The organism is Gardnerella greenwoodii 00703Dmash (genome assembly GCF_000263635.1).
Lineage (GTDB): Bacteria > Actinomycetota > Actinomycetes > Actinomycetales > Bifidobacteriaceae > Bifidobacterium > Bifidobacterium greenwoodii.
In genome coordinates this window covers 230,686-288,356 of record NZ_ADEV01000004.1, presented here as the reverse complement: position 1 = coordinate 288,356, position 57,671 = coordinate 230,686, and the positions used below count along the sequence as shown (strand labels likewise).

The following is a 57,671-nucleotide window of genomic DNA, read 5'->3' as shown; positions in this document are numbered from 1 at the left end:
TAACAGTGTTGAGACTTGTGGCTTATTCCACAGAATATTCATCAGACTAGCTTTACACACTTTTGGCCTATAACCCATTTTCTCTGCCAGCAAACGCGCAACAAAAAAGGCGGCAGGAATAAATCCTACCGCCTTATTCACTATGCGCACACGCCTAAAACTGCGCTACACGCAAAGCAATAAAAAGCTAGAACTACTTAAGTTCCACGGAAGCGCCGGCCTCTTCGAGGGCAGCCTTAGCCTTCTCAGCATCTTCCTTCTTAGCCTTCTCGAGAACTGGCTTTGGAGCGCCGTCAACGAGAGCCTTAGCTTCAGCCAAGCCGAGGTTGGTCAAAGCGCGAACAGCCTTAATGACTGCAATCTTCTTGTCGCCAGCAGCGGTGAGAATGACGTCGAACTCGTCCTTCTCTTCCTCAGCAGCGCCAGCAGCAGCTGGAGCAGCGGCAACAGCGGCGACAGGGGCAGCAGCCTCGACGTCGAACTTCTCTTCAAAGGCCTTGACGAACTCAGAGAGCTCAACGAGGGTCATTTCACCAAAAGCTTCAAGAAGCTCTTCACTAGTGAGCTTAGCCATAATTGGCTTCCTTTCTTACTTGGCCAGGCACACGGTGTGCCTTACGACCATAACATTTTTATTATTGGTTGGTCTCATGCAGCAAGCTGCAAGGGAATCAAGCGGCCTTTTCCTGCTTCTCGCGCAAAGCGTCGATAGTACGCACCGTCTTGGTTGGCAATGCGTTGAACAGGTAGGCGGCCTTGGACATGGTGCCCTTGAGCGCGCCGGCCATTTCGGAAAGCAACTGTGGGCGAGACTTCAAGTCTGCAAGCTGCTTTGCACCTTCGGCATCGTAAACAGTTCCATCTGCGAAACCGCCCTTGATGACGAGAGTCTTATTCTCTTTGGCAAAATCACGCAAGGTCTTAGCAGCCTCAATGAAATCACCCTTAACGAAGGTGATTGCAGTTGGGCCGGCGAGAAGCTCGTCAAGACCTTCAATGCCCGCTTCCTTAGCAGCAATACGAGCAAGCGTGTTCTTCGCCACAGAGTAGGAAGTATCGCGGCCTAGCTTTTCACGCAGAGAAGAAATCTGCGGAACGGTAAGCCCGCGGTACTCGGTAAGGTAGACAGCGTCTGCATTACGGAAAAGTTCCGTAAGATCGGCAACTACCGCTTCCTTTTCGGGCCTCTTCATGGCGTTCCTTCCTAAATCGGCCGTCAGTTCGAAAGAAAAGCATCAAACTCAAGAAACAGAGCAATAAAAAAGCTCTGCACACCGGCAGAGCAACATACGAAGCACACTAAGTGCTAAATAAAACTTACAACATGCTAGTTGTAAATCTTGCTCAACCTGTGCTGGCCTGACGCATCAATTTCAGGAATCTTGTGATTCCACCAACGGTCTGTGGTTTACGTTGGGTAAGTCTAATACGCCGTTAGGACAATGTCAAGAGAAATACTATAGAAATAAAAAAGAGGGCATGTAATTTACATACCCTCGAATTTTTTAATTTTTACTTTTATATTTTATGTTTCACAAGTTCACTACTTGCAAAATGCACCCTTACATTAAATGCACATTTTACAGCACTGCATTAGCAACGAAATCAAGCAAGAACAGCAAGGAAACAATCCAAAGCATTGGATGAACTTCCTTAGCACGCTTCTTGCAAGTCATAACTAAGCAGTACATGATGAAGCCTGCAGCGATGCCGTAAGAAATAGAGTAAGAGAACGCCATAAATACGGCAGCAAAGAATGCAGGAATTGCTTCGGAAATATCGTCCCAAGCAATTTCCTTCAAGGAGCTTGCCATCATGCAACCAACAACAACAAGCACGCCTGCAGTTGCTGCAGCAGGAACTGCAGAAGCAAAAGGCGCAAGAACAATAGAAAGCGCGAAGCAAATAGATACAACTACGGAAGTCAAACCAGTGCGACCACCGGCACCAATACCAGCAGCAGATTCTACATAAGTAGTGGTGTTAGAAGTACCGCAAATTGCGCCAACAGAAGTAGCAATAGAATCAGCAAACAATGCGCGATCCATCTTGGAGCTAAATCCTGAGCCGTTTTCAAGAGCCTTCTCATCTGCCTCGGAGAAAATGCCGGTACGACGGCCAGTACCAATAAAGGTGCCGAGAGTGTCAAAAGTATCCGACATTGAGAATGCGAAAATAGTTACCAACACAAGCGGCAAACGAGCAGGATCAGCAAACAAAGATGCAAAACCCTTATCGCTAAAAATAGCACCGAAAGTAGTTGGAAGCTGAGCAAAAGCGTCAGTAACAGACACTGCATTGTTCAAAGAAGTCAATCCCAAAGGAATACCAATTAAAGAAGTTGCAATAATTGTAATAAGCAAGCTTGCGCGAACTTTAAGAACTGTAAGAACAATAGCAAAAAGAAGTCCAATAAGGAATAACCAAAGCACAGGGTTATTCATAACAGCAAGACCTGGAATAGCAGCAGTTGGTTTACTCTTTGCAGCGGCGGCAGGATCCTTGGAAGTAAAAGTAATCAAACCAACGCTCATCATTCCAACATAGGCCACGAATAAACCAATGCCACCACCGATTGCATGTTGTAGCGAAGTCGGGATGGCACGAATAATCATTTTACGAATCTTGGTAACGGTAATAATAATGTTAATTAAACCGCACAAGAACACCATGCACATGGCCTCTTGCCAAGTAAAATGCAGGCCGAAGCAAACTGTGTAAGTAAAGAATGCGTTAAGACCCATGCCTGCAGCCTGTGCGTAAGGTACGTTAGCAAACAAGCCCATAACAAGGGTACCAATGATTGCTGCGATGATTGTAGCGAGGAAAACGCCACCTTTAGGCATGCCAGTTTGGCTTAAAATCATTGGATTTACGACGATAATATACGACATTGCGAAGAATGTAGTGAGACCTGCAGTGATCTCCGTTGATACATTCGTGCCGTTTTCTTTGAGATGGAAGAACTTTTCCATAAACTCTCTGTTCCTTGGTTTTACAGCGTAAAAGACCATAGAAAGCGCGGCGAAAGCACTTGAGCAATCGCGTACGCAATTACATTTGGGCATTCACGCAGAGGTTACTGCGACTCGCCCGGAAGAACGAAGGCACCACAAAATCTCACATAAAATTATGAAAATTGCGAAACCTCTGAACAACCGAACAGCTCTGACCTTACGCGCACGTGCTGACCAAGGAAATACACTGAAATCAAAAAAGTATATAACAAATCAGCCAAAACGGCCGGAAATATAACGCTCGGCTTCGGCATTGCGCGGATTGTTGAACATAGTAGTCGTGTCTGCAAAGTATTCCAAATGCCCTGGCTGCCCTACAGCCTTCAAATTAAAGAATGCCGTATAATCCGCAACACGCGCAGCCTGCTGCATATTATGTGTCACAATCACAATCGTGTAATCGTTTTTAAGCTCGTTAATCAAATCTTCTACAGCCAACGTAGAAATAGGATCCAGCGCCGAGCAAGGCTCATCCATAAGCAAAACTTGCGGATGCACAGCCACAGCTCTAGCGATGCAAAGTCGCTGCTGCTGACCGCCCGAAAGACCAATTCCAGGCTTATCTAAGCGGTCCTTAACTTCATTCCACAAGTTTGCACCTCGCAATGCCCACTCAACTAAGTCGTCAGCATCCTGCTTAGAAATCTTGCGATTATTTAGGCGAACTCCAGCAAGCACGTTTTCTCGAATAGACATTGTTGGGAAAGGATTTGGGCGCTGAAAAACCATGCCAACATCTCGGCGAACTGCCACAGGGTCAACGTCTTTTCCGTATAAATCGCGGCCTTCAAGAAGCACATGGCCTTCTACGCGCGCTCCCGGCGTAATCTCGTGCATGCGGTCTAAAGTGCGCAAAACTGTTGACTTTCCGCAGCCAGAAGGTCCAATAAAAGCCGTCACTTTATTTGGCTCAATATTAATATTTACGTCTTCTACGGCAAGAAAATCACCATAGTAAATATTTAAGTTCTTAACATCAATTCGTTGACCCATTTTATGCTCGCTTTCTAAAATCTATTTCGCCTTATTTCGCTTTATTTCGCCTTACTTCGCTTTTACAGAAAACACTCGAGCTACAACTCGCCCCAAAATATTTAGCAACAACACCAACACAATAAGCGTTAAAGCCGCAGCCCAAGCGCGCTCCATTGGAATTGTTGTAACGCAAGAAGCCGGAGCATTAGCTGGGCAATTTGCAGAAAGTTTGGAATATTCCTGGTAAACGTACACAGGCAAAGTAGTCATTTGCCCATCGAATAAGTTGAAATTCGTGGAAGCAATAAAGCCTGAAGCCATAAGAAGTGGCGCAGTTTCGCCAATAACGCGCGCAACTGCAAGAATACAGCCAGACACAATTCCCGGAAGAGCAGTGCGCAAAACGATTTTCGTAATTGTGCGCTGCTTGGTTACGCCCAAAGCTAAGGCAGCCTCGCGCAAATCGTTCGGCACAATTTTTAGCATTTCTTGAGAAGATTTAACAACCGTTGGAATCATAAGAAGAGAAAGAGCTACAGATCCTTCAAAACCATTGATTGTGCCAGGACCTGCAAGAAGAGCAAACATAGAAAAAGCAAACAGACCGGCGACAATAGACGGAATACCACTCATAACGTCAACAAGTAGATTAATTATGCGCGAAATTTTATTTCCGCTAGCATACTCAACCAAATAAACAGCACACATTAGGCCAATTGGAATCGAAATAGCCATAGCTCCAAGCGTAATTTCAAGAGTTCCAATAATTGCGTGCAAAATACCACCGTAACCGCCAGTTCCAGTAGCATTTCCGCCCACAACGTAAGTCATGTTATGCGTTAAAAAGTCAAGATTTAAGCGCTTAATGCCGTTAATAATTGTTGTTAAAAGCAAGGAAGCCAAAGGAATAACTGCCACTATAAAAGACAAGAAAATCAGCACACGCATAAGCATATCTTTGCGTTTACGCGCGGCTATAGAAGATCTAGTTGGACGGAATTTGTTGAAGTCAATAACCGGAGCTGCGGAATTTTCTGCGGAAGTATTTTCGGCAGATTTATTAATTTGATTCTCCATTTATGCGCCCGCCTTTCCGGTAATTTTGCGAGCAATAAAGTTGACTGCAAAAGAAATAACGAACAAAACTAAGCCGGTTGCAATAAGCGCACTTACGCCAAGTCCGTTCGCTTCCGGATACTGCGCTGCAATATTTGCGGCAATAGTTTGATTTTGGGAAGCTTTGAAAATATTGATTCCAAAAGTAAATCCAGGAGACAAAATCATCAAAACTGCCATTGTTTCGCCAAGAGCGCGACCAAGGCCAAGCATAGAAGCTGACACAATACCAGACTTTGCAAACGGCAAAACAGCTAACTTAATCATCTCCCACTTCGTGGCGCCCAAAGCCAGCGCACCTTCCTGCTGCAAGCGAGGAGCCTGTTGGAAAATGTCTCGAGCCATCGAAGTAATAATCGGCAAAATCATAACAGCTAAAACTAAGCTAACTGTTGCAGCACTTCTGGAAGGATTCGCAGCAGGGCCGGCAAAAAAATGGAATCCACCCAAAAACTTTAGAAACCCAATCCCAGAACGGATACATTGCTGGAACAAGCACCAATCCGCCCCACAAACCATAAATTACGGATGGAATTGCAGCAAGCAAATCAACAACTCCGCTTAAAAGCGGAACAATTTTTTTAGGAGCATAATACGAAATAAACAGAGCAATGCCGAGTGCCACGAAAAATGCAAACAGCAGCGCGAGCGCAGACATAAGCACAGTTCCAAAAATAAGCGGAGCTACGTAGCTTATAAAATCGTTCGCTTTGCCACCAGTAAAGTCGGAAAATACGCGACTTACCTGCTCATGATTCCCGCTTATTAGCGGCCACGCGCGAAACAGCAGGAATACTGCAACTGCAGTCAGCACAAGCAAAATCAGCATGCCACAGCTTGCAGCCACGCCTTTAAAAAGACGGTCTGCAAAATGAGTGCCTGCATAATTTTTGCTATTGCTCTCAGAAACTTGAGTAGCTTCGTTTGCAGTATACGCAACTGCTGCTGCATTTTTCGTAGAACTCAATCATTCTCCTTTTTAACTGATATTTTTCATAATATCAGTTACGAAAAGTTTTTACTTTCCGGTTTTACTTTCCGATTTTTATTTTTTATTTTCCAGTTTTTACTTTCCGGTTTTACTTTCCGGTTTTAATCGCTTGAATTGACTTGTTGATTTTGCCAACCAAATTTTGCGGAAGTGGCGCCGTTCCAGCAGCAGAAGAAGCAGCATTCTGACCTTCCGCGCTAGTTACGTAGCTAAGCCAAGACTTCACAAACTGTGCAGTTGAAGCATCCTTATAAACCGGGCAAGAAATATCGTAAGAAACCAACACAATCGGGTAAGCGCCTTTAGTTTGCGTATTATGATTAATTTTCATAACAACGCGGTTAGGATACTTTGCCGAAATATCAGAATCAATCTCGGAATCAGCCAAAGTTTGCGAAGCCGCTTCAGGAGAAATCTCATTATAAGTATCCCCCACCTTCACAGCCACAGTGCCAAGCTTTCCAACTTGCGAAAAATCAGCGTAACCAATAGCACCGTCAGCCATGCGAACTGTTGACACAACACCGGAAGTGCCTTTTGCGCCTTGACCGACGCTATTTGGCCAGTTTTCGCTAAGATCATGCGACCAATCGTCCGGAGCTGCATCCTTCACGTAGCTTAAGAAGTTCTGCGTTGTGCCAGACTTATCGGAGCGGTGAACCACGGTAATTGGAGTGTCTGGAAGCTTTAGCTTAGGATTTTGCGATTTAATTTCATCGTCGTTCCAGCGCGTGATTTTGCCGTCGAAAATTTTAGCAATCGTAGAAGCATCCATATTTATGTGTTTTCCAGCATCCGAAACGCCTTTTAGATTAAAGATTACAGCGATTGGAGATACGTATACTGGAACGTCGAAAGCTGTAGTGCCATTTGCACAAACCGACTTTGACTTTTCTATCTCGTCGTCGCTTAGCGATTTATCGGATCCAGCCCATGCTGTGGCTCCCGTCATAAAAGTAGTTACTCCTGCACCAGAGCCAGTTGGATTGTAGGCGATTTTTACACCGCTGTTTTTGCCTTGGAATCCTGCAATCCACGCTTCTACTGCAACCTGCTGTGAGGAAGCTCCAGAGCCTTGGAAATTGCCGGAAATTTTTGCATTCTGTGCGCCAGTTGCGTTGTTGTTGTCTGCAGGAACATTGTCTCCGCAAGCAGCGCAAGTTGCACACAAGCCGAAAGTTAGCGCTGCAGCAGCAATACTACGGAACTTAAGCGCGCTTTTATTCATATTTACTTTGGTTGTATTCACTTTATTCATATTTGACTTATTCATATCGTTACGCATATTCTTCTTTCCTTTCGCGAAGAATTGCCTTGCGCCCCACCACATTTTCGCGTTCCTATAGCCGTATTTGCGAATTGGGCGCATTTTCTTAACTTAATCCCTATCTTTTTTTATTAACGCAACCATCATAAATAGGTGGGTTAAACCGCACCGGCAAAAATAAAGTGTGTACCAAAAATGGCGGTATTTGGCGCTAGATTTAACGCGACTTAAGCAAAATGAAGGTCGGCGACCATATCAGCGTGTCGAAATGCTACAAATTGCGAAGAATATTTACCGTAATTTTTGCAGCAGTGTCCGCATATTCGGAAATATCAAAAGTGTGAAAATCCTCGTATTTTGTATCCGCATTATCGCTCATTGCGCGCACAACAAGTGCAGTAACGTCGTTACGAGCAGCCACATGCAAGACTGCTGCGCCTTCCATTTCCACAGCATCCGCTTGAGTAGCTGCAATTACTTCCGCTACTTTTTCTGGCGAATCAACAAAATATCCGCCAGAAGCAATAGTGCCAGCAATATGCGTGATTTTCATATCGGTAAGCACTTTACTAGCTACTTGAAGCAAATAATCATCCGAATGAAACTCGCTTGCAAACGGCTTCCATTGACCGATTAAACGCATATCAGTATCGAGATATTTTACAGTTTTTCCAAGAACAACATCGTTTGTATGCAAATTTTTATTAAGATTTCCTGCAATACCAGAAAAAATTACGGCTTGAGGATTGTATGCGTCAATAAGATATTGCACAGTTGCAGCAGCATTTACTAAGCCCATTCCGCCAACAGTAGCCGCGACTTCGATTTTGCTACCATCTGCAGAATTGAGAGTGCCGCAAGATACGTTAAGACTTGCAGAGCGATCGTGGCTCACGTTTTCAAGCGCACTAGCGATATGAGCAACTTCCTCATCTAAAGCGCCAACAACAGCAACTTTAGTAATTTTCTCAGTATTAGACATTAAGAATCATCCTTTTTTTACTTCGCCACTTACGCATTTATCGTTATTCTTAACCAAAAACACGCATACTAAAGTCATAATAACAAAAGTTAAAGTAGCAATCTTCAGCAATGCGTCACACGTAAAATCAAACCACGGATTCGTAATAGGAACATTGAAAAACGCAATGATTTGATTCTGCAGAGCAAGAAAAGCGACAAATCCAGCTATAAGAAGCACGCAAACTAAAGTGCCAACAATGCGACGCCATCCGCGAGTAAAAATAAGCAAAACGATTCCAGTTACAAACGGCATAAAAATGCTAAACCACAATGCAGAATCAGTAACAAGCGTGTACCCTGCGCTATGAGTGCCACGATACCACGCAAAAGCAAGTAAAATAACGCCAGTGGCAATCAAAGCAAACAGCACATATTTCACAATCGAAAACGCTTTACACGCAAAACCTTTATTCGCTTTATTCGCTTTATTCGCTTTATTCAAGTCTTCGTTATACATTTCAACACACTCCTTTGTACGCAAAATATAGTTCAAAACTTAACTGGCAAATACAGTAAAATATAAGCCAAGTAGAAGTAAATTGAGATTATCTTACTACAATCTCTAATCTTTAATCTCTAATCTCTACGGCGTGTTGCAACGGACTTCGCTAAAGTTCTTAACAAATCGGCAGTATCTTCCCAAGAAATACAACGATCCGTAATAGACTTGCCGTATTCAAGCTCACTAAGAGGAGCAGGATCCTGATTGCCACCTTGCAAGAAGCTCTCCATCATAACGCCCTTAATGCCCTGCTCGCCAGCAGCCAAACGATCCGCAATCTCGCGCACAACCTCAATCTGGCGACGCTCATCCTTGCCAGAATTACCATGCGAGCAATCAACAACCACGCCGTTAGAAGCCACGCAACCAGTGCCCAAACGCAAACGAATTGAAGCCACAGCAGAAGCAACCGACGCAGCATCATAATTCGGACCCTTACTAGACCCGCGCAAAACCACGTGGCAATCCGGGTTACCAAGAGTCTGCACAGCACAAGCGCGACCAAGATGATCAATACCAAAGAACGTATGATGCTGGCTCGCAGCCAAGCAACCATTCACAGCCGCAGAAACAGAACCATCCGTAGCATTCTTAAAACCAACCGGCATAGAAAGACCACTAGCAAGCTGACGATGAATCTGAGACTCCGTATTACGCGCACCAATCGCACCCCAGCTCACAGCATCCGCAATAAACTGAGGGCTAGTCGGCTCCAAAAACTCAGTAGCAGCAGCCAAACCAGCATCCAACACGCCAAGCAAAGTCTTACGCGCAAGAAGCAAACCCTTATGAATATCATGCGTTCCATCAATATCCGGGTCGTTAATCAAACCCTTCCAGCCAAGAGCAGTACGCGGCTTTTCAAAATACACGCGCATGACAATAAGAAGCTCACCCTCAAGCTCTGAACGCAACTTAGCTAAACGACTCGCGTAATCAAGAGCAGCCTTAGGATCATGCACAGAACACGGGCCAACAATAACCAACAAACGATCATCGTCGCCATTCAAACAGCTACGAATCTCATCGCGCGACTGCGCAACAATATCCTGCGCATACGGCGACAATGGCAACTCACCAAGCACCTGAGCAGGAGTTGGCAGCGGATCAAGCTCCAACACGCGGCGGTTAATAATGCGATCCACACCAACCTGGTCTTCCCAGCGCTGGAACTTCGCAGAGTTAAGAGGGTTGCGCCCCTCCTCAACTTCCTTCTTTACCGCGCGAGAAGTACGCTGCTCAGCTGTAGAAGACATTTGTTCACCATCCTATAAAAACGATGCTTGATGTGGTCGGTGGTTGCATCTTGAAATAAAGATGCAAACACCGCCAAACCCGCGCAGAGAATCTAACCTAACTTGATGTGGTCGGCTTGTGCCGTTTGCCGGCACAAGCCGCCGCGCTTGCGTTGGAAGTCCACTGGACTTCCAACTTTAAGCAAGCGCGGCGCTTTGGAGTAGCTTAAGCGCCCAATGCGCTTAAGCTAGGCCAAAGCGCCCATTGGATCCCATGCCGGCAAAACGATTGCTGGTTCTTCCAGGGCTTTGCGATATTCCGCCGGAAGCAGATTCTTCGGCACTGCAACTTCATACACGTACTCAGTGAACCAATCGTCACTCATCGTAAAGTAACCCTTATCCGCAATATCAGTGCCCCAAGAGTTCTCCACGCGCCAACGGCGAGTAGTCGTGCCATCGTCAGCAACATCCACGCCAGCAAAAGCCATAGCGTGATTCATTGCAGAATCAGCAAAGCGCACGCGCTCTTCCTTATCCAAATCAAAATCAACGCCATAAACGCGGCCATACTCAAACAAATCAGTAGCCCAAGCGCCATTTTCGCGATCCATCATAGGATGGCAATCAGCACCAAACCAAACTGGAATGACCTTCTCAACCAAAATCTTACGCACGCAATCCTTCATAAACTGGTTTGGCACGTTCAAATACTCGGTTGCGTCTCCGCCAGCAACATTACCCAAATGCTCAATAGCAATCTTCTTGCCCTTAGGATGCTCAGCGCGAGGATCGTCAACCAAGCACACATAATCCTCAAGACCAGCGTTCACGTACTTCTTCCAGAACTCAACTGGCGTAATCTCACCATCGCGATGGAACTTGCCTTCGCTATCAGTCCACTCCCAATCGAAGCTCTTAGGTGGCTCACCCAAGTGAATTGTCAAAATCCTGTGGCCTGCAGCAGTAGCGTCCGCAATAATCTCATCAATTTCAGTAGCATTAGCATACATATGAGCTACAGCAGTGTGCAAAAGCGCACGCAACTGCGTATTCATAGCGCCAGTATTCTTAGAAGAAGCGGTTTCTGGGAACAAATCTTTAGGAACAGCACCATACTTCTTGTAAACGTTCATAGCCATGGTCCACTGGCCGCCATCGCCCATAACGTCATGCAACAAATGCTGAATCAAGCGAGAATCTGAAGGCTCGCCCGCACGAACCAAAGCCGCAACATCCTTCAAGAAGTAGTTAATTCGCTCAAGCTTGTCGTAGTACATTGCGTAGTTCTGAGAAAACTCAAATTCCTTCAAACCAAGCGACTTTTTAGCAATAAAACGAGCCACGTTCAACGAGCTAAACAGCCAGCAGCGTCCAGAATGATCCTGATGCGTAGCATCACCGTTGTCAACAATCGTGGAAAAACGACGCTGCAACAAGCGAGCGCGGTCATAATTACGCGCAACCTTATCAATACCAGCAGCAGTTACACCATTCATAGCCAAACGGTTCAATGGGTTTGCATCAAAATCCTCACGCAAACCTTGCAATGCTTCATCAGTTAAAGCGGTGATCTCAGTCACTATTCTTACCTTTCCTGTTAATTATTTAGTTAAATTTGTTTAGAAAATTTGTTTAGAAAACTTATTTTACTAATTTTCTTGAGATTCGTCAGATTCGTTAGATTCTTCAGATTCCGCCAACGCAGCCTGAACATCTCGCTGAGCCTGCTTTGCTTCGGCAGAAGATTTCGCATCCGAAGAATTGTCAACATCGTCAGAAGCCTGCTGAACAGGCTGAGCATCTCCAAAATCAAAACCAGAGAACGCGTTTGCAAACAGCGAGCGCAATTCCGTAACTCGCTGCGTAATAGTTGCCTCGCGATGCTGCAATTGGCTCAAGCGCGCAGTCATACCATCTAATTCCTGCTGAGCTGCAGCCCTACGCTCTTCAACCTGAGCAGTCGCTTCCTGCATAGCTTTGCGCACAATATCAGCAGCCTGATTATCCGCAGCCTGATGCGTTTGTGCCGCATATTCGTCAGCTTCCTGATGCACGGTTTTCGCACGAGCCACCAAAGCATCGGCTTCTTCTTGAGCTGCACTCTCCTTTTCCTTCAAACCGGAAAGCAAAGCGTCAACCTTCTTCGTAGCTTCTTCCTGCTGGGAGGCAATATCTGCACGAATCTGCTCAACTTCTGCACTAACTTGGCTTAACGTACGCGTGCGCTCAACTTGAGCATCATCCGCAATTTCCTGAGCTTTTGCGCTAGCTGCATCCGTAATTTCGCCAGCCTTACGCTGAGCATCCGCCATCATCTTAGAAGCATGCTCGCGCATATCTGCCAACTTTTTATTCGCTTCTGCCAATGCAGATTCGATTTGATCGTTAGTTTCAGCCTTTGCGCGTGCAATTTCTTCGTTTGCTGCCGCGCGCTGTTCTGCAATTTTTTGAGCAGCTTCCGACTTAAGTTGCGAAATACTGCTTTCTTGCTGAGCGCGCTCAGAAGCCATGCGCTTAGTGTGCTCCTCTTGAGCATTTTGTAAAGCTAATTCTGCAGCATCTTTTTGCGCTTGAACGTCTTTTGCCGTAGTGTCGCGCAAACGTGCAGAATCTTCTTGAGCGGCTTGCATCATTTGAGTCGACTTTTGAGTAGCGTTTGAAAGCATTGTGTCGGCTTTAGTCTGTGCTTCCTGCATTAAGTGAGCTGCATCTAATTTAGCGTTATTAAGTAATGTTCCAGCCTGAGCTTGTGCATTCTTTTTGATTGACGCAGCATCCTGCTTTGCGCGCTCAAGTAATTGCGCACTGGTTTGTTCTGCAGAAGCCAGTAATTGTTGCGCATTTGCACCCAAAGATGCGAAAGTATTTCCGCTTTTTGCGCGTTTTACATTATTTTTTTCTTCTTGCAATTGAGCTTGCAATTGCAAAATTGATTCGTCACTGGAACGCACTTGTTCACGCAAACGCGAAATTGTACGCTCATAGTTAGCAAAGGCCTCATTTACCTTGTCTTTATCGTAACCACGCAACGCGGTTGGGAATAAATCCGTTGCCATAATATTCCTTTCACAAGCCCCCAGTAAGCTGCACCGACTGTGTGCCTACGCCATCAGCATCAACGCTATCACTTAAGAGCGCAAAATACTCGTGTGTTGCGCACGTTTTTGCTAAGCTCACACAACTAATTTATCATCACCTAATTTAGTAACAAATAATTTAGTAATAACTACTTTAGTAACATTCCTTCTGCAGAAGGTTGCATATAATATCTGACTGCTTCATGCACAATATCTTGCCCTGCTTCAATCTGCTGTTTTAATGGCAAACCGTTTCTAGCATCGTGCGAACTTACCGCCGGAGGGAAACTCACAAAACCGGCAAGAACATGCTTATTATCTTTAGCTGCCCAGTGCAAAAGCTGATAAAACAAAGAATTACACACGTACGTTCCTGCGTCGGAGCTTAAATTAGACGCAATTGAGTCGTGAGCAAAACGCTGCAAAATCATTCGCAAAGGCAGCCTCGTCCAGTAAGCTGCAGGACCATCTTTAACAATCGGCATTTTTTGCGGACGGCTATTATCTACATCCGGCTTTTTAGCATCAATAACGTTAGTTGCGCATCTTTCAAGTTGCACGCCTCGCGCAGTGTTCTTTGTGCCGGTGGCGATTACAATATTTGCTTGCTCACGCTCAATTGTTTCTAATAATTTAGGCCAAGCATTCGCAAAACTAATCGGAAGCATAACAGACGTTACTTTTACGCAAATATCTTCAGAAGGCTGCATTTTAGCAAGATTTTCCGCAGATTCTAGTGCAGATGGCACTTCGTAAGAAGGGTTGACTTCTAAATCTGCGTATGGACCAAATCCTGAAATTACAACGTTAATTTGATTCATAATATTAGCCTACTTTCTGAAGATTTTAGCTACTTGTCTAGTATTACAAGCGCAAGAAGTCTGCCTTCATGCGATTTTCCAGCAAGTTGCGCGCGCCTGTGAGAATACCACAGAGGATTTTCCAAAGCGCACATTGGGTTTTGCAAATTTTGCAAACGTTCCGGCAAAGATTCTCCTTCACCGTCTACTTCGCAAATTGTGCGCAATTCTTCATCTTCCTGCAAATATTGCGTTGCTGCATAAACTCGAGGCAAAGCGTTAACAATATTTGCAACTCCTGCGAGAGCTAAGTCAATTCGAGCAGCCTCAGCAATATCAATGCCGATTCCGCCGAAACGCGTTTTTGTTACGGTTTGTGGGTAGCGTTTTTCAAAATCGAACGCAATACTTTCGCCGACTTCGTAGCAGTTGCCGCAAATGCATGGTCCTAAAACCGCATTTATTCGCGAGCGTTCAGCACCTTTTTCACACATTGCTTCAATAGCAGAATCAAGAACTCCAGTCATTAATCCTTTTCTTCCGCAATGCGCTGCAGCAATTACTCCAGCTTCATCGTCCGCAAGTAAAACAGGTAAGCAGTCGGCTGCAAACATTCCCAAAGCAAGCGAGTGTGCTGTAGAAACTTGCGCATCTGATTCAATGCGCAATTTGGGATCCGCAAAACCAGTTGCGTCGAATCCGTAAGGCGTATTCCATGAATCAACTACAGTATCCGCGTCAAAAACTTCATTTCCGTGCACTTGAGCAACCAAAGATAAGTCCGCTTGTAACGCGCGCTGTAATGCTGCGCGATTGCTTGCAACAGCTTCCTCACTATCTCCTGCACGTCCGCCTAAATTAAGCGAAGCAAATGAACCTTCAGAAATACCGCCCAATCTAGTGGTAAAAACTGCGTGAGTACGAGCTCCTAATGCAACTGGAATAGTTACAGGAATTGGCTTGCCTTCGTTATCTTCATGCGGCAACGGCATGCCAGTTACGCTTGTTTGTTGCATATGTTACTTTCTTTCACCCTAAATAAGCCAATTCTTCACTGCTTAAGTTCAAATCTGAAGCTTTTAAGCTGTCGAGAATAGTTGCAGGCCTGTGCGCTCCTGGAATCACAAATACATGCTCACCTTTTGCAAGCTCCCAAGCCAAAACTACCTGCTGGTAGCTTACGCCATGATTCTCGGCAACTTTGCGGAATGGATCGAAAAGATGCTCGTCATACGGATGACGGAATCCACCAAGAGGACTCCAGCAAACGAAAGCAATTCCAAGCTTTTCGCAATATTGCAAAGTATCTTCGTTTTCTAAATGAACCGGCGAATACTGGTTTTGCACAGCAACCAACTTATTTCCTAAAATATTGCGCGCAATATCAATTTGTTCCACGGAAGCGTTAGAAATTCCGATTTCTCGAGCAACTCCTTCGTCAAGCAGCTGCTGCATTGCTTCAATGGATTCATTGTATGGAACTTCCGGATCCGGCCTATGGAAGTAAAGCAAGTCAATAGTGTCAACGCCTAAAGCCATTGCAGACTCTTTTGCGTGACGGATTAAATGCTCCGGCTTGCCATCCTTGCCCCACGTTGGGCGGCCATCCGTAAAGTTACGGAAGTGACCAACTTTTGTTGCAACTAAAATAGAAGATTTATTGCCCTTCCAGCTTTCTAAAGCCTCACGAACAAGCTTTTCTCCAGTTTGCTCCTCACCGCCAGAGCAGTAATACGCCCATGCGGTATCAATATGCGTGCAGCCAGCATCAAGAGCTGCATGAATGGTTTCAATGCCCATACTGTGTCCAAGATTGTTTTCGATTGTAAGCGGCATTTCACCAAAGCCAATGGCTGTTGTGTCAAACGACCCCAGTGCACGATGCATAACCATATTTACCTCTTATCTAAACAGTTTTAAAATGCCTCCAAATGCAAACGCAATTTGAAGGCATTTCGTAAGTTATTAATTTATTTATTATCGATTAGCATTTACTTTTCGATAATTTTATGCGATTAATCTTCCTCAAATGGGTCAAAATCGCGGCGCACGCGACGACGAGGACGCTCGGTACGCTCTTCGCGAGCAGAACGATACTCATCATAGTGATCGTCATCTGCAGCGTAGCGAAGATTGCGATCGGAGCCACGGCGAGCTTCCGAATTGCGTCGGCTATTGCGCTCGTCGCGATCTGCACGATCGTCACGATCTGCGCGATTGTCGCGATTGTCGCGCTCGTCACGCTCCTCATAGCGGTCATCGCGATGAGAAGACCTGCGAGGACGGTCATCAAAATCGCCGTCAGCGTAACGGTCGTCGCGTTCCGAACGATCTGCACGATCCGAACGACGGTCATCTCGACGAGAATTGCGATCTTCGTAGCGATTGTCACGATCGGAATAGCGGCTGTCACGGCTGTCACGGCTGTCACGATCGTCACGATCATCTCGATCATCACGCATGCGACGACGTGGACGATCATCTCTATCCGAACGATCACGGCTGTCGCGATCATCTCGACGGCCACGTCCACCGCGGTAATCATTACGAGAATCGCGATCGTCACGCGAACCGCGGCCACGATTTTCGCGAGGAGACGGAGCAGAAGATTCCTGATCTTCAAAACCTGGAATTGCTAAGGAAATCTTGCCGCGCTCATCTACGCTTTGAACGATAACCTCAACATTATCGCCTTCCTTAAGCACATCTTCCACAGTGTCAATTCGCTCACCATTAGCCAAGTTACGAATTTGCGAAATATGAAGCAAACCATCAGTTCCAGGAGTCAAATTAACGAAAGCACCAAAGCTCGTAGTCTTCACAACCTTACCTGTGAAAGTTTCACCGGCCTTTGGAACGCGAGGATTTGCAATAGAATCAATGATTTCCTTTGCTTTCTGAGCAGCTTCGCCGCCTTCGGAAGCAATATAAACAGTACCATCATCCTCAATAGCAATCTCAGCACCAGTTTCTTCCTGAATTTGGTTAATCATCTTGCCCTTAGGGCCAATAACTTCGCCAATCTTATCAACAGGAATTGTGGTTGTAATAATGCGTGGAGCGAATGGGCTCATTTCTGCTGGGCAATCGATGCACTCGTTAATAACCTCAAGAATAGTTGCACGAGCCTCGTGAGCCTGCTGCAAAGCGGCAGCCAAAATGTCTGCAGGAATACCATCGAGCTTAGTGTCGAGCTGCAAAGCAGTAATGAACTCGGAAGTACCAGCAACCTTAAAGTCCATGTCTCCAAATGCATCTTCAGCACCGAGAATATCAGTCAAAGTCTTGAAGATGTGCTTTCCATCAACATCTCCAGAAACCAAGCCCATAGCAATGCCAGCAACTGGAGCCTTCAAAGGAACGCCAGCAGCAAGCAGGGAAAGCGTAGAAGCGCACACGGAACCCATAGAAGTGGAACCGTTAGAACCAATAGCCTCAGAAACCTGACGAATAGCATATGGGAACTCTTCGCGACCTGGCAAAACTGGAACCAAAGCCTTCTCTGCCAAAGCACCGTGACCAATTTCGCGACGCTTTGGAGATCCAACGCGGCCCGTTTCACCAGTGGAGTATGGAGGCATTTCGTAGTTGTGCATGTAGCGCTTAGTCTGTGGGCCAGAAAGCGCATCCACCTGCTGTTCCATCTTAAGCATGTTCAAAGTTGTTACGCCCAAAATCTGGGTTTCACCACGCTGGAAGAGTGCAGAACCATGAACGCGTGGAACAACGTCAACTTCTGCAGAAAGTGTACGAATATCGCGCAAACCACGGCCGTCAATTCGGTAATCTTCAGTCAAAATACGGCGACGAACAATCTGACGCTGCAATTCCTTAAACGCGTTGCCGAGTTCCTTTTCTTTCTCAGCTTCGTCCATATCGGTGAACTCTTCTGCGATTGCAGCACGCACGCCTTCCTTAATTTCAGCAATGCGGTCTTGACGAGGAAGCTTTTCTGCAATAGAAAGAGCCTCATCCAAGTCTTTGTGTGCGATTTCGTCAATACGCGCGTAAAGTTCGTCCGTATATTCTGGGAAGAGCTGGAATTCCTTGGTTTCCTTAGCAGCAATGCGCTTCAACTCATTTTGAGCGTCGCAAATAACCTTAATAAATGGCTTTGCAGCTTCCAAACCACCGGCTACAACTTCCTCATCCGGCTTAGTTTGACCTTCATTATAAATCAAGTTCCAAGCGTTCTTGCCGGCGCCAGCCTCAATCATTGCAATAGCAACATCGCCGTTTTCAATCACTCGGCCAGCCACAACAATTTCAAATACTGCACGCTCACGTTCGCTCCAACGTGGGAAAGCAACCCACTGGCCGTCAATCAAAGCCAAACGAACACCAGAAACTGGGCCTTCAAATGGCAAACCAGAAATCATGGTAGATGCAGAAGCCGCGTTCAAAGCGATTACATCGTAAGCATCGTCAGGATTAATAGACAAAATAGTTTCCACAACCTGCACTTCGTTACGAAGAGTGTGTGGGAACAGTGGGCGCAATGGGCGGTCGATAATTCGGCATGCCAATGTTGCTTCGTTAGAAGGACGTCCTTCACGACGGAAGAACGAACCTGGAATCTTACCAGCAGCATACATCTTCTCTTCCACATCAACAGTAAGTGGGAAGAAGTCGTAATTTTCCTTCGGACTAGATCCTGCAGTCGTCGTCGACAAAATCATGGAATCGTCATCCAAGTAGGCGGCAACAGCACCGTCTGCCTGTTGTGCGAGTCGACCAGTTTCAAAGCGCAGCGTGCGCTTACCAAATGAACCATTATCAATAACGGCTTCTACAGCCTTAATTTCGGGACCCTCCACGGGTTCCTCCTTTTCTTAACTTACCTAATCAACCAACATGCGTAATAACATTGGCGCCTTCACGTTGTTATTATCCCTAACGATTTTTCGCAATCCTGCACGCCAATATTTCGTAGTGTTTTTTGTTTCGGTTACTTCAATCATCCGTATTCAGTTATGCTTCAATCTTAAATTATTTTAATTTTAAATTATTCTTCAATCTTTAGTTATGATTCAATTTTAAATTATGCTTTCAATTATGTATATACAAAAGCCCGAGCTTAAGCCCGGGCTAAAAGACTATCGACGCAAGCCGAGTCGATCAATCAAAGAACGATAACGGTTGATGTCAACGCGCTTCAAGTAATCAAGAAGACGGCGACGGTCACCAACCATGAGCAACAAGCCGCGACGAGAATGATGATCGTGCTTATGCTCCTTCAAGTGCTCAGTAAGGTCAGCAATGCGCTTGCTAAGCAAAGCAACCTGCACTTCTGGGGAACCCGTGTCACCCTCGTGCGTCGCGTATTCGTTGATAATGTTCTTCTTATCTTCAGCCGTTAATGCCACGGCGTCCTCCTTAATATCACTGCGCGGTGCCACAACCTTCTGTTGTAGCGCTTGTGAATCCGCGGGCGTTACACGCCAAATCTCTATCATACAACCACTCGTCAACAAGTTGAACTACACATATGACATCTTTTAATCATATTCATAATTATGCGTCACATACATATCAGATATAGACAGTGCGTGATTAAACAATTCATATTTTGCTTTTGTAATGTTGCTCGTCGCGTTCTTAAATTTAAAATAATCAAAAAGCATTGTGGTTATCAGCGGTACGCCTTCGTCCGACAACTTATCTTGACAATCATTACATGAAAGTGGAGCAGATTCTTGTATATTAGGTTCATGGCCAGGAGATTTTTTATGAGCAATTTCCAACGATTCTGTAATTGAAGAATCAATATCAAGAGCATAATCCAAATCGTAATATTGTTGATAGTACGATTCTTTTGCGCCATTTAACATATTAAAAACGCATAGCCATACAATGATGTACACTGCCACGCATCGCAATGCAATATACCAGCGCTTATTGTCTCGATTACTGTGAAATAAACCAATATGTAATTTCATATACACCTATATCTAAAAATCTTTTAGTAAAGACTCTGCAAACCAACCCAACGAGTCTTCCCACCGTAATTTTTATTAGCCATTTTTACTGAAGTTGAAAAAGGCCAATCATGTCTATTCACAAACAATGCTTTTGCTATATCGCTTCATAATAAAGCCACTTTCTTTTAAAGAAGAGCATATACATCACTTGGTATAGCACTAGATACAATTATCGTCAACAAGTTGTTATTGTTAATCAAAATTTGCAGTGCAAAATATTACATTGCGGTCATAAAGCCACCAAATATCACAACTATAATTGCCAAAACTTCAACAGCGTAAAACATAATAAAAGATGCCCAGCTGCGAGTTAGTACATTTAGACGCGATTTTTTAGGAATAATAACAAGCAAACCAACGAATAATACAGCAAAAACAGCCACAGCAAATCCTGCAGAAATAATGCCAAGATTAGCTGCGTTAGCAAGCCCGGAAGCAGGACCATAAACTACGTAAGTTGAATACCAAAAACTCATACTTAACATACACAATCCCGCAATAAGCTGTTCAAAAGCTAGGAATACCACAAAAATAAATCTCCAAACCCAGCTACTTGATTCAATTAAAGCCATTGCGAGACTTGTAAAAGCAGCAACTGTAATAACCCAGGAAATAAAAACTACTCCTTGAGCAGACAATCCTGCACAATGCGAAACAACCCACGACGTATATTGAACAGCAAGAGTGCGCCCAACCCAATACGGTAGAACAATTGCGAGCAATAATATTCCTAAATATATCCACCAACGCTTAGGATTCGCATGCTTACGCGAAAAATCGGCAATTGATAATTCTGTTTCAGGCAAATCTGAGCTTAAATACTCATCTGATACTTCTTTTACAGGCGCGTCATTTTTTGCGGGAACATCATTTTTTGCCGGCGCAGCACTTTTTGCAGGCGCAGCACTTTTTGCAGGCGCAGCACTTTTAGAAGATGTTGGACGTCGTCTTACTTTTATTGGCGTAAAGCTTTTAGGACTCTCACTATGTTCATCGTTCAATGTCATAAGATAATTCTCCTGCCAATCTTTAGCATTCGCCCAATCCTTCGCAAGTTTAAGCACACCTGCGTAACAGTAATAATACTTTATCAATACTTTATTATTGTATTCAATAACTTGCGCAAGAAGTAGTGCACTTAACATGTTTGCCGTTTATGCCGACTGCTAGTCTCATTGTAAAGGCATGTTTTGCATGCGTTTTGCTTAAAAAGCGGCGTTTAGTCGCAAAAAAATACGACAGGATATCATGGGATTTATTCATTTTATTGTCAACTTACTTAAGGATCCACGCTCTGCTATTGCAAGTTGGATTGCGATGGGTACAGCTCCAGCGTTAGGTCTTATTTTTCTAATTGTTTTTATTGAAACAGGCGTAGTATTCTTCCCATTTTTTGCCGGGAGATTCCTTGCTTTTTGCGGCCGGCTTCTTTGCAGCTCCCGATGCTCAAACCGGTCACAGCGCACTTCCTCTTCCACTGTTGCTTGCGGTTGTTTGGATAGCGCCTATTATTGGCGATCAGTGCAACTATTTTATTGGTCATTTCTTCGGCCGCAAGATTGTAGAATCTGGTAAAGTTAAGGCGCTTACTCCAGAGCGCGTTGCTAAAACCGAAGCAATGATTGAAAAATGGGGTCCTTTAGCCGTATTTTTGGGCAGATTCTTCCCATTTATTCGCACGTTCATGCCTTTTATTTCCGGCGTATCCGGAATGCGCTGGGTTCGTTTTACACCATTTTCTGTTCTTGGCGGAATTATATGGTCCTCACTTTTCACGCTTCTTGGATACTTCTTTGGAAAGATTGATTTCGTACAGAAGAATTTTGAATTAGTGATTGTTGCTATTTTACTTATTTCACTTGTTCCAACTTTTATTGGCTTATACAAAGCACACAAAGCAAAAAAGGCATCTAAATAGATTGTGCTTACGACACTCATGCACACTGCACTATAATAAATATTGTTTTTATACAAGATTTGTAGTACAGTGTGCAGAGTTGTCGTAAGATGATTTGTCTTAGACATTGGGGCTATAGCTCAGTTGGTAGAGCGCTTCGTTCGCATCGAAGAGGTCGTGGTTTCGATTACCATTAGCTCCACGAAGCCCACTGCATTCATTCCACCGCAGTGGGCTTTTTTATTCGCTTACCCCTATTGCGCACTTAATCATCTTCCTTACTACTTTTATGCTTTTTGTAGATTATTCCAGCTCCAAGCGCCACGCATAACAATGCCACAACGATTATTCCAACATACGCAAGCACTACTAGCAGATTTGACGAGCTTCTTCCACTTGTGTTTTTATCATTCAAATCGCTGCTCAAATCATCATTAGATACTCCATTAGAATCCGCTTTATTTGCATTATTTGTATTATTCGAATCTTGCACTTGAGAGCTTGCTACATCATCATTTTTATCGTCTTTTTTACCACCATTTTTCTTCTTTTCTAATGCAGAAATCTTTTTTAGACTGTGGGAAATCTGCACAACTTTCACATTGTTGTATCTTAACTCTGTTATATTTCCTGCATAATCCACAGCTTTTACAAGAACATCGTGGGCCACACCATCAGGCTTCATTTTCAAAGACAGCACTGGCTTATTCGCCGACTTTCCTCGCCAAATATGCTTAGCTTTGCCGTCAACATTAAATGACACTAATTTCAAAGCCATATTATCTTTTGCACTAATTCTCACTAATTTTCCATCTTTTTCAGTTTTGTAAACTGAATTTTTACGAATATCAAATGCTGTTGCAAGAGGAGCAAGATGATCTACAGTAAATCGCAAAGACGCAGAAGACGCACGTAGCACTCCGTTAGATTCACCTACTACCCGCTCGTTAGAGGAATGATTACCTGCTTTATCTACAGAATTAATTAACACTCTGTAATTCGCATTATCCGCAAAATTACGTTGGAAAATAGTGTATGTTAAACGAGGCCAACCGCGATCTGTACTTATGGCTACAGAAAAATCGTTTTTACTTAGGTTTCTTTCAACACCGTCTTGCACAACGCTGACTTTTGCAGGATGCGCCAAAGCACTGGCATTAACTTCTTCAATACGAACATCTTTCGCATGCTGCAACTGTTTGTTGTTCATTGCAGCAGTTGAACTATCTAAGCTAAACGTTGATCCGGAGCTGTTAATAGAAAATTGCATACTTCCGTGAATCTCATGATTTACCACATCTTTTGCGCTCCACTGCAACTGATAAATATCGTCATCGCTTGGACCACTATAAAAAGCTTCGTACTGGACTTTTGCACTGTTATTACTAAATTTTGCAGAAGCTGGATTTACGTTCTGACCACCACGAATGCGACGCAACCAGCACTTTACACTTTTTGGATTCAAATAATTATCACTAATAACAACCGTTGGTTTTACTTCACGAGAATAAGCTCCACCATTACTAACACCGGTAATCGAAACAGTTGGAATGTGAGTATCAATAACAAAATTGTCACTACGCGAAGAACTGAAATTGCCAGACAAATCTTGCGCAACATATTTAGCTTCCCAAGAAGCATCTTTATTAAACGAAATATCTGCATACCAAATGTTTGGGTGCAAACTGTCGTTTTTAAACTGTTGAGCAGTTAGATTAATAACTTGTTTTCCGTTTGCTTTAACAGTTGCTATTGGCGAAGAGTCTCTAAGAAGATAAGAAAAAGCAAAAGAATCATCGTCTACTATTACCCTAGCTGAACGATTTGCCTTAAAATATTTACCTCTGTAAACGGTATTGTTGTCGTAAATAACCTTTAACCGCGGCTCAGTATAATCAATAACCACAAAACGTACAGAATCTAGCATATTGCTACTTTGCGTTGAATCCGAAATATTTACAGCTAAAGCAGGAATATTTAGTATTGGCTCTTGAAAATTCATTTTACTGGTAGAAGATTTTGCTACACGAGTAATACTAGATGCCTTATTTTCGTTCTTTTTATTTGCATTACTACCACCCCATATGCGATGCGGCGCAATTGCCACGGACGCAATTCGCACTGAAACGTCGCGCAAATCGTAAATTCCGCGACTTTTCAACTCAACTTTCACTACTCCTACCGGGATAGGGCGTAGTTGGTAGCGGAAATTAACTAAAGACGACAACACTTCTGTTTTAGCCAACTCAGCTTTAGAATTAGCAACTTTGTACCGTCCAATATTTACATAAACTTTGTGAATACGCTTTATTGTTGACGCATCCATTCCGTCAACCGTAACAACTAGCAAAACTGGACGCTTAGTAAACATGTACTTAGCTTTAGAGCGAACTGTTCGCTGGTTTGGCATAACAGAAATATGTCGTATGTGCAAATTGCGATCAGTGTTGATATTCTGCGTTTTTACATGGTTTTCTGTTGTTACACTAATATTCTTTGTTTGAGCGTAGGAAGCATTAATCGGCAGCAATACTGCAACAATGCTCATAAAGAAAAATGCAGAGATGCAAACACCTGCAATAAATCTTGCTAAAGGTCTTTTAATAAGTTTATTAAAAGACATCTCTGCCTTCCCCCACAAAGAATGTTTCACCTTAGCAAACCCTTCTCGATTTTGCTGTTTCATATATTCCCCCTTTTGTTAATCCCTTATTTGTTTTATTTTGTTATTACTTTGCTGTTACTTTGTTCTACTTTTATTACCTTTTATTAATTTTTATTACTTAAATTATTTTTCTGAAAAAATTGAGTTGATTTCATCTTGAATTTGACGCACACTATCAAGCGCAGCTTTTTGCCTTTTTGCAACATCATCATTCGAAGCATGTGCCTGATCAAGAAGATTTTTCGCATCATCACATAACTGTTGAACTTCTTGCTTACTAAAACCACTTCCGCGCAACATCCGCATCCAAGAATGTAAGGATTGCAGCACCAATTCACCAGTATCAATGCGAAGTATGTTCACATTATTCTGCTTAGATATTTTTATAAGATTCTGCAAATAGTTCACATACTGTTTATACGTTTCTTCATTTGGAGCATCTGTACTAACATCAACAAGACGAGCGTAGCAATCAGAAATAGCAACATAAGCCTTAAACATGCTTGCTTTATTACTTGCTTTCTTGTGTGCTTCGTGCACTTGATTTTTCACTAAATCGGATTTGGAAGTTGTCAATGCGTCAACAAACCAAGCCCTCGCCACTCGCATGCGCGAAAGTCTTTCCGTATTCGCAACTTTTCCAGAAAATCCTGCAAAATAGTACCAATACGCTTTACCAATATCGCCAGAAATACTTGCCCAATCGTTGCTATTTGAACGCAGCTGATGATCATACTTGCTTATTAAGCTCATAAAATCACGCTCCTCAACCGCGCTCCACTGCTGATCTGCAAGTTGCGAGCGCAGCAAAACGCGCAAAGGTCTAAAAGACATTTGCCGAACGTAATGCTTTTGCAACATACTATTTTGGATTTTCATAGCGCGCGAAATATAGCGTTTAGCAAAATCGGAGCTGCTTTCACGTTCCGCCATACGTATAAGAGAATCGTAATCTGCTTTATTTTTCTTTATTAATTTCAGGCGACTTATTTTCGCTTCTGCGCTTAAAGTTTTGTTCGTAGGCTTAACCGCTGCATTGCTGCTAAAAATAGGCAGGCAGTTGAATAATACGACCACAAAAAATAGCAGCAATGCAGATAAGCCTGCAGTTTTTACAGGAGTGCTAATCTGCAGGCTATGCTTTCGTCTCTTTATAGAAGATTCTCGACTTTTTCGCCTGCTAATAACAGAATTTTTATTATTTAATGAACTTCTACTGCTGCTTAATCCGCATGACTCTAGCGCAGAAAGCATCTCTTCGCAATCTTTATACCTGTGGGAAGGGTTAGAAGTAGTTGCCAGTGCAATAACAGATACTAGATTCTCAAACAATTCGCGATTTTCGTTACTTACAGTTACCGCTTGCAGATCTGCTTTAGAAGCATCGCTAGGAAATAACGCGTATCTCAATGTCATTCCAAGAGAATAAACGTCACTAGCAGGAGTTATTTCCTCACTACCATCTAAAACTTCAGGCGCTGAAAAACGTGGAGTTGCAAAACGCAAATCTGATTTCTCAAAACCTCTCATACTAGCAGATTGAAAATCAACAGATCCTTCGCGAGTATACAATTTGCTTGCGGCACCAAAGTCAATTAGACGAACTGTTCCGTCTTGCGAAATAATAACGTTTGAAGGTTTAAGATCACCATAAATAATTGGAGGATAATGCGAGTGCAAGTAAGCTAAAACCGAGCATAATTGCACTCCCCAGTTTTTAACCGTTGCAGGGTTTTGTAAACCTTCTTCGTCAACAATTGATTTAAGAGAACGTCCTTTTACATAATCTCGTACGGCATAAGCTCGACCATTTTCTTCAAAAAAATCGACGATTCTAGGTATTGCAGGGTGATCGCACTCTTTTAATACATCAACTTCAGCACGTAAAGATTGGACTATATTTTTGCGATACGATTCGTCACCTTGAAGCAAGGTTTCTTTTACAGCCCACTGTTTGTGCAGCACGGTATCAACCGCAAGAAATACGGTTGAAGTACCACCGCAACCCAGCTCTCCTAGTAACTGGTATCGCCCTCCTACACAAACCATCGTTAAGCCTCGCAATCTAAATAATGTAAATTGCTCGGCAAAATTTGGTTAATTTACTGAGCAATTAAATTACAATTGCGACTACTGTATCGATAATTTCGTGCATAAAAAAGCTTTTTTACCTATTGTGGTTAAAAGCTTAGAATCCTACAAAATACTCGGATTAATTAGTCAATATCCGCGCCAAGTGCAAGAAGTTTTCCGCGAAAATCAGCGTAACCACGATCAATTAGCGAAATACCGCGAACATTAGATGGACCTTTAGCAGTAAGAGCTGCAATCAAATGACTAAAACCGCCTCGCAAATCCGGAACGTCAATATCTTGACCGGTTAAAGGAGTAGGTCCAAAAATCACGGCAGAATGCTTGTAATTGCGCTGCTGGAAGCGGCAAGGAAGAGAACCCAAGCACTCACGATACAGCTGAACCATAGCACCCATTTGAACAAGAGGCTTAGTGAAACCAAAACGATTCTCGTAAACCGTTTCATGCACAATACTCAAGCCCTTCGCCTGAGTAAGCGCAACAACAAGCGGCTGCTGCCAATCCGTCATAAAACCAGGATGCACGTCGGTTTCAATAGCAACAGGATGCAAATCTCCACCCGGATGCCAGAATCTAATACCTTTATCCGTAACGTCGAATTGTCCGCCAACTTTGCGGAACACGTTTAAGAAAGTCATCATTTCCGGCTGAGTTGCGCCCTTAATAAACACGTCTCCGTGAGTAGCAAGAGCCGCCGAAGCCCAAGAAGCAGCTTCAATTCGATCGGTTAGTGAAGTATGCGTATAGCCTTGTAATTCTTTTACGCCTTCAATTCGGAAAGTACGGTCAACGTCTACAGAAATAATCGCACCCATTTTTTGCAAAACAGCTACCAAATCCATAATTTCAGGCTCAATTGCAGCACCCGAAAGCTCAGTTCGACCTTCTGCAAGAACTGCTGCAAGTAAAGTCTGCTCCGTTGCTCCAACAGAAGGATACGGCAGATGAATTTTAGTACCGTGCAAACCGTTAGGTGCAGTAATATGAATGCCATCCTCGTGATCTTTATCTACATTTGCACCAAGCTTTCGCAAGGTTTCAAGATGGAAATCAATTGGACGACCGCCAATATTACAGCCTCCAAGCGCTGGAATAAACGCTTCTCCAAGACGATGAAGAAGAGGACCAGAGAAAAGAATAGGAATACGCGAAGAGCCAGAAAGAGTATCGACGTCTGCAACATCTGCGAGCTGCACTTTTGTTGCGTCGATTGTAACGATTCCTTCCGGACCATTTACGTCTACAGAAACACCATGCAAACGCAATAAATCTGAGACAACATGCACGTCACGAATTTCTGGAACATTTTTAAGCACAGACTTTCCAGGTGCTAAAAGAGCAGCAACCATTGCCTTGCTTACAAAATTCTTCGCACCACGCACTTTAATAGTGCCATTAAGCGGCTTACCACCTTCTACATGCAACACGTCTGCAGCATCAATGCCACTATTGTTGTTCTGTTCAGCCGTATTATGTGCGGACACGTTTACCTCTTTCGTTCGCGCTAAAAAACTATTAACTATCATACCGGCATACTTGCCAACGCGCTCAGATATATTGCTTAATAAAATACTAACTCCGCTAAACTCGCATTTTAATGGGTTTGATGCTGACGCCATCTGCGAATTAACTTAGTTAGCAATGATGGTTTTCGCAATAAATCAACCTCAGGTAAATCATGCTCAGATTCTGCGGTAAGACCATACGTATAAGCCTTTTTAGTTGATGGTTTGCCAACAAGATTGCCAAATTCCAGCATTTGCGTGCGCGGTTCAAATGGGTGACGAATATCAAATTCAAGCAAACGTACACCACGCTTTGCAGGCTCCGGGCCGTATGAACTAAATCCACAAGTAGGAGTTGCAATAAGAAGTATATTCTTTTCAGGCTCTTTACCAGCAAAAGCATTTAGATGATCGTGACCAGCAACAACAGCAAACGCGCCAACTTTAGCTAAAAGCGCAAACTCGCCGCTGTCAACATCTGGGCAACTAATACCCTCTCCCAAATAGCCGTCCGGAAGAACACGATTCTCGTCAAGAGCGTAGTAACGTCCAGCAAAAGTACGATACCCTTCAATTGCGCTTTCTTGTGCAGCAGAATCTTTAGAAACCTCACGAAGAACACGATAATACTGTTGCAACGGAAAATGCTGAAACACGCAGAAACGAGGCGGCAAAGAATCCGGAAGCTTTTCTACAAAATTAAGAGCCTTTTTAGAAGGCTGGCCGTAGCCGCCCGATTGAGAATAATCTCCTGAATCTATTAAAACAATTGAAAAAACAACATTTTCTTGACTTTCGTCCATAACTGGAAGAGCGAAAGTACCAGGCTCACAAGGCAATATAATCTGCTTGTGTAAAATACAATTCGTTGACTGCATTGCGCTTGATGAAGACGTATAGTTAGAAACACGATTCATGCAGCAAGAAAATTCACGATACAGTGAGTCAAGCTCCTCGTTACTTAATCCACACTGAAAATCATGATTACCATATGTTACAACCCATGGAATTTTGCGCTTTTCTAATGGTTCAACTAAGCGAGATATTCCGTTTTTAACCTGCTGAAGTAGCTGCTTCCTATCAAAGTCAGACATATTTTCAGACTTCTGCCAACGTCTGCGCGTAAAAGTGCTTGAAAAAACTTTTTCGTAGCCAGCAATCTGATTACCTGTAAACACAACCAAATCGGGACGCACGGCGCTGCAAGCAGATTCAATTAGTCGAATAGTATCCGACGACACTTTAGGAACATCTTGAACATCTGCACATTGAAGTACGCGAAACTTACCAGAAAGATGGAACTGTAAGCGCCCCAATCGCGCCGAAATCGATAAAGGAAGCTCTGCATTTGCAGTAACTTCAGATTGTGCAGAATCACTCATACTTCAAGCATACGGCAGATACGAAACGACTCACTAAATTTTTTGCAGTGTTTTCAAAAATTCGCTAATTCTTGTAAAACTCGGTTTGCTTGCAAAAATGGTTGAGATCAGAAAACTCGCTACTACCAACGAAAACATGTGAAAACTGATGGGAAATAGGTGGAAAACAGGAAAAATCAGCAAAAATCAGCAAAATAGTTACAAATTCACAGGAAACTTACAGGCAATCGCATTATTGCACTCAGCATAAGGTGTTTATTATAGATATATCAAAAGGAAAACGAACTACAAACAAGTAGTTACGAAACCTTAAAGAACTTAACCTCTCTTCTTCTCTTTTCTCTAACCCCGGTCACGCACCGGGGTTTTTGATTTTTAAATGTATGATTCTCAGAAATTTATATAGATAACAAAAAAGCCCTCGTTCTACGAGAGCTATTCGCTGGGGTACCTGGACTCGAACCAAGAATGGATGAACCAGAATCACCTGTGTTGCCAATTACACCATACCCCAATTGGCAGGCTTCGCGGCTCTTGGAACCGTTCCGTCTTCGTACCCCCGACCGGATTTGAACCGGTGTTGGCGCCGTGAGAGGGCGTAGTCCTAGACCGCTAGACGACGGGGGCTTTCATTTATCAGCTACGCCTCTTGACGCAACAAATAGCGACTTTACAACATAAAGCAAATACTTGCAACCGCGGCGTGTCGAAAATATATTAAGCATAAAACAAATAAAAAGGCGGAAATGCAGCAATAGTGCCACACTCCCGCCTTATTTAAATTTTATTTGCACTTATAAATTATTTGCGATTTACAAGTGCTCGCGCAAACCAGCCAAACGCGCCAAAGTCACGTCTTTGCCAACGATTTCCATGGACTCAAACAGTGGAGGCGAAACGCGACGGCCAGAAAGTGCTACACGCACAGGGCCAAATGCCAGGCGCGGCTTGTAACCAGCTTCCTCAACAAGCTTCTTGTTCAAAAGCTCGTGCAAGGAATCAGTATGCCAATCAGAAGCATCAACGTCCTTCAAGGCAGCGAGCGCAGCGTCAAGAACCTCTCCTGCGGATTCCTTCAACTGCTTACGAGCGTCATCATCTGGAGCAATGTAGCCATCTTCACTAAGAAGGCTTCCAACCATTCCAGCAACCTCGCCAAGCAAGCGCACGCGAGGCTGCACGAGTGGAGCTGCAGCTGTGAGAACTTCGCGCTCGCGGTCAGTTAATGCATCCCAATTATCCGCGCTAACTACGCCATCCTTATGCAAGTATGGCACGGAACGGTTCAAGAAATCTTGCGGATCGAGCATACGAATATGCTCAGCGTTAATCGAAATTGCTTTATCCAAGTCAAAGTGTGCAGGATTTGCCTTAACATCGCGCACATCGAACTTTTCAACCATCTCATCCATGGTGAACACGTCACGATCCGGCGCAATAGACCATCCAAGCAAAGCCAAGTAATTCAGCAAGCCTTCTGGAATAAAGCCGTTATCCCTATGCAAGAACAAGTTGGACTCTGGGTCTCGCTTAGAAAGCTTCTTCTTACCTTCGCCCATAACGTAAGGCATATGGCCGTAAAGTGGAGTTTCCTTAGCAATACCCATTTCCATAAGGTAACGGTAAAGCACAATCTGGCGAGGCGTGGAGCTAAGAATATCCTCACCGCGCAAAACCACGTTCACGTCCATTAACGCGTCGTCAACAGGATTCGTAAGCGTGTAAAGCGGATCGCCATTCGGGCGCACAATCACATAATCTGGAACAGATCCAGCTTTAAAGGTGATTTCGCCACGAATTAAATCGTTAAAAGTAATGTCTTCATTTGGCATCTTCAAGCGAAGCGCAGGCTTGCGGCCTTCCGCACGGAAAGCTTGCTTCTGCTCTTCTGTAAGATTGCGATCGTAACCATCGTAACCAAATTCAGCTGGACGGCCAGCAGCAATATTACGCTCCTTAATTTCTTCAGGAGTAGAGAAGGATTCGTAAGCGTATCCTGCTTCAAAAAGCTTTTGTGCTACGTCTTTATAAATTTCCATACGCTGGGACTGGCGGTATGGGCCGTTATCTCCGCCAACATCAATGCCCTCGTCCCAATCAATATTGAGCCAACGAAGAGCCTCAATAATCTGCTGGTAGCTTTCCTCGCTATCGCGCTCATTATCGGTATCTTCAATACGGAACAGCAATTTGCCATGAGTATGGCGAGCCTCTGCCCAATTAAACAGCGCGGTACGAACCATACCCACGTGAGGTGTGCCGGTTGGCGAAGGGCAAAAACGCACGCGAACATTCTTTGGAAGTTCAGGCTTTGTGGATTTTGTTGCATTATTAGCAACTTCTTGAGTTTCCTCTGTATCAGTCATAGGTTCCATTGTGCCGCGCGTTACGGACGGATTGCGTTCAGTCAAGAGCTTGCGTAGATTCTTTATTTCCTTCTACATGCGCAAATTTTGCTGCCAATGCTTCGCGAGATTTGCGATCGTCTTCTTCTTTTGCAAGCTTCTTAGCAACTTCTGGATCCCACAGCACGTCTTCACGATGTTTTTGCCATTCCGCAGCCAACAAAGGCGCCGCAAACATAATCAAATCGTAAACACTACTATCTTTACTACTCTCATCGCTGTTTTTAACGCAATCAACAAGCTCACGCCACTGAGCATCTTTAAACATCATGCGAGGCACGCCAGCACACTCGCACACTTCGTTAATATAAAGGAAAATTGGTAAAGTTTCTTGAATATCGCTAGTTTTTGCAACTAGCTTGATAAGAATACACAAAACCAGAATAATTTTTTGCGACTCTACAGATTCCCTATATTCAAAGGATTGCTTTTTTGCGTATTCGATAGCGTTTTGTAAATCTTCAGCAACCCAATTTCCTTGTACTCCCAACGTATCTGCAGCGCTATTAATTGCATCGGCATCAACAGATGCGTGAGAGTAAAGTTTATTAAAAATAGTTTCTATATTATTGACGTCGTTTTCTAAAATTTCTGCTTCCGCTTCGTCATAATTAGGCTCATAGCACGAATCCATTGCATCGTAGGCGTCCGCAGCCGAAAGCAAAGCGTCAACAATTTCTTGCGGTCTGCCCGGAATCTCGTCCGCACCTTCGTACACAAATTCAGCATCCGGAACGGTCACGTCAAGATTCGTTAGCATTCGCGCTATTGCTCGCATTGAGCGCACTTCCAGATTTTCCGCGTATTTTGCGTCGTTATCAAGGTGACGAGCTTCTGTTAATGGCCACAATGCTGTCAAATTTGCGGCGGATTGAGCTGCGTTATTTAGATTTTTTATGGTTTCGATTTCCACTTTTTCAATTCCCACGTTTTCGATTCCTATTGTTCCATTAGAAGCTACCATCGAACGCTCCTTTACATTCGCAGCTTTTACTTCTACTTAACGTTTGCTGCAGGATCTACATACGTAATAGAAAGTACGCGCAAAGTCTTGCAATCGTAAGTAATAGAAGTAATTGACGCCAATGCTGTGTGGCGAAGAAGCATATTGTGCTCAGCATGGCCAGTTTCCAGCAGGTGACGATAAGACCAAATCGGCGACTCATGTGTTACAGCCACAATTTGCTCACCAGGATGCTTACGAACCTGCTCGCGTGCAAAATCACCAACGCGAGTAGCAATACTGCGGTAGCTTTCTCCCCAACTTGGCTTCCACAAATTTGCAACAAGCTTCCAGTTATTGTTTTTCCACAACGCACCTTCACCGTAGCCGATTCTTTTCCCTCGGAAATTATTGCCAGCTTCAATCAAGCGCTTATCTAAAATAATGTCGCTTTCATGAGATTGAACCGAAGATTGTGCAGAAGATTTTACGGAAGATTGCGAAGAATCCTCACCACAGTGCGCTTTTACATAGCAAGAATCAGGAATAGCACGCAAAGCATCCTCAATTTCGCGCGCTGTTTCGCGAGTGCGATCAAGAGGAGACGAGTATATTGCACTAATTCCTCGCATTTGCGGAACTGTTGCAATATATTGCGCCGTAGCTCTTGCCATTCGCACACCTCGCGCAGAAAGATGAAATCCCGGCAGGCGCTCGTACAGCACATGATTCGGATTATCTACTTCCCCATGACGCACAAAATGAATTGTTGTAGCCGGCATTCCTAACTCCTACTTTTACTTCCAACCTTTTGGCGTATGATTTAGCGACCATTCACCCAAGCGATGCGCAAAAGTATTGTCTTTAGCGGCATCATAACCAGGTTTTTGCGACTTCGTGTCGTCTAAAAGCCACTTTCTAATAACAAAATTCCATATGGCTACAACTACTGTTGCAATAAGCTTGCCAATGTTTGTGCGAAGCATGTAAATTGCAGTGCCACGCAAAGTTTGTGCCATTCCAAAAGTGCTAGCCCAAATAATCGCGTCGTTAATAAGCAAGCCAATAACCGCAGAAATAACGAAAATCAGCAATTCCAGCCAACGAGCCATGTCTTCGCGGTGCTTAAACACGTATTTCATGCTGGCAATGTAGTTAAAAATAAGCGAAATAATAAACGAAATAGTGCCTGCAGCAACATTATTTAAGTGCACAAGAAGCAACAAATTCAGAAGCGCAACATCAATAATAAGCGCGATAATTCCTACAATTCCGAATTTAACAACCTGTTCAATAAGCTTTTTCATATATTCCATTAAACACGCGACGGCTAACAATTAACATATAATTGTTACGTAATAAAACTTACTAAATTTAGCAAGGGAGCAATTATGCCAGTTATTCATACTCATGTTTCCGTAAGCACAACACCTGCCCAGCGCGACGCATTAAAAGCTGCTTACGGCAAGGCGATTAACGCAGTTCCAGGCAAAAGTGAGCATTGGCTTATGTGCCCATTCGAGGACAATATGCCGATTTATTTTGCAGGAGACGATTCCAAGCCTGCAGCTTACGTTGAGGTGAACGTGTTTGGTTCCAGCGTGCCTGGGTCTGCTTGGGAAAAGTTGACTGAGCAGATTATGGCAGCTTTAGAGCGCGAGCTTGGCGTGCCACAGGATCGCACTTACATTCGTTACACTGCAACCACCGACTGGGGTTGGAACGGCAGCAACTTCTAGGTAAAAACTGCAAAATATATTAAAGCCAATTACTTCTTAGTAGGAGCTGCCCCAACAGATTCACGCACGATGAGGGCAGTTCCTAGTTTTTTATGCGAAACAGGCAAAGCTTCTTCATTAAAACGTATTTGATCAATCAAACTTTCTGCAGCCAAACGTCCTTTCGAAGTAATTGGCTGATGAACCGTAGTTAATCTAGGCGTGCAAATTGTAGACAAAGGCAAATCATCATAACCCGTAATAGAAAGATCTTCAGGAACGCGTAATCCTTGCGCTTGAGCTGCTCCAAGCACGCCTAGCGCAATAATGTCACTAAACGACACAATCGCAGTAGGCCTACATTCAATATCAATGTCATTCCACATTTTGTTGAAAACATCAGCGCCACCCTGATATGTGCAAGGCGTTTCTATAACGGTAATCTCTTTATCTTCCGGCGATAAGTTGTGCTTTCTGAGCGCACGCACAACACTTGCCATGCGTCTACCAACTATTCCTTGCCATCCCGGATAATCAGTATGCGATTTCGTTTCGATTGCTGCAATACCAATATTCCTATGACCTAAATCAATAAGTCGATCTACTAAATCTTCAAAATCATGCTCATCGTCGACTTCTACAGTTGGAACGTTAATAGGTTGAGCAGGATCAACAATCACTACAGGAACATGCTTATTCAAAATTTCAACAACTTCTGCACGCTCAGCTTCCAAGCCGCAAATTATAAAACCGCTTACTGCAGCTGTAGGAATAGCTTTTAACATTGAACCTCTTAATGGAGGTACAAGCATCAAAGTGTAGCCTTCCGACTGGCAAACCTGCCCAATTCCTTGAATCAAAAGTGAATAATAAGGATTTTGCAAAATCGTATCAATACCTTGCGGAAGCAACAAGCCCAAAGCATTCGAAGAATTCGTGCGCAATGCTCTAGCTGTTGCACTTCGCACATATCCCATTTCTTCAGCAGTTTGCATAATATGCTCAACCGTCGCCTCAGACAGTTTTGACGGATCATTATATGCAAAAGATACTGCAGACTTGGAAACATTAGCTTTCTTTGCAACATCCTTAATAGTCACTCTACGAACATTCATAGCTTCCCCACTGCTTCACCTTCATACATTATGATGGATTTTTCTCCCATACGGTATTGATTACCTATTATACTTGGCACACCAAATAGCGCACGATCCATACGCACTGGCAAATCATCACAATTGATGTAAGCTCCAGATCCTCGATGCACTAAACATAAGCATGCACGCCCTGAAGGCAAAGTACGAGTGATACACACAGTATGTTTTCCCAAAGCAGCTACATGCTGCCTTCCATATTGTAGAGCAGCATTTTCTCTACGTAGACGCATTAATTTGCAAACTGTTTTACGAACAGATAAATTCCAATCATTCTTATTCCAAATCATAGGAGCGCGGCAACCCGGATCATTTTCTCCTTCCATGCCATTTTCATCGCCGTAATACACCATAGGAGCACCATCAGCAGCGAATAGCAAAGCGTAAGCTAAATTCTCAGCGTCTTCAGCAGGTGTATCCCAAGCATATTCATGAGCCTTTGTGCGCGTAAGCAAGCGCTCAGTATCATGACTACCAAGCAAATTCAACATACAAGAGCGATGCTCTTCCGGAATATCGTTATACAAAGCATTCATGCCATCTGCAAAATCATAAGCATCCAAAGTTTCATCAGCGCAAAAACCTAGGACTAAATCACGAACAGTATAATTCATGGTTCCATCCATAAGTTCAGGAGTAAGCCATTGAGAAGGGTTACGCCATTCTTCAGCTACTAAGTATTTATCATCTCCAAAAGATTTCACTATATTATGGAAACCTTTCCAAAATGTTTTATTGACGAAATATGGAACATCTAAACGCCAACCATCAATACCACGATTTAACCAATATTTAGCAACGTTATAGTGATGTCTACGCACTTCTGGATTATACACATTCCATTTTGGCAAATAGTAGCAGCCTGAACATGTTTTATAATTCGGTTCCGGATGAGACACTACAGGAAATCCCTCTACCGAAAACCAATTAACATATTGTGATTGTTCACCGTTGCGAACAACATCTTGGAAAGCCCAATGACCTATTCCACAATGATTAAATACGCCATCTAAAACTACACGAATCTGCAATTCATGAGCACGTTTAATAAATTCATCAAAATCTGAGTCATTGCCAAGTCGAGAATCAATTTTGAAATAATCAGTAGCATCATAACGATGATTCGTATCTGCTTGGAAAATTGGGGTAAGATACAGAGCATTTATACCCATATCCGCAAGATATGGAAGATGTTTACTAATACCTTGCAAATCACCACCGAAAAAATTATCTCTAGTTGGAGATTTATCCCATGATTCTACAGGATTAGGGTTAATAGAAGCATTTGCATTTGCGAAGCGCTCCGGAAAAATTTGATAAAATACGCTTGATTTTACCCACTCAGGTTGCATGACTTGTTCCTAACAAATAATTAATTTTACAAATTACGAAAGTTTTATCACTTCTTCAATCTTTAAGACCAGTAGAAGCTATTCCTCGTTCAAGAGCTTTTTGGAAGAAGAAGAAAATAATAATTGATGGTAACGTTGACGTCAAAGTTCCAGCCATTAAATAATTCCATGACGTACCATAACGCCCAACAAAACCACTTAATCCGATTTGTATAGTACGCATTTCTTCAGCATTTGTAACCAACAGAGGCCACAGGAAATCATTCCACGCAAATAGGAATGAGAACACACCAAGAGTTGCAAGAGCTGGCTTAGAAAGCGGCAGAATAACTTTAATAAAAATACCAAGACTTGAACATCCATCAATTCGTGCAGCTTCATCAAGTTCACGCGGGATAGTACTAAAATGCTGACGCAGCAAAATAATGCCAAATACATCAGCCAAACGAGGAACCGTTAACGCTGCCATAGTATCAATCCAACGCAGCTGAGCAATAATACCGTACATAGGTATAACAGTTACGAAGGCTGGAACCATGAATGCAGAAAGCAGAAGCACAAATAATATTTTCTTTCCAGGAAACTCTAATCGCGCAAAAGCAAAAGCTGCCATAGCGTCGAACGCAAGATGACCAACTACAATAATTGCCGACATAATCAAGCTATTAATATAATAATTTGCAAACGGAGCACTTTGCCAAGCATGCAAATAGTTTTCCCAATGCCACGATGTTGGAATCACTGACTGAACGGCATACGTCTCAGCTTTTGTTTGCAACGACGTTGTAAACATCCACATAAATGGAATGAGTACTGAGGCTGCACCAACAATTAGTACAATATGTCGAGCAAGATGCAACGAACGCAATCTCGTAAAGACCTTACTTATTTTCTGCATTACTTACCTTCCATTGCACAAGAGTTACGATAAGAACTAACACCAGCGATGCTATCGCGATTGCTGTGCCATAACCGAAATTGCCTAACCTAAATGCTTGACGATACATAAACATTCCTAGTACGTCAGTGCCTCCTCGAGGACCGCCTTCAGTAAACACATAAATTAAATCAAATGATTGGAAACTGCTAATCAGCGCTTGAACAACCACGAAGAATGTCATTGGTCTCAACAGAGGAACTGTAATATAACGCAGCTGTTGCCAGCTCGTAGCACCATCAAGACTTGCCGCTTCATAAGTCGACTTAGAAAGAGATTGCAAAGCAGTCAAATATAGAATGATATTAAAACCTAAGTTCTTCCAAACTGTAAGAAATATAGTAGCAAATAATGCTAGCCACTTATCGTGGAGCCAGTCGGGTCCTGAAATACCGAGGGATGAGAGTACCGAATTTACAAGACCCGATGGATCCAGCATATATTTCCATACAATTGCTACAGCCACCGAGGAGGTAACGACAGGAAGGAAATATATGGTGCGATACAATCCGCGAGCGCGAATTGGCGCATCTAGTAATACCGCAAAAATCAAACCGGAAACAACCGATAACACAGCTACGCCAAACGCATATATAACAGTCACAGTTAAACTATTCCAAAATTCTGGATCTTGAGATAGTTTTACATAATTCTTCAATCCAATAAAATCTGGATTTGCAGAAAAACCGTTCCAATTCGTTAAGCTCGTGTAGGCTGCAGAAATAATTGGATAAAAAGTGAAGATGACGAGAATCACTAATCCAGGAAGCAATAATCCCCATGCTGTGAGAATTTGCTCCCATTTTCCTACAGTTTTATGATCATTTCGCATCAGCTTGCTACTGCCAACTTTTACGTTGTCAATAGTAGCTGGCTGCTTATTTTTTAGCTGTGCTATCGGATTACGCATGACTACTTACCTTGCGCTATTACGTCGTTGACTGCTTTTTCTGCATTCTTTAATGCAGTATCAACATTTACTTCGCCAGAAAATGCTTTTTCCATTTCTTTTGCGAATGCCAACGAAATCTGTGGATATAGTTTGGTGTTCGGGCGAGTATGAGCAGTTGCCATTTGTTCAATGTATGGCAGCAAGCGAGGCTCTTTCTTCTCAACCCAAGAACGATACTCTGCGTTGCTAGCTGCACTCTTTGTTGCAGGCAGGAAGCCGGTAGATTCACACCAATCAAGAACTTGTTTATCTTGCAAGAACCAAGTCACAAATTCAGCAGCGGCTTTTACTTTTGCATCATCATTATTAAATAGCATTGCCTGTTCTCCGCCAAGGTTGGTAGATGGCTTACCACCTTCAGGGGTTGGCAATGGCGCTGCAGCAAAATCAAACGGCGGATCAGCAGCCCAAATACCTACCATCCATGAACCTTCCTGTGCAGAACCACCTTGACCTTTTTCAAACTTGCCCCATCCAGCATATGGGCTCACTCCACTTTTAATAAGATCCATCCAGAAGTTTGCAGCTTTCTTACCTGCAGGAGTGTTAAATGCTGCAGCAGAGTTATCTTTCTTTAAGAATTCGCCACCGGCTTGCCAAAGATTGACTTGGAAGTTCCAAGTAAGAGCCTCACCGCTGTCTCCTGCTTCAGTTGGCAAATCGTAACCTGGAAGACCAGTCTTATCCTTAATCTGCTTTGCCATTTGCTTTAATTCATCCCAAGTTTTTGGCGGCTTATCTGGATCTAAACCAGCCTTCTTAAATACTGTGCGATTGTACATATACGCAAGATTATTGGCTGACATTGGAACGGATACTAAGTGACCATCAATTGAGCCGAAATTCTTTAATGCTGGGTTAATATTGTCAATTACTTCAGGCTTGAGAAGATTTTTTAAGTCTGCAGATTTGCCAATTTGCGCCATTTGAGGCATCCAAATCAAATCACCTATTGCCATATCAGGCAAAGTATTTGACGTAGCAGATGCGCGTAATTTTGTTAAGAAATCAGCATTAGGAACATTCGTAGTTTTAATCTCAATGTTCTTATGCGAAGCATTAAATGCTTTTACTTTTTTATCGAAAGCATCTGCATTAGCACCATCCCAGTAGTGCCAAACAGAAACGGTTGTTTTACCTTGAGTATTACTTGTAGAGCTTGTGCCGCCACCGCATGCAGTAAGAGACAGCGCAGCAGCGAGCATCATAGAGATTGCTCCAAACTTTTTTAGTTTCAACATCGTTGTTCTTCCTTAGAAATATTTAGAGAAACTTAGGTTCTTGGACATACCGCCCAATGAATCATTTGATATATAGCAACGCCAGACTTCTGCTGCAAACAGCGTCGTTTACTCCTTTCACTCATGAACAACCACTTTTGCTAATGCCTCAGCATCGAGCATTAGACGCGTGCATTTTTGTATCTTGCTTTACTGGCTAAGCGAGAATTACTTTAGATTGCACATTATTTTGTTCGTTATTGAAATATACTAAATCGTTCCAATAAATAAGTCAAGTGCGCGTTTTATACAAAAATCGCCATATCTTGTTACGTAAAATACGCATCAAAATATGGCGATTATTATAACTTTTACGCGACTCTACAAAACTTTAGGATTGCTCACTAAAATTAGGTTCGTCAGCAGTAGACTTAGCAGATACAGCGAAGTCAGCAGACTCGTTAAACTCAGCATCGCTTGAAGAATAGTCATCGCTACTAGCAACACTGCCTTCAAGATTTGGGCCAGCAGCTACACGAGCCACTTCTTCCATACCTTTGTTGTCACATAAAACCATGCGAACATAGCCAACAACAAATCCAACAACAGCAGGGCAAACCCAAGCCATGCCAAATTCCGAGAACGGCAGCCAGTTTTGAGCAACAATCAACATATCGTTCATATGCAATGCGTTGCGCAAAGCTGTTGGCAAACTATTCAAAAAGTCAAATACAGCTGCAACGCCAGTAAAACCAAGCGTCCAAGCGTACACGACTTTGGAATTTCCAAAAAGTCGACCGCACAAAGCCAAAAGAATCAATACGATTGACAGTGGATACAAGAACATCAATACTGGAACCGCATATTCGATGATTGCGCTCAAACCAAAGTTTGCAAGACCAAACGAAACAAGCGTAATCAACACAGCCCAAACTCTGTAGCTAGGACCCTTAGGGAATAATTTAGAGAAGGTTTCCGAGCAGCTTACGATTAAGCCAACCGCAGTTTTTAAGCAGGCAAGCGTTACAGTTGCAGCAAGCACAAACAAGCCAGCATTTCCAAGATGGTAGCGTGCAACTTGCGCCAAAGTTACGCCACCATTTTCCGCAGGTGGGAACAGAGCGCGGCTACGCACACCAACAATAACAATCGCAACGTAAATCACTGCCATAAGCAAGCAGCTAAAGAAACCAGAACGAGCAGTATTTACTGCCACATCTTTAGGATCTTTGACACCAAACTGACGAATGGTGCTAACAACCACAATTCCAAATGCCAAGCTAGCTAGAGCATCCATTGTGTTATAACCATCTAAGAATCCTGTAAAGAATGACTTATTAACGTAATTTCCCATAGGAGCAGCATCCGCAGAAGCGCCGCTTACAGGAGAAAATAGTGCAGTAAACACCAAAACCGCTAGGAACACAAGGAAGATTGGCGTAAGAACTTTACCAACCCACGTAAGTATTCCGCTTGGCTTCATAGCAAAGAAGAACGCAAGCGCAAAGAACACTACGGAGAACAAGAATAAGTAAAGCTGACCGTTTCCATCTTGTGGAATAACGCGCTCTAAGCCAACAGTGTATGAAGTTGTTGCGCAGCGCGGAATTGCAAAGAACGGGCCAATAGTTAAATACAGCACACAAGTGAAGAACATGCCGTACTTTTTGCTAGCTTTGCTCGAAAGCTCAAAAAGACCGTTTGCGCGGCTCATTGCAAGAGCCGTGACGCCTAACAACGGCAAACCAACGCCAGTAACAATAAAACCTAATGCTGCAGGCGCAGAATTGTTGCCCGCGTTAGCACCAAGAAATACTGGGAAAATCAGGTTTCCAGCGCCAAAGAACATGCCAAACAACATGACCGCCACGTACGCGGATTCAATAATTGTCAAGTTCCTTTTTTTCGGGGCACTGTCTGTGCTGACACTTTGTGTTGTGACGCTCATGCTTACACCTCCTATATGGTGAAAATTGTTTAAGCATATTATTCAGCTAAATCCCTGACTTTATTGTGGATTTAAAGCGAAAATAATATTAGGGGGTATCTTAATAAATCACATGTACTTAATCAGCATAAATTTACAATCTCGCGCGTGTCTTCTAATCAAAAATAAATAGGACGCTGGCATATTACCAACGTCCTATGTAATCAAAAAATGCTATATATTTTTGCTCTAAATCTTATATAAAATAAGCAAAATCACATCTTTTCTGGTGCAGAAACACCAAGTAAATCAAGACCAGCTGCAATAACTGTGCGCACAGCAGCGTTAAGCTTTAAACGAGCTGCAGCACGAGCTGGCTCTGGGCACTTTGCAATGCGAACTGCTTCGCGCTCAGCTTCTGGCAAACGATCTTCTGGGTCGCTTAACTCCATTGGCACCACGCGCTCAAGGTTGTACCACTTGTGGTAGCTTGCAGCCAAATCCTCAAGATAATGCGCAACGCGGTGAGGAGCGCGCAAATCGCCAGCTTGTGCAAGAGCTGCAGGCCATTGCGCCAAAGCAGCCAACACTTCGCCGTCAGCCTCGGTATTAAGCAAGCTCAAATCAGCGCCATCTTGCGTAATTCCAGCATCTGCCGCGTTACGAGCCACATTGCAACTGCGCGCGTGAGCGTATTGCACGTAGTACACAGGATTATCGTTGCTGTGAGAAGCGAGCAAGTCCAAATCAATATCAACGCTTGTGTTGTAGTCGGTGCGCGCAAGCGAATAACGCGAAGCGTCAACGCCAATTGCATCAACTAAATCGTCAATCGTAATAACGTTTCCAGCACGCTTGCTCATGCGCACAGGTTTTCCGTCTTTCATAACGTTTACAAGCTGACCAATAAGAATCTGCATGTTTTCGCCCGGCTTGTCTCCAAAAGCCGCGCACATTGCCATCATTCGGCCAATATAGCCGTGATGATCCGCGCCAAGCATGTAGATTGCCACGTCTGCAGGATTCTGCTCACGGTGACGCTTGTTGCGATAGTACGCAATATCTGCAGCAAAGTAAGCGTAGTTTCCGTCGGACTTAATAATTACGCGATCCTTGTCGTCGCCATGCTTAGTGGATTCAAACCAAGTTGCGCCATCTTTTTCGAAAATATCTCCACGCTCACGCAAGTCCGCAATAGCACGCTCAACTTCGCCATCCTCGTACAGGCTGTTTTCGTGGAACCACACGTCGAAACTAACGCGAAAATCGCGCATTGACTTGCGAATTTCGGCAAACATCATTGGCACTGCGCGCTTGCGGAACTCTTCTCGCTGCTCGGAATCACCTTCGCCAAGTGGCAAACCTTCCTTGTCTTTTCCAAGATCAATTCTTGGCAAAGAAAGAACATCAACGCCGTCTGCTTGTGCTTCTTTTATAACAGCATCCGCGATTTCGTTAATATACGCGCCTTTGTAGCCGTCTGCAGGAGTTTCTTCGCCGTGAGCTGCAGCAACTAAAGACTTTGCAAAACGGTTGATTTGCTCGCCATGATCGTTGAAGTAGTATTCGCGCACAACTTTTGCGCCGTTCGCTTCCAAAACTCGAGCCATAGAATCGCCAACTGCTGCCCAGCGCGTGCCACCAATGTGGATTGGGCCAGTTGGATTTGCGGAAACAAACTCAAGATTCAAAGTTTTGCCACCCAAGTGCGTATTCTTGCCAAAATCCGCACCCTGCTTTAAGACTTCGTCAACAACAGCCGCTGCAGACGCAGAATCAAGCGTTATATTAATAAAGCCAGGGCCCGCAACTTCCACAGATGCAATACCTTGCGCTTCTTGCAAACGCTCAGCAAAAAGTTCTGCTAAATCGTGAGGCTTCATACCAGCTTTTTTAGCAAGCTGCATAGCAACATTCGTAGCCCAATCGCCGTGCGCACGATCTTTTGGTCGCATTACCGCAAGTTTTTCGGCTGCAGGAATCAAATCTTCTGTTAGACTGCCAGCTTTACCATTTGCTACTAAATCTTTAGCGATTTTTTCAATTAATTCACTTAAGCTTTCTGGATTCATGGTTTACAGTCTAGCGTTACCGCGCGATGCTTCGAGATTATAGCGCATTGAATTGCATTATTCTGAATGTAAGGTAATATATGTTTTACATGTTTTACATTGGAGATTAGGAATGGCTGCAACAATTACAGGATTAAGAGTACCCTCTAACGTTTTAGATCGTTATGATCAGCTCGCTAAAAGCACTCACCGCACTCGTTCATTTTACATGAATCAAGCACTAGAGGCTCAAATCGATGAACTTGAACATGAATATGGTCTAATGGCAGATATTGAAGCATATAAACGTGGGGAATTAGAAACATCTCCACTCGACGACGTGGTGAAGCGCCTTGGCTTGGAAGATTAATTTATCTAAAAGAGCTGAAAAACAGCTGGGCAAAATTGACAAAACAATTGCTAAGCAAATCGTTAAGGAACTTCGCGAAATTAGCAATCTCGACAATCCTCGAATCAGAGGCAAAGCGCTAACTGGCAACTATTCGGGGTTTTGGAGATATAGAGTAAGGGATTACAGAATAATTTGTGCGATTGAAAATAATGTACTGACCGTTTTTGTTGTGGATATTGATCATCGTAGCAGAATTTATAACAAGTGATTATTCTTAAGTGCTTAAATACACAAAAAGCGCTGGAGTCGAAGATTGACTTCCAGCGCTTTTGTTTTGCGACTAATCGCAAACAGTTTGCAATTAGTTATTTTCGATTACTTGCGTTTACTTCTTTTTTGCAGGAGCTTCGCCAAGTTCGCTTTGAGCAACAGAAACGTTCACGTTAGCTGCATCAGATTCTGCAGAATCTTCAGCAGATTCAGTATCAGCAGCAACTGCAGCCTTAACAGCGTTAAGCTTTACTTCTCCAGTAACGCGACCAGCTTCAGCAACGTCATCCAAAGTCTCCTCAACAGCCTTGTAAGCATTTTGCGCAACGTTCAAAGTCACTTGCAAAATAGGAGTCTTCATAGAAACTTTTGCTTCGGATTTAATCTTGCGCAAAGTAGCCAAAGCTTCACCTGCGTAAGCCAAAGTATCTGCAGAAACACCGTTTGCAGCAGCCTCATAAGCCTTAGCGCATGGCCAGCTTGCGCGATGCACAGAGCCTTCGCCGTCATGCATCCAGCTCCACACTTCTTCAGTAGCGTAAGGCAAGTAAGGAGCAAGCAAGCGAGCCAAAGCGTCGAGTGCAAGTCCAAGAGTTGTACGAGCAGACTTTACAGCAGCTTCACTTGGAGTGCGTCCAGTGGATTCTGCAGTACCGTAAGCACGATTCTTTGCAAGCTCAATGTAATCGTCGCAGAATTCCCAGAAGAATGTTTCGATTGCTTCCAAAGCCTTAGAATGCTCGTAAGATTCAAGCGCATCAGTTGCGGTACGAATAACGGATGCAAGCTTTGCCATAACAGAGCGATCCAAAACTTCCGTAACATCAGCAAAATCCCAATCCGCGCTGGCAGACTCAAGAACCTGATGTTCCTCATCTTCGCGACCAATTGCGAGCGCAAACTTTGTAGCGTTCAAAAGCTTAATAGCAAGGCGACGACCAATCTTCATCTGACCTTCGTCGTAAGTTGCATCCAAGCCGAGCTTTGCAGAAGTTGCCCAGTAGCGCACAGCATCCGCGCCAAACTCTTCGATTGGCTTGTTTGGCACAACAACGTTGCCCTTAGATTTAGACATCTTCTTGTGATCAGGATCAAGAATCCAGCCAGAAAGCGCAGCATGCTTCCAAGGCAAGCAGCCGTTTTCAAGATGCGCGCGGTCAACCGTACTAAACAGCCAAGTACGAATAATATCCTGGCCTTGTGGACGCAAATCCATCGGGAAAGTAGCCTTAAACAAAGCTTGATTTTCCTCACCTGGCTCTTCCCAACGGGTCACAATTTGCGGAGTTAAGGAAGATGTGGCCCAAGTGTCCATAATGTCTTGCTCAGCAGTAAAGCCGTTTGGCTGATTACGCTGAGATTCGTCGAATCCTTCTGGCACATCGATAGTTGGGTCGATTGGCAAACGGTCTTCGCTAGGAGTCAAAGGATGCTCGTAATCCACTTCCCCATTTTCGTTTACTGGGTACCAAAGTGGGAATGGTACGCCGAAGAAGCGCTGGCGAGAAATAAGCCAGTCACCATTCAAGCCGTGAACCCAATTCTCGTAGCGCACTCGCATAAAGTCTGGGTGGAAGTTAAGTTCCTTGCCGCGCTCAATAAGCTCAGCGTTCAGCTTTTCGTCTGTGCCACCGTTCTTTAAGTACCACTGACGAGAAGTGACGATTTCCAAAGGCTTATCACCCTTTTCGTAGAAGTTCGTCATACGCTTTGTTGGCTTTGGTTCGCCTTCCATATCTCCAGCAGCTTGCAAAGCTTCAACAATTTCCTTGCGAGCAGAGAAAGTGGTTTTACCAGCAATTTTCTCGAACATTTCGCGGCCAGACTCGTCCGTAATCCAATCAGGAGTGGTCATTACAATGCGACCGTTTCGCTGAATGATTGGTCGAGTTGGAAGACTCAAGTCACGCCACCACTCAACGTCGGTTACATCACCGAAAGTGCAGCACATTGCAATGCCTGCGCCCTTGTCCATTTGAGCAGCAGAATGCGTCAAAATTGGAACTTTCACCTTAAACAGTGGAGAATAAACTTCCTGACCAAAGTACTTCTTGTAACGCTCATCTTCTGGATTCGCAATCAAAGAAGTGCATGCAGCAAGCAATTCTGGGCGCGTAGTTTCAATATAAATTGGCGTGCCATCTTCAAAACGGAACGCAATCTTATGGTAGAAACCAGGATATTCGCGCGATTCAAGCTCAGCCTGAGCAACAGCAGTCTGGAATGTAACATCCCACAAGCCTGGAGCATCTTTCTGATACGCTTCTCCGCGAGCAAGATTGCGCAAGAACGCTTTTTGTGCAACTCGGCGAGGCTGCTCACCAATAGTGTGGTAAGTTTGCGACCAGTCCACAGAAAGACCAAGCCTACGCCACAAAGCTTCAAAAAGCTTCTCATCCTGAGAAGTTAAGCGTTCGCAAAGCTCAATAAAGTTCTGTCGGCTTACAGGAACCTGATCTTTTGCCTCAATCTTCTTACCTTCAGTGCCTTCAAAAGGCGGCTTAAAATCAGGATCATATTTAAGCGAAGTGTCTACGCGCACGCCGTAATAGTTTTGCACTCGGCGCTCTGTTGGCAAGCCGTTATCGTCCCAACCCATTGGGTAGAACACGTCAAAGCCTTGCATTCTCTTATAACGCGCAATCACATCCGTATGCGTGTAAGAGAATACGTGGCCTACGTGCAAGTGGCCACTAACGGTTGGAGGTGGAGTATCAATAGAATATACGGCCTTGCGGTCGCGGGAATTGTGGAAAGCGTAAGTCTTGGCTTCTTCCCAATTATTACGCCACTTGTCTTCAAGACCATCAACACCAACCTTGTTAGGCAATGGTGTTAAATGTGCGTGTTTTACTGCGTTATTATCCTGTTCACTCATGAACTGAATATTAGAAACTCAGTTCGACAACGCAAATCTTGCGCTTTCTACTTCACGCTTACATCGTGCAATGGAAGCAGCTGATCGGTCATATTCTTTGTGTAACCACTTATATTAGATTTCACAGCCATTATGCTTTTACGAGCATAAAGCCAGTGCGCTGCAGCATTATTGCTTACTTCACGCGCATAAGCACGAACGTTTGCTTCATATTCGGAAGCATTTCTTGAGTGGACCGCATTCGCCCAAGCCTGCTGAGCTCGAGAATCCTGCAAAACAAACGGAGATCCGCTTTCTGCAAAAGCACCTTCGTCTAAAGTATTACTCAAAGTTGTAAGAGCAATATCATATTTGCCTTCGCTTATACGCTGTTGCAAAGTTTTTTGATCAACCTCTTCAAGATTGACCTTAAAACCACTTACAGAGCTAATTTGCTTAGACAGTTCGCGACCAACATCGCCTTCGCCTTGCGGAACAAGGAAGCTAATAGTTCCTAAATAACTTGAGCTGAAGTAATGGAAAAGTGGGCCAGCTTTTGCAGGATTATAAGGGTACAATCCAGTTAAATCTTCGTATCCTGTTGAAAGAGGATCAATCGGTCCGCCTACAGGAACGCCACCATTACCATCAGCAGCCATCACTGTTTGCACATTCATAGCGTATCTAGCAGCTTTACGCGCTTGCTCGTCGCAGAAAATAGATGCAACAGTCGAGTTCAACGCAAGGAATCGAACACGAGTGCTTTGACCTTCAACCATTTTTGTATCCGCAATAGCAGCAAGACGCTTGTTTTCATTGCCTTCAAGCGGAACAGCCATCTGAATACTGCCCTTTTCCATAGCATCTGCCAAAGCGGTATCACTATCAAAATATTGCAAAGTAATACTTGCGCAAGATGCAGGCGTACCCCAATATCTATTGTTGCGCACAAGCACCAAAGAATGTCCTTTATTGTAACTGCTAACAGTAAAAGGACCAGTTCCTAAAGCACCATTCGCATAATCAATAGCAACAGCCTTAGTGTCATACACTATTCCAGCCCTACCCGAAAGTAGACGTAAAAGTAAAGCGTTAGGCTTTGCGAGAGTAAGAACTACAGTGTGATCATCTGGATTAGCAACAGTTTTAATAGTATTTAGAGCTTCATAGCCTGGATAATTATTAGTAATTCCTTGCTGCAATGATTGCAAAACGGAATCCGAATTCATAACGTCGCCGTTAGAAAATCGCACACCTTGGCGCAAATTAAAACGATACGTTAATCCATCTTGAGAAACATCCCAAGATTGTGCCAAACCAGGCTGCAAACTGTTATCGTCACCACGTTTTACGAGAGTTTCATACACGTTGCCAATTAACGCCTGCTGCAAAGAATCACTGCTATCTTTACGAATATCGAGAGAATCCGGAGCCGTTCTTAAACCGACTTTTAATACCGAATTACCAGCAGGATGCGTAAAAGAATCAATAGGCGAACGCCCTTGGTATACTTGCCATCCACACCACAAAACACCAATCATTACTACAGAAACAACCATGAATACAACCCATGGAACCCAACCTGCGCTAGAACGACTATGAGATGATCTGTAAGTACGATATGCGTATTTGCCTGTTCTTGACATAGTTCATAGTCTATATCAACAACTGAATGTAGACCAACACGCAATTGCATTAAACGAATATATTAGAAGAAGGACATGTTGTTTTTAGAGGGCACAAAGCGCATTTAGGATTGCGAGCAGTGCATATTTTTCTGCCGTGCAAAATAAGGCGGTGAGAAAGATTAGCCCAATCTGCGGGGTCGAAATAAGATGTTATTTCCTTCTCAATAGATTCTGGATTTGCATACTTTTTAGGCTTATTGCAGTCTTTACGCCAACCTAAACGGCCTGTGACGCGTATTACGTGAGTATCTACAGGAAAACCAGGCAATCCAAAAGCGTTTCCTCTAACAACATTAGCTGTTTTACGACCAACGCCAGGCAAAGATGTTAAATCTTCCATTTTTGAGGGAACTACGCCATGAAAAGCACTTTCCAAACGTAAAGACAGCGCAATAACATGCTGAGCTTTTACTCGATAAAATCCAAGAGGTTTAATAATAGATTCGACTTGCTCAACTGAAGCTTCAGAAAGCGAATGCGAATCTGGAAAAGTATCAAAAAGTTCTGGAGTTACAGAGTTAACGCGCTTATCGGTTGTTTGAGCGCTTAAAACAGTAGCAATAAGCAGCTCAAAAGGATTAGAAAAATTAAGCGCACATTTAGGATCAGGTATTTCTTTGCAAAGAAGCGCATACTCTTCGTGTATACGCGCAAGTTTTTCCTGTTTTGATTCTTTCATACTACAAATTTATAGACTCGTTGAAGAATCATCTGAATCGCTGGGAGTATCTTCATCCACATCGCTATTTTCTTCCGCTTCAGACGGATCAAAACGATACCCAACATTTCTTACTGTGCCAATTAAATGCTCGTACTCAACACCAAGCTTAGCGCGAAGACGTCGAATATGAACGTCAACTGTTCGAGTTCCACCGTAGTAGTCGTATCCCCAAACTTCCTGAAGCAAATGTGCTCTAGTAAACACTCTCCTAGGATTCTGCACAAAATACTTTAGTAATTCAAATTCTTTATAAGCTAAATCAACAGGATGGCCATGCAAACTCACGGTATAACTGCGCGTATCAACAACAAGATCGCCAGAGCGCATTGTTCCATCGTCAACAGCAGAATCACTAATTTGAGAATCTTGAGATTGCGCAAACGACCCATTACTTGTAATACGCTGAGAAGCTAAGCGCAATCTTCCTTCTACTTCTGCAGGCGAAGCACTTGTAAGCACAACATCATTAATATTCCACGAAGAATTTACTACAGTAAATCCACCTTCTGTAAGAACCAATACAACTGGAACTGTAATATTTTCAGCGCGCAAAAGAGCGCATAAAGATTTCACCAAAGCCAAATCTTCACGAGCATCAATCAAAAGAACTGTTTGTGCAGGAAGTTTAGATAAACTTGCAGAATCTAATGAAAGAACACGCACTCTATGAGAAAGCAGAGCCAGCGAAGGCAAAACAGTTGCTGGAGAAGCGCACGAAGTCATCAATGTAATATCGGTCATGTGATGCCTCCAGCCAACAAATAATGCAATGCCAAATACAAGCCTTTACAGGAATTGTAAACCATGCTACGAAAAATATCGACTTACCTTTAATTTATTTCGCATAAAGTTAGCGTCAACAATACAGCAATCCAAAAGTTCTATGTAATCAACAAGCACAAACAATAAGTGCAGGTTGTAAGCTACATTAGTAATAAGAAATAAGTAATATGCATCAAGCTTATACACATATTACTATTCATAAGAGCGAATATTTACCGTAACGGGAGTGCTATGAGCGACGAAACACATATCTGCAACAAACAAGTGCAGAACGATGCTAATTCTTGTACTAGCTCTCAAAAACAAGCACATATTCCTCACACTAATTTTCTAGCAATGATTGCAAGCCAGATTTTTGTTGTGATACTAATTGCAGGAGCATCTGCACTACCGATAGCAAGCGCAAAAATAACTCTTGTTGTTTGCGCGCTTATACTTTTAACTTTCCTTACTTTTTGGCCACTGCACGGCAACGTTATTGATCGAGCTATTGCATTATTCTCCTGCGTAGCTTCAGCATGGTGCGCAACTCTTGCGCTAAAAGGCTGGCTTCCACAAAGCGTTATTATTGACAATGAAACTGTTTCAATGAGTAAATTCATTGCAGCAATAAAACCTTATGAGCGCTGGGCCGTGTCGTTTGCGCTAATTCTTGTAGCAGCAACATTCATAACTTTCTTAAGGCAAATGCTACGCGAAAACCGCACAAATTTAGTTAGAAACCTTTCTCACACTCTAACAGCAAGTATTGCTTGTGCAGCTCTTCCTGGCTGGATGTTTTTGCCTTCTATTATTAGATTTATGCCATCTTTGCGCAACACAGAAGGCGGCATACTTGTTGCTGCATTATGCGTATTGATGGTGATTTTGCTTTCCGGACTTTCGTATTTGTGGGTTAGGAATAATCGCAAAAATTACTACGAAAATAACGTAACTCGCGACGTTGCTATTTCGTTACTTCCAATAATGTTTTCAGGAATGTTGATTTATATTGCAGGACTTGGTATGCTTGTAGTTGCATGAGAATGCATTATAGGTTTTCCCCTGTGAGTTTATTTTTTTAACTATTTTTTCCATGAACTCGCAGGGGAATTTTTTATTTAAAAAGTAAAACTTACTTTTCGCTTTCTGCCAAACGCTTGCGAGCTGCAACGATTTCCTTCTCAGCCTGCTCTACGCCAGCCCAGAAGTCACCAGGAAGAACTTCCTTACCTGGCTCCAAAGCCTTGTACTGCTCGAAGAAGTGCTTGATTTCTGCCTTGTGATACTCGCTCACATCATCGATATCCTTAATATCGTCGAAACGAACATCTGCTGGAACGCACAAAACCTTGTCGTCTCCACCGGCTTCATCAACCATGTGATACAAGCCAACAGCGCGGCACTCAACAACGCATCCTGGGAATACGGAGTTTGGAATCATAACAAGAGCGTCGAGTGGATCGCCATCTTCGCCCAAAGTGCCATCAATATATCCGTAATCATCTGGGTAACCCATTGCGGTGAAAAGTGTACGATCCAAGAATACGCGACCGGTTTCGTGGTCTACTTCATACTTGTTCTTAGAACCGCGTGGGATTTCTACCACGACGTTAAAAGTTTCTGCCATTTTGGCTCCTTTATTATCTTTAATAACAATTGACACAACTGTTCTATTTCACTTTAGCGCGCACTAAAGAAAGCATTATTTCAAAACACGCTTTGCGGTTCAAAAGTGTCGAAAGACACAGTTATTATAGCTCTGTTTTACACATAATATGTGCACATACAAAAGCATGGTTGACGAAGCGCAGGCAATATGACAAAGAAGAAACGCGTGAATACTTCCACTGTTTCACCGGCCAATAAAAACTTCCGCCAAAAGGAAGCTGAGGCCGCAAATAATGCTAGTAAAACACTCGTAAATAAAAAGCTTGCAAACGAAAGAGCTAAGTCAACTAATACTGTTAGTGAAGTAAAAAATCAGACTGAATCTAAAAGAAATCCTGCAATAGACGGCTTGCGTGCTTTAGCAATTATTGGAATTGTTTGCTTCCATATGCGTCCAAGTACACTTTCTGGAGGATTTTTAGGAGTAACGCTATTTTTAGTTTTAGCTGGATACTTTTGCACACATTCTATACTTCGCTATTTAGACTCTCAAAAAAGCGCTACGACTAGCAGTAATACAAGTAGCAGCGCAAACAGCATTGAGCAAAGTAAAACAAAAACTGGTGAATTTAAAAGATTAATCACCTGCTACTTTAATTACATTTGGCATCGTTTAAAGCGAATTTGGCCACCAACCCTTGGAATTATTGGAGTTAGTGCACCAATGATGTGGCTTTTTTCGCCAAGTCTACTTCCAAAATTACAGGCGGACGCTTTTTCTGGAGCAGGCTTCTTTAGCAACATAATGTACGTTGCGCGCAAACTATCTTATTTTGAGCAAACAGGATTGCCTTCCCCGATTAAACACTTGTGGTATCTTGGCTTAATCATGCAAGCATTCGTTGTGTGGCCACTTATTCTTACAGCCCTCGTAAAGCTTGTTAAACGCGCAATTAATCGCATGTATATTACTGCAGGATTGGCAATACTTTCTACAATACTTACGTTTACTTTTGCCTACATGTTTGGCAATTACACTACTCCAGCTCGCGTCTATTATTCTCTTGACACAAGAGCGTCGGAATTCTTGCTAGGCGCAATGCTGGCAATGTACGGGGCTTGGTTTACTAAACATTCATTACACGCTTGGATTATTCGCGCATTTTACTGGATTCGCGGCAACAAGCATGCAATAGTTAAGATTTCCCCAATATTGCCGAAATCTGACACTACTAGCTCTTCTTCAAACGAAACTTATGCTGAAGAGAATGTAAGCAACAAGCAAATTGATGAAAATGCTGCAAAATCTTCTGCTGAAAATAGTATTCCAGAAGATCTGCGAGCTGGATTACAAATTGATTTGTCTGACAATGCTGAAATTTTGCGCGATGACTACAAGAATACAGATTTAGAAGATTCTTCTAAATCTGAAATACGCGAACTTCCAGATAACGTATTTACAGCTCCAAAAACAGTGTTTTACAACCCTTTGCACGCGTGGCAAAGATCCTTAATAGGTATTGTTACAACAATAGTTCTGATTTTGTGCTTTGTTTATGCAGACGGCACATCCTCAGCATTTACTTTTGGCGGATACACAATAACCGCGGCAGTTTGCGCGCTAATACTGTGGTCTTGCACTCAGACCGATAATATTTGCTCAAGAATTTTCGCATTTGCGCCGTTATCTTATCTTGGAAAGCGCGCATTTGCTATTTATTTAATACACTTCCCAATTTTGGAATTGTGCAATCCTGCCACAAGAACAACAGCTGTTTCTTGGGAAGAGCAGATTTTGCAAGCTGTAGTAATTGTTGCAGTAGCAGAATGTTTCTATCAACTATTTGAAAAACAAACAGAAAAATATCTGCAAAAATTGGTACATTTCGTAGCATTAGCAATAGTTTGCGTAATAACTATTTTCTTAATTGCTTTGCCATTGAATTGGAATAGTATTGCCCAACAACGCGCAATACAAATTCGACCAGAACTAACTGTAAATGCTGCTAAAGATGCTGCTAAAAATGCTGAAGCAGAAAAAACAAAAACTGACCAGAAAGCAAATGCATCTGCTTCGAATAAGAAAGCAAAAGGATCGCACAAGGCTGTAGTAAAACAATCTCTTCCGCCAACGCCATCAAAGTATCCTGTGCTTTTCCCAATTGCAGAAAAAGTTCCGCAGAATCTTGCAGCATCACACACTCGTATTGATAGAAAGCGCAACACTTGCTCAGTAAACTTAACTATGGTAGGCGATTCTATTACCGAAGGCGCAAAACCATACTTGCTACAAGTAATGCCTAATGCTTATATTGACGGAAAAGTAAGCAGACAGATTTTCCACGGTGCCGACGAATACGCTCAAGATATTTCTAGCAAACATGCTGGGGATGTTGTTATTTACGCTTTAGGAACAAATGGCCCACCTCACGACGACAGCGTTCTTCAGCACATGGTAGATGTTGCTAAGGGTAAGCCTGTTTATTTCGTTACAACTAGAGTTCCACAGCCATGGCAAGATGTTACCAACGACCGCCTGCGCAAGTTTGCTCAAACGCATCCTAATGTTGGCATTATTGACTGGAATGGTTTTAGCAAAAATCATTCTGAATATTTAACTGACGACGGCGTGCATTTAACTCCAGTTGGCGGTCCAAAATACGCAAAAATGATTCGACTCGCGCTATGCGGAGCCTGATTTATTAATCACGTAAATTTTGGCATAACTACAAGTATTTTGCGCACGCTACAAGCAAATCTTATAACGAATCGCAATGAAAATAACGACTCGTGTAGGAAAAATAGCAGTGAAATATTACGATAGTATGTATGACTGAGTTGAGGATTCCTTTTAACACGCAACACAATGCTGATGATGCGTATGCGTGGACGAACCCATTACGAGATCCTAGAGATTTACGTTTGGCTCGCATTGCCGGCCCGTGCAGTTTAGTAATTTTTGGTATTACTGGCGATTTAGCACGCAAAAAACTTATGCCAGCCGTATACGACTTGGCTAATCGAGGACTTTTGCCACCAGGATTTGGTTTAACTGGTTTTGCAAGACGAGACTGGACAGACGAGCATTTCGTAAACTTTGTGCGCGAAAATATTGAGCAGCATTGCCGCACTCCATTTCGTGAATCAACTTGGATCAATCTTGCAAAAGGTATACGCTTCGTGCGCGGCACTTTTGACGATGCTTCTGCGTTTGAGCGTTTAAGCAAAACGGTAAACGAGTTAGATAGGGACCGCGGTACGCGCGGAAACCACGCATTTTACATGTCTATTCCGCCTTCAAGCTTCCCTATTGTTGCGCAACAGTTGGCAGCATCCGGACTTTCTCACTCTTCCGAACACGCGTGGCGTCGCGTAATTATTGAAAAGCCTTTCGGCCACGATTTGGCGAGCGCGCGAGAATTGGATCGCGTTGTTTCAGAAGTTTTTGACCCTAATTCCGTATTTAGAATCGACCATTACTTGGGTAAGGAAACCGTGCAAAATTTGCTGGCTTTCCGTTTTGCTAACGCAATGTACGAGCCGATTTGGAACGCGAATTATGTTGACCACGTGCAAATTACGATGGCTGAAGACATTGGTATTGGCGGACGCGCCGGATATTACGACGGAATTGGCGCTGCACGCGATGTGATTCAAAACCACTTGCTTCAGCTTATGGCACTTACTGCTATGGAAGAACCTGTAAGTTTCCGCGCAAGCGATTTGACCGCAGAAAAAACGAAAGTTTTATCTGCAGTTCGCTTACCTCACGATTTGGCAGCAAATACTGCTCGCGGACAGTATGCAGCAGGCTGGCAAGGCTCTTATAAAGCAGTTGGTTACTTGGAAGAACAAGGAATCGACCCTAAAAGCACTACTGAAACGTATGCTGCCGTGCGACTAGACGTTGACACTCGCCGCTGGGCTGGAGTGCCATTCTATTTGCGCACCGGTAAACGTTTAGGCAAGCGTGTTACGGAAATTGCTGTTATTTTTAAGCGCGCTCCGCACTTACCGTTTGAATCAACCGCCGTTCGAGAGCTTGGCAGCAATGCGATTGTAATTCGCGTGCAGCCAGACGAGGGCGTTACTATGCGTTTCGGCGCAAAAGTTCCTGGCGGAACTGCTATGGAAGTTCGCGACGTTTCTATGGACTTTAGTTACGGACGCTCATTTACTGAAAGCTCACCTGAAGCCTACGAGCGCTTAATTCTTGACGTTCTTCTTGGCGAACCTCCACTGTTCCCAACTACTGAAGAAGTAGATTTGAGCTGGAAGATTTTGGATCCTATTGAGGAATTCTGGAGTTCACTTGGAACACAACCACAGCCGTATCGCGCTGGAACTTGGGGACCTAAGGAAGCAGACGACATGCTTGCTCGTAACAATCGTCATTGGAGACTGCCATGATTATCAACCTTCCTGATACTAATACCAGTAAAATTTCGCAAAAAATCGACGAATTGCACGAAGAGCGCGGAGAATCTGCAACTGGACGCGTGCTTACTCTTTTAATCGACACAGATCTTCAAGAATTGGAGCATGCTCTCGAAGCTGCTAATGCTGCAAGCCGCGAGCACCCTTGCCGAGTTATTGCTATGGTTCGAGACTGGTCTAGCGAGCATGCTGCTGAGCGCGGAGAAGTTGTGCCAAATCTTGACGCTCAAGTTCGTTTTGGTGCTGACGCTGGGGCTGGCGAGATTATTATTTTGTATCCTCATAACGGCTTGGTTCGCCACCCGGATACGCTTGTTATTCCGCTACTTGTGCCAGATGCGCCGATTGTTGCCTGGTGGCCGACGAACGCTCCTGAAGATCCTGCTCACGATTTGCTTGGAGCTATGGCAAGTAGCAGAATTACTGACGCTCAGCGCGCAGACGACACTCTTAAAACTGTTCAAAACTTACGCAAAAACTGGTCTCCGCAAGATGCAGACTTATCTTGGACGCGTCTTACTCCATGGCGTGCACTTTTGGCTTCTATGCTCGATCAGCCTCCGCATTTGCCAATTACTAGCGCAAAAGTTACCGGCCCTACGCACTATGTTTCTTTGCATTTGCTTGCGGCTTGGCTTAAGAGCAGTTTGCGAGTTCCTGTAGAAATAGTTGAAAATCCTGAGGCTAAAGCAATTACTTCCGTAACTTTAGAGCGCGAAGATGGCACTTTGTCTCTTACTCGCCCTGCTGGAGGAGATCAGGCTTTGATTAGTCTTCCCTATCA

General features: G+C 43.5%; 45 protein-coding genes, 3 tRNA genes and 2 pseudogenes (1 of these 50 running past the window's edge). 9 read left to right on the top strand and 41 right to left on the bottom strand.

Annotated features, from left to right (window positions below; all coding sequences use genetic code 11):
• Positions 1–193: 193 nt before the first annotated feature.
• From rplL to NG78_RS04245, 19 genes and pseudogenes are all read right to left on the bottom strand, one after another.
• A complete protein-coding gene (rplL, locus tag NG78_RS04160; RefSeq protein ID WP_004134236.1) occupies positions 194–574 on the bottom strand; it encodes a 50S ribosomal protein L7/L12 in 381 nt (126 codons plus the stop codon).
• Positions 575–671: 97 nt separating this feature from the next.
• Complete coding sequence (gene rplJ / locus NG78_RS04165; RefSeq protein WP_004129547.1) at positions 672–1,193, bottom strand: 50S ribosomal protein L10; 522 nt, start codon at positions 1,191–1,193, stop codon at positions 672–674.
• A gap of 387 nt (positions 1,194–1,580) precedes the next feature.
• The gene (locus NG78_RS04170) at positions 1,581–2,975 is read right to left on the bottom strand and encodes an NCS2 family permease (protein WP_004134235.1); all 1,395 of its coding nucleotides are present in this window, start codon (positions 2,973–2,975) and stop codon (positions 1,581–1,583) included.
• A gap of 255 nt (positions 2,976–3,230) precedes the next feature.
• Positions 3,231–4,010, bottom strand: coding sequence for a phosphate ABC transporter ATP-binding protein PstB (pstB, locus tag NG78_RS04175; RefSeq protein WP_004134234.1), 780 nt, complete (start codon positions 4,008–4,010; stop codon positions 3,231–3,233).
• Positions 4,011–4,061: 51 nt separating this feature from the next.
• Positions 4,062–5,069, bottom strand: coding sequence for a phosphate ABC transporter permease PstA (pstA, locus tag NG78_RS04180; protein WP_004134230.1), 1,008 nt, complete (start codon positions 5,067–5,069; stop codon positions 4,062–4,064).
• A pseudogene (gene pstC / locus NG78_RS0105825) lies at positions 5,070–5,955 on the bottom strand (phosphate ABC transporter permease subunit PstC).
• A gap of 232 nt (positions 5,956–6,187) precedes the next feature.
• The gene (gene pstS / locus NG78_RS04185) at positions 6,188–7,429 is read right to left on the bottom strand and encodes a phosphate ABC transporter substrate-binding protein PstS (protein WP_050543414.1); all 1,242 of its coding nucleotides are present in this window, start codon (positions 7,427–7,429) and stop codon (positions 6,188–6,190) included.
• A gap of 208 nt (positions 7,430–7,637) precedes the next feature.
• Positions 7,638–8,348, bottom strand: a complete 711-nt coding sequence (gene mtnN / locus NG78_RS04190) for a 5'-methylthioadenosine/S-adenosylhomocysteine nucleosidase (protein ID WP_004134227.1) — start codon at positions 8,346–8,348, stop codon at positions 7,638–7,640.
• Between the two features lie 6 nt (positions 8,349–8,354).
• On the bottom strand, positions 8,355–8,846 hold the full coding sequence (locus NG78_RS04195; RefSeq protein WP_004134225.1) for a hypothetical protein: 492 nt from the start codon (positions 8,844–8,846) through the stop codon (positions 8,355–8,357).
• A 119-nt stretch (positions 8,847–8,965) separates the two neighbouring features.
• Positions 8,966–10,147, bottom strand: coding sequence for a 3-deoxy-7-phosphoheptulonate synthase (locus NG78_RS04200; protein WP_004134223.1), 1,182 nt, complete (start codon positions 10,145–10,147; stop codon positions 8,966–8,968).
• Positions 10,148–10,374: 227 nt separating this feature from the next.
• Positions 10,375–11,709, bottom strand: a complete 1,335-nt coding sequence (locus NG78_RS04205; RefSeq protein ID WP_004134221.1) for a C1 family peptidase — start codon at positions 11,707–11,709, stop codon at positions 10,375–10,377.
• Between the two features lie 69 nt (positions 11,710–11,778).
• Positions 11,779–13,185 carry a hypothetical protein gene (locus NG78_RS04210; RefSeq protein ID WP_004134219.1) on the bottom strand — a complete coding sequence of 469 codons (1,407 nt, stop codon included), beginning with the start codon at positions 13,183–13,185 and terminating at the stop codon, positions 11,779–11,781.
• A 170-nt stretch (positions 13,186–13,355) separates the two neighbouring features.
• The gene (locus NG78_RS04215; protein ID WP_004134217.1) at positions 13,356–14,027 is read right to left on the bottom strand and encodes a pyroglutamyl-peptidase I; all 672 of its coding nucleotides are present in this window, start codon (positions 14,025–14,027) and stop codon (positions 13,356–13,358) included.
• 29 nt (positions 14,028–14,056) lie between these two features.
• A complete protein-coding gene (locus NG78_RS04220; RefSeq protein ID WP_004134205.1) occupies positions 14,057–15,022 on the bottom strand; it encodes a purine nucleoside phosphorylase YfiH/LACC1 family protein in 966 nt (321 codons plus the stop codon).
• Between the two features lie 13 nt (positions 15,023–15,035).
• Positions 15,036–15,899: an aldo/keto reductase gene (locus tag NG78_RS04225; RefSeq protein WP_004134203.1), complete on the bottom strand. Its 864-nt coding sequence runs from the start codon at positions 15,897–15,899 to the stop codon at positions 15,036–15,038.
• A 122-nt stretch (positions 15,900–16,021) separates the two neighbouring features.
• A complete protein-coding gene (locus NG78_RS04230; protein WP_004134201.1) occupies positions 16,022–18,823 on the bottom strand; it encodes a polyribonucleotide nucleotidyltransferase in 2,802 nt (933 codons plus the stop codon).
• A gap of 279 nt (positions 18,824–19,102) precedes the next feature.
• Positions 19,103–19,372: a 30S ribosomal protein S15 gene (rpsO, locus tag NG78_RS04235; RefSeq protein WP_004129583.1), complete on the bottom strand. Its 270-nt coding sequence runs from the start codon at positions 19,370–19,372 to the stop codon at positions 19,103–19,105.
• Between the two features lie 132 nt (positions 19,373–19,504).
• Positions 19,505–19,945, bottom strand: a complete 441-nt coding sequence (locus NG78_RS04240) for a hypothetical protein (protein ID WP_004134198.1) — start codon at positions 19,943–19,945, stop codon at positions 19,505–19,507.
• Positions 19,946–20,205: 260 nt separating this feature from the next.
• The gene (locus tag NG78_RS04245; RefSeq protein WP_413422430.1) at positions 20,206–20,793 is read right to left on the bottom strand and encodes a teichoic acid transporter; all 588 of its coding nucleotides are present in this window, start codon (positions 20,791–20,793) and stop codon (positions 20,206–20,208) included.
• Positions 20,794–21,235: 442 nt separating this feature from the next.
• Here NG78_RS04245 and NG78_RS0105820 point away from each other — a divergent pair.
• Positions 21,236–21,905: pseudogene (locus NG78_RS0105820) on the top strand (DedA family protein).
• Positions 21,906–22,013: 108 nt separating this feature from the next.
• Positions 22,014–22,086 (top strand) — tRNA-Ala (locus NG78_RS04250).
• A gap of 63 nt (positions 22,087–22,149) precedes the next feature.
• Here NG78_RS04250 and NG78_RS04255 read toward each other — a convergent pair.
• From NG78_RS04255 to NG78_RS04300, 10 genes are all read right to left on the bottom strand, one after another.
• Positions 22,150–24,570 carry a hypothetical protein gene (locus NG78_RS04255; protein ID WP_004134193.1) on the bottom strand — a complete coding sequence of 807 codons (2,421 nt, stop codon included), beginning with the start codon at positions 24,568–24,570 and terminating at the stop codon, positions 22,150–22,152.
• A 102-nt stretch (positions 24,571–24,672) separates the two neighbouring features.
• Positions 24,673–26,598 (bottom strand): serine/threonine protein kinase, encoded by a 1,926-nt coding sequence (locus tag NG78_RS04260; protein WP_004134192.1) that lies wholly within the window; start codon positions 26,596–26,598, stop codon positions 24,673–24,675.
• A 167-nt stretch (positions 26,599–26,765) separates the two neighbouring features.
• On the bottom strand, positions 26,766–28,127 hold the full coding sequence (gene murA, locus NG78_RS04265; RefSeq protein ID WP_050543282.1) for a UDP-N-acetylglucosamine 1-carboxyvinyltransferase: 1,362 nt from the start codon (positions 28,125–28,127) through the stop codon (positions 26,766–26,768).
• A gap of 110 nt (positions 28,128–28,237) precedes the next feature.
• The gene (locus NG78_RS04270) at positions 28,238–29,530 is read right to left on the bottom strand and encodes a metallophosphoesterase (RefSeq protein WP_004134191.1); all 1,293 of its coding nucleotides are present in this window, start codon (positions 29,528–29,530) and stop codon (positions 28,238–28,240) included.
• Between the two features lie 442 nt (positions 29,531–29,972).
• Positions 29,973–30,044 (bottom strand) — tRNA-Gln (locus NG78_RS04275).
• Positions 30,045–30,084: 40 nt separating this feature from the next.
• Positions 30,085–30,157 (bottom strand) — tRNA-Glu (locus NG78_RS04280).
• A gap of 185 nt (positions 30,158–30,342) precedes the next feature.
• Positions 30,343–31,905 (bottom strand): glutamate--tRNA ligase, encoded by a 1,563-nt coding sequence (gltX, locus tag NG78_RS04285; protein ID WP_032837698.1) that lies wholly within the window; start codon positions 31,903–31,905, stop codon positions 30,343–30,345.
• A 28-nt stretch (positions 31,906–31,933) separates the two neighbouring features.
• Positions 31,934–32,899: a hypothetical protein gene (locus tag NG78_RS04290; protein WP_004134187.1), complete on the bottom strand. Its 966-nt coding sequence runs from the start codon at positions 32,897–32,899 to the stop codon at positions 31,934–31,936.
• A 32-nt stretch (positions 32,900–32,931) separates the two neighbouring features.
• Complete coding sequence (locus NG78_RS04295; protein WP_004134185.1) at positions 32,932–33,660, bottom strand: histidine phosphatase family protein; 729 nt, start codon at positions 33,658–33,660, stop codon at positions 32,932–32,934.
• A gap of 15 nt (positions 33,661–33,675) precedes the next feature.
• Complete coding sequence (locus NG78_RS04300; RefSeq protein WP_004134183.1) at positions 33,676–34,185, bottom strand: GtrA family protein; 510 nt, start codon at positions 34,183–34,185, stop codon at positions 33,676–33,678.
• Positions 34,186–34,269: 84 nt separating this feature from the next.
• On the opposite strand from NG78_RS04300, the gene NG78_RS04305 reads away from it, so the two are divergent.
• Positions 34,270–34,617, top strand: a complete 348-nt coding sequence (locus tag NG78_RS04305; protein ID WP_004134181.1) for a phenylpyruvate tautomerase MIF-related protein — start codon at positions 34,270–34,272, stop codon at positions 34,615–34,617.
• Between the two features lie 29 nt (positions 34,618–34,646).
• Here the strand turns inward: NG78_RS04305 and NG78_RS04310 are convergent, their stop codons facing one another.
• The 7 genes from NG78_RS04310 to argS all read right to left on the bottom strand — a co-directional run bounded on the left by NG78_RS04310 (position 34,647) and on the right by argS (position 44,210).
• Complete coding sequence (locus NG78_RS04310; protein WP_004134179.1) at positions 34,647–35,711, bottom strand: LacI family DNA-binding transcriptional regulator; 1,065 nt, start codon at positions 35,709–35,711, stop codon at positions 34,647–34,649.
• Complete coding sequence (locus NG78_RS04315) at positions 35,708–37,102, bottom strand: glycoside hydrolase family 13 protein (RefSeq protein WP_004134177.1); 1,395 nt, start codon at positions 37,100–37,102, stop codon at positions 35,708–35,710. The genes NG78_RS04310 and NG78_RS04315 overlap by 4 nt, the downstream gene beginning before the upstream one ends.
• A 55-nt stretch (positions 37,103–37,157) precedes the next feature.
• A complete protein-coding gene (locus NG78_RS04320; protein ID WP_004134175.1) occupies positions 37,158–38,000 on the bottom strand; it encodes a carbohydrate ABC transporter permease in 843 nt (280 codons plus the stop codon).
• Positions 37,984–38,949 (bottom strand): carbohydrate ABC transporter permease, encoded by a 966-nt coding sequence (locus NG78_RS04325; protein WP_004134174.1) that lies wholly within the window; start codon positions 38,947–38,949, stop codon positions 37,984–37,986. Before NG78_RS04325 ends, NG78_RS04320 begins: the two co-directional genes overlap by 17 nt.
• Positions 38,950–38,951: 2 nt before the next feature.
• Complete coding sequence (locus NG78_RS04330; RefSeq protein ID WP_004134171.1) at positions 38,952–40,232, bottom strand: ABC transporter substrate-binding protein; 1,281 nt, start codon at positions 40,230–40,232, stop codon at positions 38,952–38,954.
• A 370-nt stretch (positions 40,233–40,602) separates the two neighbouring features.
• Positions 40,603–42,159: a branched-chain amino acid transport system II carrier protein gene (gene brnQ, locus NG78_RS04335; RefSeq protein ID WP_155114929.1), complete on the bottom strand. Its 1,557-nt coding sequence runs from the start codon at positions 42,157–42,159 to the stop codon at positions 40,603–40,605.
• Positions 42,160–42,413: 254 nt separating this feature from the next.
• A complete protein-coding gene (argS, locus tag NG78_RS04340) occupies positions 42,414–44,210 on the bottom strand; it encodes an arginine--tRNA ligase (RefSeq protein ID WP_004134167.1) in 1,797 nt (598 codons plus the stop codon).
• Between the two features lie 112 nt (positions 44,211–44,322).
• On the opposite strand from argS, the gene relB reads away from it, so the two are divergent.
• Positions 44,323–44,559 (top strand): type II toxin-antitoxin system RelB family antitoxin, encoded by a 237-nt coding sequence (gene relB, locus NG78_RS04345; protein ID WP_004134165.1) that lies wholly within the window; start codon positions 44,323–44,325, stop codon positions 44,557–44,559.
• Positions 44,543–44,809, top strand: coding sequence for a type II toxin-antitoxin system RelE family toxin (locus NG78_RS04350; protein WP_004134163.1), 267 nt, complete (start codon positions 44,543–44,545; stop codon positions 44,807–44,809). Before relB ends, NG78_RS04350 begins: the two co-directional genes overlap by 17 nt.
• A 117-nt stretch (positions 44,810–44,926) precedes the next feature.
• On the opposite strand, the gene valS is transcribed toward NG78_RS04350, so the two are convergent.
• From valS to NG78_RS04370, 4 genes are all read right to left on the bottom strand, one after another.
• Positions 44,927–47,689, bottom strand: a complete 2,763-nt coding sequence (valS, locus tag NG78_RS04355; RefSeq protein ID WP_004134161.1) for a valine--tRNA ligase — start codon at positions 47,687–47,689, stop codon at positions 44,927–44,929.
• Between the two features lie 47 nt (positions 47,690–47,736).
• Positions 47,737–49,227: an ABC transporter substrate-binding protein gene (locus NG78_RS04360; protein ID WP_004134160.1), complete on the bottom strand. Its 1,491-nt coding sequence runs from the start codon at positions 49,225–49,227 to the stop codon at positions 47,737–47,739.
• 136 nt (positions 49,228–49,363) lie between these two features.
• The gene (gene nth / locus NG78_RS04365; RefSeq protein ID WP_004134158.1) at positions 49,364–50,035 is read right to left on the bottom strand and encodes an endonuclease III; all 672 of its coding nucleotides are present in this window, start codon (positions 50,033–50,035) and stop codon (positions 49,364–49,366) included.
• Positions 50,036–50,044: 9 nt separating this feature from the next.
• Complete coding sequence (locus NG78_RS04370) at positions 50,045–50,818, bottom strand: winged helix-turn-helix transcriptional regulator (RefSeq protein WP_004134156.1); 774 nt, start codon at positions 50,816–50,818, stop codon at positions 50,045–50,047.
• 273 nt (positions 50,819–51,091) lie between these two features.
• Here NG78_RS04370 and NG78_RS04375 point away from each other — a divergent pair, with 273 nt between their 5' ends.
• A complete protein-coding gene (locus NG78_RS04375) occupies positions 51,092–51,883 on the top strand; it encodes a hypothetical protein (protein WP_004134154.1) in 792 nt (263 codons plus the stop codon).
• Positions 51,884–51,974: 91 nt separating this feature from the next.
• Here the strand turns inward: NG78_RS04375 and NG78_RS04380 are convergent, their stop codons facing one another.
• On the bottom strand, positions 51,975–52,469 hold the full coding sequence (locus NG78_RS04380; protein WP_004134152.1) for an inorganic diphosphatase: 495 nt from the start codon (positions 52,467–52,469) through the stop codon (positions 51,975–51,977).
• Between the two features lie 189 nt (positions 52,470–52,658).
• Here NG78_RS04380 and NG78_RS04385 point away from each other — a divergent pair, with 189 nt between their 5' ends.
• From NG78_RS04385 to NG78_RS04395, 3 genes are all read left to right on the top strand, one after another.
• A complete protein-coding gene (locus tag NG78_RS04385) occupies positions 52,659–55,148 on the top strand; it encodes an acyltransferase family protein (protein WP_004134150.1) in 2,490 nt (829 codons plus the stop codon).
• Positions 55,149–55,279: 131 nt separating this feature from the next.
• The gene (gene zwf, locus NG78_RS04390) at positions 55,280–56,860 is read left to right on the top strand and encodes a glucose-6-phosphate dehydrogenase (protein ID WP_004134147.1); all 1,581 of its coding nucleotides are present in this window, start codon (positions 55,280–55,282) and stop codon (positions 56,858–56,860) included.
• Positions 56,857–57,671, top strand: partial view of a glucose-6-phosphate dehydrogenase assembly protein OpcA gene (locus NG78_RS04395; protein WP_004134145.1) — the 5' portion only. 127 nt of this gene lie beyond the right edge of the window; the window shows 815 of its 942 coding nt (coding positions 1–815); its start codon is at positions 56,857–56,859; its stop codon lies beyond the right edge, outside the window. Before zwf ends, NG78_RS04395 begins: the two co-directional genes overlap by 4 nt.

Bases quoted from the DNA above. Each gene is read 5' to 3' on its own strand.
- NG78_RS04305 (WP_004134181.1), top strand. From the start codon at position 34,270: ATGCCAGTTATTCATACTCATGTTTCCGTAAGCACAACACCTGCCCAG.
- NG78_RS04320 (WP_004134175.1), bottom strand. From the start codon at position 38,000: ATGCAGAAAATAAGTAAGGTCTTTACGAGATTGCGTTCGTTGCATCTT.
- NG78_RS04310 (WP_004134179.1), bottom strand. From the start codon at position 35,711: ATGAATGTTCGTAGAGTGACTATTAAGGATGTTGCAAAGAAAGCTAAT.
- NG78_RS04295 (WP_004134185.1), bottom strand. From the start codon at position 33,660: ATGCCGGCTACAACAATTCATTTTGTGCGTCATGGGGAAGTAGATAAT.
- NG78_RS04215 (WP_004134217.1), bottom strand. From the start codon at position 14,027: ATGAATCAAATTAACGTTGTAATTTCAGGATTTGGTCCATACGCAGAT.
- pstB (WP_004134234.1), bottom strand. From the start codon at position 4,010: ATGGGTCAACGAATTGATGTTAAGAACTTAAATATTTACTATGGTGAT.
- brnQ (WP_155114929.1), bottom strand. From the start codon at position 42,159: ATGAGCGTCACAACACAAAGTGTCAGCACAGACAGTGCCCCGAAAAAA.
- NG78_RS04260 (WP_004134192.1), bottom strand. From the start codon at position 26,598: ATGGTTTGTGTAGGAGGGCGATACCAGTTACTAGGAGAGCTGGGTTGC.
- argS (WP_004134167.1), bottom strand. From the start codon at position 44,210: ATGAATCCAGAAAGCTTAAGTGAATTAATTGAAAAAATCGCTAAAGAT.
- NG78_RS04385 (WP_004134150.1), top strand. From the start codon at position 52,659: ATGACAAAGAAGAAACGCGTGAATACTTCCACTGTTTCACCGGCCAAT.
- NG78_RS04195 (WP_004134225.1), bottom strand. From the start codon at position 8,846: ATGTATAACGAAGACTTGAATAAAGCGAATAAAGCGAATAAAGCGAAT.
- relB (WP_004134165.1), top strand. From the start codon at position 44,323: ATGGCTGCAACAATTACAGGATTAAGAGTACCCTCTAACGTTTTAGAT.
- NG78_RS04370 (WP_004134156.1), bottom strand. From the start codon at position 50,818: ATGACCGATATTACATTGATGACTTCGTGCGCTTCTCCAGCAACTGTT.
- zwf (WP_004134147.1), top strand. From the start codon at position 55,280: ATGACTGAGTTGAGGATTCCTTTTAACACGCAACACAATGCTGATGAT.
- NG78_RS04200 (WP_004134223.1), bottom strand. From the start codon at position 10,147: ATGTCTTCTACAGCTGAGCAGCGTACTTCTCGCGCGGTAAAGAAGGAA.
- NG78_RS04225 (WP_004134203.1), bottom strand. From the start codon at position 15,899: ATGGTTATGCATCGTGCACTGGGGTCGTTTGACACAACAGCCATTGGC.
- mtnN (WP_004134227.1), bottom strand. From the start codon at position 8,348: ATGTCTAATACTGAGAAAATTACTAAAGTTGCTGTTGTTGGCGCTTTA.
- NG78_RS04325 (WP_004134174.1), bottom strand. From the start codon at position 38,949: ATGCGTAATCCGATAGCACAGCTAAAAAATAAGCAGCCAGCTACTATT.
- pstA (WP_004134230.1), bottom strand. From the start codon at position 5,069: ATGGAGAATCAAATTAATAAATCTGCCGAAAATACTTCCGCAGAAAAT.
- NG78_RS04330 (WP_004134171.1), bottom strand. From the start codon at position 40,232: ATGTTGAAACTAAAAAAGTTTGGAGCAATCTCTATGATGCTCGCTGCT.
- NG78_RS04300 (WP_004134183.1), bottom strand. From the start codon at position 34,185: ATGAAAAAGCTTATTGAACAGGTTGTTAAATTCGGAATTGTAGGAATT.
- NG78_RS04315 (WP_004134177.1), bottom strand. From the start codon at position 37,102: ATGCAACCTGAGTGGGTAAAATCAAGCGTATTTTATCAAATTTTTCCG.
- NG78_RS04240 (WP_004134198.1), bottom strand. From the start codon at position 19,945: ATGAAATTACATATTGGTTTATTTCACAGTAATCGAGACAATAAGCGC.
- NG78_RS04255 (WP_004134193.1), bottom strand. From the start codon at position 24,570: ATGAAACAGCAAAATCGAGAAGGGTTTGCTAAGGTGAAACATTCTTTG.
- NG78_RS04380 (WP_004134152.1), bottom strand. From the start codon at position 52,469: ATGGCAGAAACTTTTAACGTCGTGGTAGAAATCCCACGCGGTTCTAAG.
- pstS (WP_050543414.1), bottom strand. From the start codon at position 7,429: ATGTGGTGGGGCGCAAGGCAATTCTTCGCGAAAGGAAAGAAGAATATG.
- NG78_RS04170 (WP_004134235.1), bottom strand. From the start codon at position 2,975: ATGGAAAAGTTCTTCCATCTCAAAGAAAACGGCACGAATGTATCAACG.
- NG78_RS04220 (WP_004134205.1), bottom strand. From the start codon at position 15,022: ATGCAACAAACAAGCGTAACTGGCATGCCGTTGCCGCATGAAGATAAC.
- NG78_RS04360 (WP_004134160.1), bottom strand. From the start codon at position 49,227: ATGGTTGTTTCTGTAGTAATGATTGGTGTTTTGTGGTGTGGATGGCAA.
- NG78_RS04375 (WP_004134154.1), top strand. From the start codon at position 51,092: ATGAGCGACGAAACACATATCTGCAACAAACAAGTGCAGAACGATGCT.
- NG78_RS04210 (WP_004134219.1), bottom strand. From the start codon at position 13,185: ATGGCAACGGATTTATTCCCAACCGCGTTGCGTGGTTACGATAAAGAC.
- gltX (WP_032837698.1), bottom strand. From the start codon at position 31,905: ATGGAACCTATGACTGATACAGAGGAAACTCAAGAAGTTGCTAATAAT.
- NG78_RS04270 (WP_004134191.1), bottom strand. From the start codon at position 29,530: ATGAGTGATTCTGCACAATCTGAAGTTACTGCAAATGCAGAGCTTCCT.
- rplL (WP_004134236.1), bottom strand. From the start codon at position 574: ATGGCTAAGCTCACTAGTGAAGAGCTTCTTGAAGCTTTTGGTGAAATG.
- NG78_RS04290 (WP_004134187.1), bottom strand. From the start codon at position 32,899: ATGGTAGCTTCTAATGGAACAATAGGAATCGAAAACGTGGGAATTGAA.
- rplJ (WP_004129547.1), bottom strand. From the start codon at position 1,193: ATGAAGAGGCCCGAAAAGGAAGCGGTAGTTGCCGATCTTACGGAACTT.
- nth (WP_004134158.1), bottom strand. From the start codon at position 50,035: ATGAAAGAATCAAAACAGGAAAAACTTGCGCGTATACACGAAGAGTAT.
- valS (WP_004134161.1), bottom strand. From the start codon at position 47,689: ATGAGTGAACAGGATAATAACGCAGTAAAACACGCACATTTAACACCA.